Below are 56,967 nucleotides of genomic sequence, written 5' to 3' on the forward strand. Positions count from 1 at the left end.
GGGAGCAGTCTGGGTGGGGCGGTGGTGACGTTCAACGGGGTTGCGGCGACGGGGGTTTCGGTCAATGCGTCGGGTACGGCGCTGGTCGGCTTCACGCCGGCCGGGGTGCTCGGCAACGTTCCGGTCGTCGTCATCACCGCGGCCGGGAGCGCCACGGTCGCCGGTGGGTTCACCTACACGGCACCGCCACTGCCTGTGGTGACGTTGTTGTCGCCGTCGTCGGGCAGTGTTGTGGGTGGTACGGCGTTTGTGATCACGGGGAGCAGTCTGGGTGGGGCGGTGGTGACGTTCAACGGGGTTGCGGCGACGGGGGTTTCGGTCAATGCGTCGGGTACGGCGCTGGTCGGCTTCACCCCGGCCGGGGCGCTCGGCAACGTGCCCGTTGTCGTCACCACACCGGGCGGCAGCACGACCGTCGCCGGCGGATACACCTACGTGTGAGCGGTCCTCCTTGCACCGGTTCATCCGGAGCGAGGACGGCCCGGAGGCCACATCCGCCGTAATCCGTCGAGCGGTGCTGTGGCCCCCGCCGGTCCGCCCCGCCCTGTCGCCGGCTCATCAGGAGCCGGCGGCAGGGCGCTGCGAGCAATGCGCTGCGAAACGGGATGCCGCGAAACGGGATGCCGTGAACGGGACGCGTTATGGCGGCACTCCAGTCGGCGGGGACCGGCCGGACACCTGCTCGACGCTCTCGGCTGCGTCATCCGGGTGAAGAGGGAGATGCCGTCTCGCCTCGGATCGTATTTCCTGCGTAACTGGTGGACGAGGGGCAACGGACATTTCAGGGGTTTCGCCGACGCAGAGGGTGGGGGCGCAGACATGCCGATCAATCCGGACCAAGGGTCTACCGGTGGTGGGGCCACGGTGACCTTCACCGGCACCGGCCTTGCAGACGCCACCGTGGTGCACTTCGGGGGCAAGCCGGCCGCCATCACGGCCAATACACCCACATCCGTGTCGGTGGTCGCCCCCTCGGGGGTCGGAGTGGTCGACGCCACGGTGAGCACGCCAGGGGGCACCAGCAACCCGGAGCCGTTCTACTACCTCCCCCCGCCCGTCGTCATCGCCGTCGCGCCGTCGTCCGGGCCCGTCGCGGGCGGCGAGACGGTTACCGTCACCGGGCGCGGGCTCGCCACCGCCACATCGGTGGCGTTCGGTGCTACGGACGTGACGCCGACGGTGGTGTCCGACAGTGAACTGACCCTCGTGAGCCCGGCCCATGCGGCCGGGGCCGTGTCTTTGGTGGTCACGGCCCTGGGTGGTACGGCCACCGCCTCCGGAACCTTCGACTTCGTGGGCCCGCCGACCGCTACTGGCTTCAGCCCGCTGACGGGTCTCCCGGCGGGCGGCACACTGGTCGGCATCACGGGCACTCAGCTGTCGACGACCACCGGCGTGACCTTCGGCGGTGTCCCCGCCACGTTCGCCGTCCTGTCCGACACCAGGGTCGCAGCCATCGCTCCCGCCCACGCCTTGGGCGCCGTCACCATCGCGCTCACCACGACGGGCGGCTCCGCCACCGCGCCCGGGGTGTATCTCTATCTGATCGGTTGACGGATGGTGTGCACTCCATGCCTTGTGTGCCCACTGGAGGCTCACCGTTGGAGGGCTCTACCGCTTGAGGGCTCCACTGCTTGAGGGCTCCACTGCTTGGAATGGGCGCCGTGCTTCAACAGCCGTTCGCAGGGCGCGAGTTCGGGGCCTGAACGGCGAGACGGAAGGCCGGGGCACGGAGCGCGAGAGGGGCTGGCGGTCCGTGGCATCTCGCCGCGTCGGCCCCATTGGCGCACTCGGGCTGTCCCATTGGCGCAGTCGGTCCGCCTCACTGACCCACTCGGTGCGGACTCGGTGACCCACTCGGTCCGCCTCGCTGACCCACTCGGTCAGACTCGGTGACCCGCTCGGTGCGGACTCGGTGACCCACCTGACCCGATGGAGTGCCTCGGGACGCCTCGGCGTAACCGACCTTCGTGGAGATGCCCGATCTGTCGCTTCCCGTCATCGGCCCTGTGCGCATTGTGGTGTCGGTGCGGCGCCGGTCCGGGCCCTGGCCGCCACGTCTGGCGTCACGGCGCGGAACGTGTCCGACCGGTATCGACACAGGTCAGGGTCCTATTCGTGGCTCCTGGGAGGGGGCCGGGTCCTTCGTCGGGTGGCTCGCCGGCAGGTTCTGTGCAAGCGACCGGCCGACCTGTCACCTCGCCGCACGGGGCCGGCGCGGCCGTCATCGACGAGCGGATCCCGGATGCGTGCCCATTTGCCATCGGGGCGCATGTGTGCCCACACGCCTCAGGAGGGAATTTGTCCAGCTGAATTGGAACAATTCGACAACCCAGCGGGGGCAGCGGAACATGTGGTTGTGGGAGGTGCACAGATGATTGCGAACCTCGAACATCGGGGGCGCGGCCAGTCAGCCTACGTCGCACTGGACGTCCCCCTCCGCGATCAACAGCCATGAGCTCAGATGACCTGATCTTTTCCTGGCCACCCGCGAGCAGCCGGCCGACCGTGCACATCGCCCTTCTCGGCGGTTTCGACCTTGTCGTGAACGACGTCCCGGTAACGGTGCCCGTCGGCTCGAAGCGGCTGCTGGCGTTCGTTGCGCTCAACGGCCGTGCCGCTGCCCCTCGCTCCCTGGTTGCGGGGAGTCTTTGGCCCGAGGCATGCGAACAGAGCGCTTACGCGAATCTGCGGTCGGCGCTGTCACGCCTGCGCGGCATCGGTAGGAAGGCCCTGGACGTCTGCCCTACCGAGGTGCGCCTCGCGCGAAAGGTCACCGTTGACCTGCACCATGCCCGGTCGCTGGCCCAGCGCATACTCGACCCCGGTGTCCCGGCCGAGGACCTCAACATCAACGCGGCCACCGTCGACCAACTCACCGATGACCTGTTGCCCGGCTGGTACGACGAGTGGGCCCTGCGGGAGGCCGAGCAATGGCAGCAGCTTCGACTCCACGCCCTTGAGGCGCTGGCGGGAGCATTCATCGACACGAAGCAGTTCGCCGGGGCGGTGGCGGCGGCCCACGCGGCCGTACAGGCGAATCCACTGCGGGAGAGCAGCCAGGCTTCGCTGATCCGCGCCCACCTAGCGGAAGGTAACCCGTCCGAGGCGTTGGACGAATTCGAACGCTATACGCACCGTCTTCGCGACGAGCTCGGACTTCGTCCCACACCGCGGCTGTGCCACCTGGTGGACGGACTGCAGAGGCCGGGCTCCGGCTGGTGACGCCGTCTGGTGACTCTCCGTGGGTCGATGGGCATGCGGTGGCTCACGCCGTACCGGCCCATCGGCCCATCGGTCGATCGGCCCATCGGTCCACCGGCTCACCCGCCCATCCCGCCCGTCCCGTCCTGCCCATTCCGCCCGGCCGTACGTGCCCACGTGCCCTGGCTGCCTACAGGTGCGCCTGCCACTGACCCACGATCCGGCCGCAACTCCTGGTGCCGCAACTCCTGATCCCTCAGGGCGGACTGGTCGCAGGGCCTCCTCTGGGTTCCTTAGGGCCCAGAGGGGCGGGGCGCACTGAGGCCCGCCTTCTCAAGGTGCCGCCCTGCAAGGTGCCACTCGTTCCAGGTGCTGTGCCCGTCAAGGTGCCGCTCCTCCAGGTGCTGTGCCCGTTCAGGTGCCACCTGACTCAAGGTGCGGCCTGTCTTTGTGACGTGAAGCGGCTCCGTAGCCGGGTGCTGTGCTCCGGCAGCTCCGGCAGCTCCGGCAACTCCGGCAGCTCCGGAAGCTTCGGCGGCTCCGGCGCTTTCGTCGTGCGTGGTCGCCGCGCAGGGGACGGCCCCATCAACCATTCGGCTCAATAGAGTGTTTGTGCGGCAATGTGCGGATTTATTCTCATTCAGACGCGGTGATCCGATGAAAGATCGGGCGATCCGTCCATGAATCCGCCGAATATCCGGGACCTGCGATCGAGGGAGCATTGTGGAGCCACGCGAGACAGCCTCGGTCGAGACCGGTTCGGACGGCGCCGACGGAGGCCCTGCGCCCAGTGAGCCATCCGCCGCCCGCGCGCTGCCACCTGCGCCCAACGGGTCCTGGTCGCTGCTGTCGCGGATCGTGATCGCGGGAACCATCGCGGTGTTGGCGATCGGTGTCACGCTCCATCTGGTGCTGCTTTTCCTGTTCGTCGCCCCGTCGAACGCCCTCAGCAGGCAGTACGGCAGGCTGGTCAACGGCTACGTCTATCCGGAGTTCGACCAGAACTGGCAGCTTTTCGCCCCGAACCCGCTCCAGCAGAACATCGCCGTGAACGCGCGCGCCGAAGTCAAGTTCGCCGACGGCTCCCGGCGTACGACGAACTGGGTGGGCCTGACCGCCCAGGACCTCAAAGCGATCAGGGGCAATCCCGCACCCAGCCACGCGCACCAGAACATGCTTCGCCAGGCCTGGGACTTCTACAACAGGACGCACGATGTCAAGGGGCGGCCGGTCGGCCTGCGCGGCGAGCTCTCCGAGGCCTATGTGCGCCGGATCGCGGCACACCGGATCGGGCCTCGGGTCGACGGCGGCCAGGTGGTCAAGGTGCAGATCTACGCGTCGAACACCCCGATTATCCCGCCGAAGTGGAGTACTGAGCGCGTGAACACCCAGACGACCTACCAGGTGCTTCCGTGGTGGCCGGTCTCCCAGAAGGAGTTCCAGTGAGCGTCGAGAAGGACAGCGCCCGGGCGCCTTCCCCCTTCAAGGGCTTGGGCACAAAGCTCGATACCGCCATCGCCAGAGGTCTGAACAAGATCACGGGGATGGCGCTGGCGCCCTACCAGGCCGCGGTCGTCCGGATCGGCTTCGCGCTGACCTTCGGGCTCTACCTCCTCCGTGAGTGGCCGCACCGCCAGGAGCTGTACGGCACCACCAGCCCGTGGGGATTGGACCTGGCCCATCGCCTCGTCGCCTCGAACCACGCGTTCACGGTGCTGCTGTGGTCGAGCGACAGGCTGTGGTTCGAGCTGGTCTACCACGGGACCATCGTCGCGTGCCTGCTGTTGCTCGTCGGGTGGCACACCCGCACGACCTCGTTGCTGTTCATGATCGGGGTGTTGTCGCTCCTGAACCGCAACGTCCTGCTGGGCGACGGTGGCGACACCCTCATCCACCTGATCGCGAGTTATCTGGTGCTGACCCGCTGCGGGCAGGTGTGGTCGCTGGACGCGCGACGGCGGGCGCGCGCGGCGGCGTTGGGCGAGGACGACAGGAATCCGGTGGGCGTGGCCCTGTGGGTGCTCTGCGGCCTGGGCCTCGCCCTCGCGCAGATCACGGGATTCGCGCAGCTCCCGTGGGGGTGGATCTTGATCTTCTGGGGGCTCTGGATGATCCAGGCCCTGTGGTACTGGGCAGGGCGGAGCCGCTTCTCCGAGGTGCGAGGGGCGTTGGATGTCACCGCCAACCTCGTCCACAACTCGGCGATGCTGGTGATCGCCGCCCAGGTGTGTCTGCTCTACGCCACGGCCGGCTGGTACAAGATCCAGGGCCCGCGCTGGCAGGACGGAACCGCCCTGCACTATCCACTGCATCTGAACTACTTCAGCCCGTGGGCTCCGCTGTCCCAGGCGCTCGACAGCGGCTCCGTGATCGTCACGCTGATCACCTACGGCACCGTCGTCGCACAGGTCGCCTTCCCCTTCACCCTCCTCAACCGCCGGGTGAAGAACGTGATGCTCGCTGTCCTGATGACCGAACACGCGACGATCGCGGTGATCTGCGGCTTGCCGTTCTTCTCGCTGGCGATGGTCGTTGCTGACATGGTCTTCCTCCCGACCAACTTCCTGCGATGGATCGGGTCGAGGGTGGAGTCCACGCGCGACCGCATCACCCGCCCACTTCGCCGAGGCAAGGAACCACAGGCAACCGGAGTGAAGGCCCGCGTGTGACCAGGTGACCAACTGACGCGCTGTCCGAGGCTGTCCGAGGGCCCCTTCGCCTCCGCTGCGCCTCCGCCCACTGTGCAGGGCGGCCGGGCGGCCCTGGTCGCGCTTGCGCACCGACCGTTCCCGCCGGACGCGGCGAACGTCCCTCCGGCGGCGTACGGCCCGTGGTGGGGACGATCCGCCGGAGAGACCTTGGGGTTCACATCAACTGTCGACTGCGCACGCAGAGCAGGGAGATCGCATCCGCCCCTCGGCCGGAGCCGAGGGCTCTGCGCTGCGCATCGCTCACCTCAGCCGATGGTGGCGCCGGTGGTGGCGCCACTCGTACCGCTGTTGCCTCAGCGCTGTTGCCTCAGCCGATGGTGGCGCCGGTGCTGGTGGCGCCGGTGGTGCCGCCGACTGCGCCGCCGATGGTGGCGCCTGTGGTGGTGGCGCCGGTGGTGCCGCCGGCTCCGCCGCCGATGGTGGCGCCTGTGGTGGTGGCGCCGGTGGTGCCGCCGGCTCCGCCGCCGATGGTGGCGCCGGTCGTGGTGGCGCCGGTCGTGCCACCGGTACGTCCGCCGATGGTCGCGCCGGTCGTGGTGGCGCCGGTGGTGCCGCCGGCTCCGCCACCGATGGTGGCGCCTGTGGTGGTGGCGCCCGTGGTGCCGCCGGCTCCGCCGCCGATGGTCGCGCCGGTGGTGGTGGCCCCTGTGGTCCCGCCGGCTCCGCCGCCGATGGTCGCGCCGGTGGTGGTGGCGCCGGTGGTGCTGGTGGCACCGGTAGAGGTGGTGGTCGCGCCGGTGGTGGTGGCGCCGGTCGTGCTGGAGGCACCGGTTGTGGTGGTGGTCGCGCCTGTGGTGGTGGCGCCGGTTGTGCTGCCTCCGGTGCGTCCTCCGATGGTGGCTCCGGTGGTGGTGGCTCCGGTGGTTCCACCGCCGACGAACCTGCATCCCCTCGGGAACACGAAGAGCTTGCCGGTCTTCTTGTTGACCACCAGTCGGCACCTCACATCCGGTGCCGACTTCGATGTTGTTGCCTTCGAGGGCGTCGCTTCAGCGCCCACAGCGCTCATGGCGCCCATTGTTCCGGTGAGCGCCGCGGCCAGGAGCGAGGCGCCGATCACGTGCGGAAGCCGCTTCCGGATATTCGTCATGATGCTTCCCCTTGTCTTCAGGAACTGGGCATATCCGTTGCAGCGTGGAAGGCCGACCATGACCGTGGCGTGGAGCTGACGTGACTCCGGCGTGACGCCGCCAGGGCAGGGCGCGGGAATCCTGGCTTCCCGTGCAGCGGAACCGTCCCGGACGAGCTGAACCGTCCCGGACGAGCTGAACGGTCCGGAGCTCGGTTCTCCCCTCGGCCGTGGCCGGGGAGCGCCCGATGCCGTGGATGACCGCGGCCGCCGTGGCGCGGCATCCGCCCGCTGTGATGCAGCATCCAGCCGCTGTGGTAACGCGCCGTGTCGGCGGTGTCGCGGCGGGTTGACGACGTCCGGCCCGGCAGGAGCCTGCGTAGGGTCATGGCCATGACCAAAGCAAGGGGCCGGTGGTCCACGGTGGATCTGGACAGTGGCGTCGAGGACGCAACGCTCCTCATCCTGGAGTGGCTCGGCGAGCAGGGTGTAGGGGCTCTTATCAGGGTCGATGCGGAGCGTATGCGGGAGGGCCGGCCTGCGTGGACTTTCGCCGCCGGCGGTGGACCATTGCCTGGCGGGGGGATGCGGGCGGATGGGGCGTCGGTCGCAGAGTGCATGGGCAGAGCGCTGATCAGGCTGCGAGAGGCCGGGTTGGCCGTGCCGTTTTGACCGGATGCCCGGACTGACCTTCGAGCGATACGACTTCGTCCGCGCCCGGATCGTGCTCGATGTCGGGATGTCATTCCTGTGCATCGACCGCTATACGGTGAACCCTGCCACGGCGGCCGCCGTCGCCGTCGCCGGGTCCCAGCCCGGGTGCGGCACGGCCGCCAGGAGCGCCCGGGTGTACGGGGCCGCCGGCTCGGTGAGTACCTGCTCGGTGGGCCCCTGCTCCACGGTCCGGCCGCGCCGCATCACCAGCGTCTCGTCGGTGAGGTGCCGGACCACTGCCAGATCGTGGCTGACGAACACCAGCGCCACCCCCGTCTCCCGGCGGATCTCCGCCAGCAGTTGCAGGATCTGCGCCTGGATGGAGACGTCCAAAGCGGCCACGGCCTCGTCCAGGACGAGGACCTTGGGGTCGACGGCGAGCGCGCGGGCGATGGCGAGGCGCTGCCGCTGTCCGCCGGACAGTCCGTGCGGCCGGGCGCCGGCCTCCCGTGCCCCCAGCCCCACCAGGTCGAGCAGTTCCGTCGCCCGCTGGTCGGCGTGCCGCGGTGCCGCGCCGTGCAACCGCAGCGCGGTGTGCAGGCACCGGCGTGCGGTGAGCCGGGGATCGAGCGAGACATAGGGATCCTGGAAGACCATCTGGATGTCCCGGGCCCTGGCCAGCCGCGCTGCCCGGCCCCGTGGCGTACGGGGTGTGCGGGCGTGCCCGTCGACGGTCACGGTGCCGGTGTCGGGCCGCACCAGTCCGACGAGCATCCGGGCCACGGTCGTCTTGCCGGACCCGGACTCTCCCACGATCCCGGTCGAGCCGCCGCGCGACAGCGTGAAGGAGATCCCGTCCGCGGCCCGGTGCCGGCCACCGCCCGGCAGGGGGTAGGTCTTGGCAAGTCCCTCGGCCACCAGAACGGGCGCGCTGTGGTGCGCGGGCGGGTGCGCCGGGTCGTGGAGCGGGTGCGGGACGGTCATGGCTGCCTCTTCTCGTGCGAGGTCGGGGGCGGGGTCGGGGTCGAGGTCGGGGTCGGGGAGGCTGCCGGTGCCGGGGCGTCCGGCAGTTTGCGGCAGGATGCAGAGCCGCCGCCGGGGAGCGTGGCCGGGGCCGGAGTCCAGGCCGCGCAGTCGTCGTCGGCGTGTGCACAGCGCGCGTGGAAGGGGCAGCCGGGGAAGGTGTCGGCGAGGGACGGCGGGCGGCCCGGGATGGGGTGCAGCGTGCGCGGCGCCTCGGCCAGGTCGGGCGAACAGGCCAGCAGCCCGCGGGTATAGGGGTGCCGGGGCGTGCTGAACAGGGCGCCGGCCGGCTGTTCCTCGACGACCCGGCCCGCATACATGACGTACACCCGCTCGCAGTAGGCGGCGGCCAGCTGCAGGTCATGGGTGATGAAGAGCAGGCCCATGGCGTGCTCGTCGCGCAGCGTGCGCAGCAGGGCAAGGATCTCGGCCTGGGTGGTGACGTCCAGCGCGCTGGTGGCCTCGTCGGCGAGCAGCAGCCGGGGGGCGGCGGCGAGTGCGCCGGCGATGACGACGCGTTGCAGCATGCCGCCGGAGAGTTCGTGCGGGCGCTGCCGGATGCGGTGCTCCGGGTCGGACAGGCCCACGATGTCCAGGAGCTGGAGCGCGCGGGCGCGCAGGGCGGGGCGGTCGAGGCCGCTGCGGGCGAGCCGTTCGGTGAGGAAGTCGCCGATCCTGCGGACCGGGTTGAGAGCCGAGCGCGGGTCCTGGTGGACCATGGCGACGGAGCCGGAGCGGTGTGCGCGCAGTGCCGCCCCGCTCAGGGACAGCACATCGGTGCCGGACACCCGGACGGTGCCCTCGGTGCGGGCGTTCTGGGGCAGCAGTCGCAGTGCGGCCTTGGCGGTGGTGGACTTGCCCGATCCGGACTCGCCGACCAGGCCGACGATTTCGCCGGGGCCGACGTGCAGGGAGACCTCGGCGAGGACGGGGCGGGCGGTGCCGGGGAGCTGGAGGGTCAGCCGGTCGATGTCCAGCAGCGGAGCGGCGTCCGGCGGGGGAGCGGCCGGGGCGGGGGCAGGGTGCGTGGTCGGGTTCGGCATGGCGGCTATCCCTTGGCGGAGAGTCGGTCGGCGGCCCGGACACCGGCGACGTTGAAGGCCACCACGACGGCGGCCACGGCACAGCCCGGCACCATGGCCGGCAGCAGCGCCCCCTGGACGATCGCGGCCTGGCCCTCCTGCACCATCAGCCCCCAGTCGGAGCTGGGCGGCTGGGTTCCGAAGCCCAGGTAGCTGAGGGTGGCCAGGCTCATCAGGGCCTCGCCGAAGAGGACGACGAGGTAGCCGGCGAGTGACCGGCCGAGGTTGGGGACCAGATGGCGGGCGCAGAGCCGGGCGCCGCCCATGCCCTGAACGAGGTATGCATCGACATAGGGCTTGGCGCGTTCGGCGAGGGCGATGCTGCGGGTGTATTTGGCGATGGTGGGGGCGAAGGCCAGACCCAGGGCGATCACCGAGGTGGTGATGCCGGAGCCGAAGACCGCGATGATCAGCACCACGAACAGCAGGCCGGGGAAGGCGTACATGACGTCGGTGACCCGGCTGACCAGGGTGTCGACCCAGCCACCGTGCCAGGCGGCGACGGTGCCCAGGGTGACGCCGAGCACGGCGGCCAGCGCGAGCAGCAGCAGCGGCGCGATCAGGCTGGTCCGGGCCCCGTACAGGACCCGGCTGAGCAGGTCCTGGCCGGAGGCGTCGGTGCCCAGCAGGTGTGCCCGGCCGGTGCCTTCGAGCGACGACGACAGGTCGATGGCGTCCGGTGCGTACGGGGCGAGCAGCGGTGCGCAGAGCGCGGCGAGCACCACCAGTGCGAGGAAGCCGGCGGCCACTGCCGGGGCGAGGCGGCGCCTGGTACGCGGGCGAGGGTCGGCGGTCACCGTCGGGACGGGGCCCGCCGCCGTGTCGAGGGAGGTCATATGGCGCTCCTTGCGGCCTTGACCCGCGGGTCGAGCAGCGGGTGCACGAGGTCGACGAGGGTGGTGGCGAGGATGTAGCCGGTGACCATCAGCAGCAGGACGGCCTGGGCGACGGGGAAGTCATGGGTGTTGATGGCCCCGACGAGCAGTGAGCCGATGCCGCTGATGCCGAAGGCGGTCTCGATGACGACGGTGCCGGCCAGCATTCCGGCGGTGACCAGACCGCACATGGTGACGATCGGCCCGAGGGCGTTGCGCAGCACATGCCGCACCACGATCTCGCGTTCGGGGACGCCACCGGCACGGGCGACTTCCACATGGTCGGCGGCCGCGGCGTCCAGCATGGCCTGCCGGGTGACCCGGCTGATGATCGCCAGCGCGCCCAGGGCCATGGACAGGGCGGGCAGGGTGAGGTGGTGGACCGTCCCGGCGAAGCCCGTTCCGCCACCGGTCACCGGGAACCAGCCGAGCCGCACCCCGAAGACGGCGATCAGCGCGAGGGCGGCGACGAAGGAGGGGACGGAGCCGGCGAGGGTGGTGGCCCCGACGACGGCGGAGTCCACCCAGCCGCGGCGGACCGCCGCCAGCACCCCGGCGCCGACGCCCAGCACGACGAACAACACCGTTGCGTAGCCGACGAGTTCGAGGGTGGTGGGCAGCCGGGCAGCCAGCAGATCGGCCACCTGGTCTCCGTATCGGAAGGATCTCCCCAGGTCGGTGTGCACGCAGTCCCACAGCCACCGGCCGTACTGGACGACCAGCGGCTCGTCGAGGTGGTACTGGGCGCGGACGGTGGCGATTTTCTCGGGGGTGAGCTTGTCGCGGCCGCCGGCGAGGAAGACCGCCGGGTCGCCGGGGGCGGCGTAAACGGACGCGAAGATGACGAAGGAGGCGGCGAACAGCGTCGCGAGGAGGCCGGCGATGCGCCGCACGAGTCTGCGGACCACGGCGGTTCAGTCCTTTTCTCGGGGCTGGTGGGAGGGGGCGGCCCCGGGCGCGGTACCCAGTTCGGCGGCCCAGGGGTAATAGAGGTGGGCCTGTGAGGCGGGCGGCCCGGTCAGTTGGTCCTTGAGGACGAGGACGGAGGGCACCTGCGCCACGGGGATCCAGACCGCCGCGTCGGCGAACTCCTTCTGCACCCCTACGGCGAGCCGGGCACGCGCGCCGTCATCCAGGGTGCGCAGCGCCTGGTGCACCTTGCTGTCGTACGCAGGGTTCTTGAAGCCGACCCAGTTGTTGGGGCTGTCCGACAGGGCGTTGTCGTAGAAGCCCATCGGGTCGCTCTTGGAGATGTACCAGTCGCCGACCAGCACATCGATCTCCGAGCGGGCCTGTGGGGAGCTGTAGAACTCCTCGAACTGGGCGGTCGGCACGGTCTTGATCTGTCCGACGAGCCCGATGCGCTGCAGCGCGGCCCGCACCGCGTTGGCGATGACGGTGCGGCCCTGGCTCGCATCCGTGCCGATGACGATGGGTTCGGCGGGTGCCCCCGCGGCCTGCACCAGTCGCTTGGCCCGTGCGAGAGCGGCGGCGTCCGGCCGCGCGGGGGCGGCCGCGTTCAGCGTGCGCTGCGCCGCGGTGAATGCGGGTTTCGCATAGCCCCAGGCGCCGGAGCCGACGGGGGTGGCCCAGGGCTGGACGAGGCCGCCGTAGCCGGATGCGGCGATACCGGCGCGGTCCAGAGCAAGGGACAGTGCGCGGCGGATCGCGGGGTCCTTGAGGCCGCCGCGCTCGGTGGGGATGAGGGCGAGGGAGGCGGTGCTGGGGCCGTAGTGCTCGGTGAGCCCCTTGCGGCCGGCCAGGGCGGCGGCGGTGTTGGGGGATTCGGCGTAGCCGCCGTCGGCGGCGCCGGTGGTCAGGGCATTGACGAAGGCGCTGTCGGAGGCCCAGCGGAAGACGACCTGCCGGGTCAGCGGCTTGCTGCCCCAGTAGCCGTCGTAGCGGCGGATGGTGAGCGAGTCACCCGACTTCCAGCTCGTGAGCTCGTACGGGCCCGAGCAGGCGTCGCCGCGCCCCGGGGTACCGAATTCCGCTCCCGCCGCCTGCACCTGGCTGCGGTGGTACACCAGCCCCGCATCGCCCGCGAGCGCCTTGGTGAAGAGGGCGTCGGGCTGCTTGAAGGTCACCGTGATCTCGTGTGGGCCTGTCGTGGCCATCTTCTTGACGTTGGCGAACTCGTCGGCCTGCTCCATGTCCGGGTCGGCGTGGCGTTTCAGGCTCCACAGCACGTCGTCGGCGGTCATCTTCGCGCCGTCGTGGAAGGTGACGTCGTCGCGCAGGCTCAGCACCAGGGTGGTGGGGTCGGGGCGGGTGACCTTGCGGGCGAGGAAGGGGCGGACGGACATATCGGGTTGAAGCTGGTACAGCCGCTCGCAGACGTTGGTCAGGACGGCCCGGCCGGCGCTGGTGCCCTGGGTGTCCAGGTCGAGGGAGTCCGGTTCGTCCTCCAGCAGCCAGTTGACGGTGTCGAGCCGGCCGGCGGCCTTGGCGGTTGTGGGGGTGAGCCGGAGATCGGCGGCGTTCAGTGTCGTGCCGCCGCCGAGGGTGTTGGTGGCGCCACTGCATCCCGCCGCGCCCAGCGCGAGAGTGACGACGGCCGCGGCCAGCAGCGGAGCGGTCGGTCGGGAGCTGCGCTTCATCGGTGTGCCCCCGGTCCGTCGTAGAGGTTCCACGGCACCCGCTGGTACTCGTTCTCGCAGGGGGTGCCCGCAGTGGCGTGGTACTCGCCGCTGGTCAGATCCACGCACGAGGAGACCAGTGTCGTCCAGTGCCGGAGCGTGGGCTTCCGGGGATCGGGGTGGGTGCACAGCGACTCCGGGTGGCCGAGGTGGTCCGACATCGCCTGTTGGATGATCTTGCGTGATTCTTCGGGTCCGGTGGAGGCCCGCAGGGCCCGCAGTGCGGCCTCGGCGCGCGGGACCCTGATGAGGGAGTCGGACGACATCGGGCGGTATCCGGTGCTGAGCACGGCCGGGACGCCGGCCTGGTAGTGGTTGCCGTGCACCAGCAGCCCGTCGGTGGGATACATCCAGCCGTGTCCGGCCGGGGTGGTCTCCAGGTCGACGGCGAACCCCTCGCGGCAGGTGAGCAGCGCATTGCTGGCGATGTGCGCGCGGGTGCGGCACAGCACTTCGACGGCGTCGGTGATGCTGTCCTGGTCCAGGACACTGCGCCGTACGACGGTCTGCGGCAGTCCGATCGCATCGTCGAACCGCCCCCCGAGCCCGTTGGCGTTGAGTGCGATACCGGCCGAGCTGGCGCCCTGACGGCCGATCTGCCCGGCCTCGACCTGCATGATCAGGGTCGGTTTGGGCGGCTGGACGATCCGGATCAGTACGACGGTGTCGGCGACGCCGGCCCGCCAGTCCCAGTTCTGTCCGGCGTAGACATGGCCGTCGCCGCTGGCCTCCCCGTAGGCGGCGTACGAGGTGCAGCCCTCGGCAGGCTCCTCGCCGGGCACCTCGCCGGCCGTCGGCGCCGCGTCGCTGATCTCGGCGAAGGACTTGTCGTAGAGCACCTCGCCCCGGGCGTTGAGGGCGAGGATGTCGAGCAGGCCGACGCCCGCGCCGTCGGCGATCCCCTGCATCTCTTCGACCAGGTGGGGTGCGTAGTCGCGGACCGGTGCCAGCCAGCGGGCGGCACGGGCGGTGACCTGCTGCCAGGTCAGCCCGCTGGAGGCGCCGAAGGCGGCTTCGTAGTACGCGGTCGCGGCGTGGATGCGGTCGCGCACCGCCTCGCCGTATTGGCGGCCTCGCTCGGCCGGCGGGCCGGCGATCTCGATGACCGGAAGGGTGCGCTGTGCCATGTCTCTCCCTGCGCAGGACCCGCCGCCTCGACGCCGTTGTGCTGTAACGTCGATTTCAGCAAGTGGGTCTCTTGGAATGCGTTGTCCAGGAGAGTAATGCCGGTCTCATGAAAGTCAAGGGTTGTAATGGGGATTCCAGAAGGGTCCGCGGGTGAAGGCACCGGCATGACACGGCTGCGAGCCGCCGTCCGCGATGCCTGGGACGAGCTCTCCACCTCCGAGCGCGCGGTCGCCCAGCACCTCATCGGCGCCGAGCCCGAGCGGCTGCTCTTCGCCAGCGCCCAGGAGCTGGGGACCGCCAGCGGCACCAGCAATGCCACCGTCGTACGCGCCCTCCAGCGCATCGGCTACGCCGGCCTGCCCGCCCTCAAACGCGACCTGACCACCGACTTCACCACCGCCGTCGCCCCCGAGGTCCGTCTTCGGCAGCGCATCGCCCATGTCGGCAAGGACCTGACGGGCATCTGGGACGACGTCTTCGACGAGGCCGCGGACCGCATCGGACACGCCCGGCGGCTGACCGGCGCCGCGTCCTTCCAGCGCGCGGTGGCCACACTTGCCCAGGCCGGCGAGGTGTTCTGCTACGGCGTCGCAGCCTCCGAACTCGCCGCCCGGCACCTCGCCCTGATGCTCGCCAGGACCGGCCGCCGGGCCCGTTTCCTGGGCGCGACCGGATTCGCATTCGCCGATGCGCTGCTGCCACTGGGGCGTGGCGACGCGGTGGTGGTCTTCCAGCCGGCGCGCCCGCTGACGGAGTTCACCGTCCTGGTGGAGCGGGCCCGCGCGGTCGGCGCCAAGGTCGTCTTCGTCACCGACGAACTCGGCGACACGTTCGAGGGCCGCGTCGAGGCCGTGCTGACCGCGCCGCACACCCCCACCGGCATCACCGCCGAGTCACTGACCGGCCTGGTCATCGCCGACGCCCTGCTGCTCGCCCTGACCACGCTGGACGAGACCCGCGCGGTGGAGACCTCCCACCAACTGACCGCGCTGCGCGAGCAGTTGCTGCCACCCGCGGTGAGGGCCCGTGCCCGGAAGGACACTCCCTAGCCGTCCCCAGCCGTCCCCGCTCGTTGCCGGCCGCGCTCTCCGCCCTCCCGCGCCCCCATCGTGCTCTTACCTCTCCCGCCCCCACCGCCGCGACCGGGGGCGGTGTGGCCCATGGCCCCGCCGCCCCCCCCAGGCCGTGAAGGGGGCGCCGCTGCCGGATCCCGCGTCAGCTCTCCCGAGCGGATGTGGTGCGGAGAAAGCGCCCAAGGATCTCGTTGAAGGTATCCGGTCGTTCCATGTTGGGGTAGTGAGCGGTGCCTTCGACGGCCGTCGCACGGCCGTTGGCGACGCTGCGTACGAGACGTTCGGCCATGCCGATGTGGTCGTCCGAGTCGATGCTGCCGTTGACGGCCAGCACCGGGACGGTGATCTTCGCCGCCCGCTCCCAGGTGTCGGTCACGGGCACCAAGTGCACGGGTTCGGTGCCGGTGTGCTTGGCGACGGTCCGCCGGGTCATCACCCGCACTCTGCGCACCACCTCCTGGTCCACATCGTCGAGCGTGCGGTGCGGTCCCGCCGCGCCCCGGGTGAAGGCCTCGACCCAGGCCTCGGCGTTCCCTGCGGCCAGCGCACGGGCCTGCTCGGCCAGGATCTCGTGGACCCAGGGGTCCTGGAATGCGGGTTCGCTGGTGCCGACCCCGCTGACGACCAACGCACTTACCAGATCGGGGTGTTCGAGCGCGGTGTCGACGGCGATGCCTCCGCCCATCGACAGCCCGACGAGGACCGCGGGGCCGACATCGAGGTGACGCAGCAGGGCTGCGAGGTCATCGGCCTGACGAAATGGTTTGCTCGCGTTGGAGGATCCGCCGTGCCCGCGGGCGTCCGGTGCGATCACCCGGTAGTCCGGCGCCAAGACCGGTATCTGGTCGTCCCACATGCCGTGGTCCAGGAAGCCGCCGTGCAGGAGCACCAGTGGACGGCCCGCGCCCACGTCGCGGTAGGCGAGGCGGCCGTCCTCGGTGTCGAAGGAGTACACGTCAGAAGCATCAGTCATGACAACCAAGGTGCCATCTTCTTTTCGGTATTGGCAACCAAGGTGTCATGCTGGTGGGGTGACTGATGCGGATACTGATGCTGATACGCCCCTCGCACCCGACGACCTGGCCCGCCGGCTCACGGAAGTGTTCGCCCTGGTCGGCCCGCTGTACCGACGTGTGCAACGCAAGGTGGAACAAGCCGCGCCCATCGAGGGACTCTCCGTCGGCGTGCGCGCCGTCTTGGACCTGCTCCGCGAACACGGGCCCATGACCGTCCCGCAGATGGGGCGCGCGCAGGCGCTGAGCCGGCAATTCGTGCAGCGCATGGTCAACGACGCCGCAACCCGAGGGCTGGTCGACATCACGCCCAATCCTGCGCACCAGCGGTCCTCGCTGATCCGGCTGACCGACGACGGCAGGGCGGCCATCAGCGCGGTGACCACCCGTGAGCGGGTCCTGCTGCGCCAGGTCGGCGGTGACCTGACCGACGCCGACCTGACCGCATGCGTGCATGTGCTCACACAGATGCTCGAACGCTTCGAGAGTGTGGACGTGAACTGACTGCCGTGGTGCTCGCGTGGTGCTCCGGTGGTGATCGGAGCCGGCGGAACCGCCGAACACCGTCGCAGGGAATCCCGAAGGGCCCTCGTGGTAACCGATCTCGCCCGGTGCGCCTACGCTTGCGCGGAGCGCGAGGGGCGCCCCCCATGCGTCGCCTGACAAGATCTGCTGAGCCGCTACACGTATCATGATCACCGAATCGAGGGTCTGGCGCGATTCGCAGTCCTTCGCCGACACTGACACCTGGTACGCCACCGCACCGGACGGGTCCCACCGCATCATCTCCACGGCTACGTCGTCGGAGTTGAGCCTCGCCGAGAGCGGGGGAGAGGCATCGGCCCGACGTAAGCAAGGGCAGGCCTGCACCGCACCACATCCAGAAGTTCGCCGGCGCCGGCCTGACCGTGCCGCCCTGCACAGCCCGACCGCCGCTTGCGGCCGTAGAAAACCAAGGAACCTCATGCCCCCCGCAACACCGCAGCCGCACCACAAGCTCGCCGGCCCTCTTCCCCGTCCTGCGAAGCCCGACTACCGCAATGTCTTCATCGAGCCGGTCTACGGGAACAGCTTCCTCGAAGACGACCTGGAGGACGATCTCGACGTTCCCGCCACTTCGCGCGCCGAGCGCTGACGGCGAAAGGCCGGTATGCGGCGTCCATGCGGCGTCCATGCGGCGTCCATGACGGCCCATGACGGCCCATGACGGCCCATGGCGGCCCATGACGGTGATCATGGCCGTATACGCCGATGATCCTGCCGGGTCGGTGGGTGGGAGCCCTCTCTCTGCTGGCCGGTTGCCGGGGTGGGCCGAGTGGGGGCCGCCGGAAGGGGGGCCCGCGCTGTTGTGTCCGGGAGCGGCCTTACACGGGCCGGCCGATCGGCCTGACGATCACCGTGTTGATGTCGACACCGCTCGGCCGACCAATGGCCCGGACGATCGTCTTGCCCCATTGCTCCGCCGACAGCAGGTCGCGGTCGGGCAGCCCGCCGGGGGCACCGTCGAAGAAGTTCGGCTTCGTCGCGCCCGGCGAGACGAGGGTGACGCCGATGCCGTCAGCAGTCACCATCCTCCTGGTGTTCTCCGCGATTCCGCTGACGGCCCAGTTCGTTGCGCCGTAGATGTTGCCTGGCGTGTAGACGTGACCGGCCACGCTGCCGACGAGCACGATCCGGCCCTTGCCTCGCCGGGTTCCGTGGCGAAGCGGCGGAGCCGGTCCTCGCTCCGACCGGTGATCGTCAAGGAATGTGTCGTGAAGTCAACTCGGAGAGTGCAGCACTTGAAGTGCGCGTCAGGTCAATCGACTTGAGAGGTCGCACGGACAGTCAACCCGCCTGACGACGCGGCTGCCAAGGGAAGTTGAGCACAATTGCCGGCGGACTGGGACCGACGATTTTCCGCGTCCTGCGAAGCCCGACTACCGCAATGTCTTCATCGAACCGGTCCACGGGAGCGGCCTTCCCCGAATGTGAAGGGGGAGCGGCCTGCAGGTTCGCCGTTCAGTGTGGTCGCGTGGGGTGCGGCAGTGGGGGCAGGGAGGGCTCTTGCAACCAGGCGTCGAAGAGATCGCCGAGGGGTGCGGCTGTGTACTGCTGGGCGTGTGCGGTGAAGTCGGCAGTGCTCACTGCACCGTGGCGCTGCTTGGTGGCCCAGTCCTTGAGCATGCGGAAGAATGCGTCCTCGCCGAGGGCGCAGCGCAGCGCATGGACCGCCAGCCCCCCTCGCTCGTACAAACGGTCGTCGAACATGCGGTCCTTGCCGGGGTCTGCCAGTCGAAGGTCTTGTGGCAGGCCGGACAGCAGGGCGTGCGCGATCGCGGCGTGGGCGGCCGCCGTGAGGCCGCCTCCATGCTCCGACCACATCCACTCCGCGTACTTGGCGAAGCCTTCGTTGAGCCAGATGTGCTGCCAGTCCTCGACCGACACGCTGTTGCCGAACCACTGGTGGGCGAGTTCATGCGCGATCAGACGTTCCGAAGTGCGGGCGCCGTCAAGGTGGTTGGCGCCGAAGGTGGCCATGCCCTGTGCCTCCACCGGGACGTCCAGTACCTCGTCGGCGATCACGACCGTGTACTCCCCGAAGGGATACGGCCCGAACGCCTCCTGGAAGAAGTGCATCATCCGGGGCTGCCGGGCGAAGTCCACGGTGAAGTCGGGCAGCAGCCGTGCGGGCAGGTAGGCGGTCTGCGGCACCGGTGTCTGCAGTCCGGCCGCCGGGGCCGGGCCGGTGAGGGGTTCGGTGGTGTACGTGCCGAGGGAGACGGCCATCAGGTAGGTGGAGGTGGGGGCCGGCTGCTCGTATACCCATGTGGTGCTGCTCGACCGGGTGGTGCGGCTGAGCAGCCGGCCGCCGGCGACCGCGGTGTAGGGGGACGGTGCGGTGATCGACACCCGGTATGACGCCTTGTCGGCCGGCCGGTCGTTGCAGGGGTACCAGGACGGCGCACCGACCGGCTGGCTGGCCACCAGCGCACCGTCGGTCAGCTCTTCCCAGCCCAGGCCGCCCCACGGGCTGCGCACCGGCTCGGGATTGCCGGTGTAGCGCACCTCGACGGTGAAGGCGGTGCCCGGGGCGAGCGCATGCGCCGGGCGGATGCGCAGCTTGCCCGCCCGGTGGGTGTAGCGCGCGGTGCGGCTGTCCACCCGTACCCGCTGGATCCTGAATGCGGCCAGGTCGAGTGCGATCTCGGCCAGTGGCGCGGGGCCTGCCAGCACGCTGAGCCGGGCCGAACCGCTGAGCCGGTTGGACACGGGCCGGTAGTCCAGGTCGAGCGCGTAGTGGCGGACGTGGTAGCGCGCGTCCCCGTGATCGGGGAAGTACGGGTCCATACCGGCATCCGGGACCGTCTTGGGGTTCAACGGCTGCACTCTCCCCTGGCATCGGTGGGCTGACGGGGCGTCGTTGCGCTGTTGCCTCATTTTCCCGGGCGCCAGGACTCGATCGGGTTGCCCAGCCACCGGGTGTCGGCGGGGACGGCTTCCGCGCCCATCGCCAACGACGCCGGCCCGAGAGTGCTGCGCGCCCCGAGGGTGCTGCCGGGCAACACGATGCCGCCGGGGCCGAGTGTGGCGCCCTCGCGGAGCGTCACGGTGTTCATCCGGATGATGCGGTCGTGAAAGAGGTGGGTCTGCAGCACACATCCCCGGTTGACGCTCACCCCGTGCTCCAGCGTGACCAGATCGGCTTCCGGCAGCCAGTAACTTTCGCACCACACACCCCGGCCGATCGTGGCTCCCAGACCGCGCAGCCAGAGGTTCATCAGCGGCGTGCCCGGTACCGCCCTGATCAGCCATGGCACGGCCAGTACTTCGACAAAGGTGTCGGCGAGTTCCGTACGCCACACGAAGCCGCTCCACAGAGGGTGTTCCGCCGGGCGGAGCCGGCCCACCAACAGCCACTTGGCAGCGATGGACACCCCACAGGCGACGGTCCCCGCTGCCAGCAGCACCAGACCGGAGAGCAGTGCCGCCACCACCGGCGAGCCGTATTCGGCCAACTGGGCCAGCGCGGCCAGGACCAGCAGGCCAAGGGCGGCGGAGACCAGCACCGGCAGCAGTCGGAACCCTTCGACCAGTCCTCGGGCCCAGAGCAGCCGGAGCGGTGGATCGTAGGTCAGGCGAGGGTCCGCGGTGCCGGCCGAACGCGGCAGGCGCATGGGCGGCATACCGAGGTACGAGCTGCCCTTCTTCGCCTTCTTCGGCGTGGCCGACAGCACGCCCACCAGCCCCCGGTCCGGGACGGCGCGTCCGGGCGCCGTCATGGCGGAGTTGCCGAGGAAGGCGCGCTCGCCGACCTCGGCCTCCCCGATCCGCAGCCACCCGCCCCCCAGCTCGTACGGGGCGACCAGGGTGTCATCGGCCAAGAAGGCGCCGTCGCGCACCGTGGTGAGACTGGGCAGCGCCAGCACCGTGGAGACCTCGGCCCGGCTGCCGACCTTCATGCCCAGTGCACGCAGCCAGACGGGGGTGATCAGGCCGGCGTAGAGCGGAAAGAGCGTCTCACGCGCCAGATCCATGAGCTGGCTGACGGTCCAGGCCTGCCAGCCGATCCGGCCGTGCAGCGGATGCCAGCCGGGGCGCAGGCCGCGGCTCAGCAACCGGACGGCGGCGATCAGCAGGGCGGAGTACGCCAGCCCGAAGGCCAGGGTGGCGGGCACGAGTGCGATGAGTGCCCCGCGTACCGCGTCGCCGAGACCCTCCCCGGTGCGGACGAAACAGCCTGCCACCGCCAGCGCCGGAATCCCCGCCACCAGGTGCAGCAGTCCGAGCGCCGGGCCGCTCACTCCGTAGAGCGCTGCCCACGGGGCGGGGCGCGGGGCGCGGTTTCCGGGCCACCGCCGTTCGGCCTTGCCCAGCTTGACGGCGGGCGCACCGCCCCAGCTCTGGCCGGTCGGTACCCGGGCGGTGACGCCGGAACCAGGTGCGACCTGGGCCCGCTTACCCACCCGTGCGCCGGGGAAGAGGATGCTGCGGACACCGACCACCGCGCCGGAGCCGACCTTCACCGGACCGACCTCCAGCCGGTCCCCGTCCAGCCAGTAACCGGACAGGTCCACCTCCGCCTCGACGGCACACCCACGGCCCAGCTTGAGCATCCCGGTGACCGGCGGCAGCGAGTGCAGATCGACATCCGGCCCGATACGTGCGCCCAGCGCACGGCCGTAACGGACCAGCCACGCCCCCGACAGGTGGACGGCTCCGCTCAGCTCCGCGAGCCGCTCGGCGGTCCACAGCCGCAGATGCACCCTTCCGCCACGGGGATAGCTGCCCGGCTGAAGCCCCCGCAGCAGCAGCCGGGCGCCACCGGCAGCAATCGCCAGCCTGCCCGGCGGGCTGTAGAGCAGCAGGCCACCGGCTGCCACCCACCACCAAGGGGCCGTCGGCGCCCACGGATAGCTGCCGCACCACGCCAGTACGTTGCCCAGGGCCAGCAGCCCGAGGGTCCAGCGCAGCCCGACCAAGGTGAAGAGCGGCAGTGCCAGGAGCAGTTGCACGATGCCGGCCCGGGCCGGTACGGGCGTCACCCGGCGCGTTTCGCGCTCCTCCCGCGCGCAATGGTCCAGCAGCCGGGCCAACTTGCGGAGCGTGGGCTGCTGGTAGACATCACGTACGGCCGTGGCCGGGTAGCGCTCGCGGAGCAGAGAGGTGAGTTGGGCGGCGGCGAGACTGCCGCCGCCGATGGCGAAGAAGTCGTCCCGGGGGTCGGTGACCGGCACACCGAGGATCTCCCGCCACTGCTCGGCCAGCCACGCCTCGGTGCCGCGGAGATGCCCGGCCGGACCCGGGGCGGCGGAACCAGGACCGGCCGTGGCCGGCAACGGCCAGGGCAGCGCGGCCCGGTCCACCTTGCCGGAGGTGAGGGTGGGCAAGAACTCGACGGGGGCGAGCAGCGGCACCAGGGCGGCGGGCAGCTGGGCGCGCAGCCGCTCGACGGCCTTCGTCCGGTCCCAGCCGTCCTGGGCCACCACATAGCCGACCAGCAGCGGGTTGCCGCCCCTGGCGGACCGGACGGCGGCCGCGGCACCGATGACTTCGGGCAGCGCCTTCAGGGCCGCATCCACCTCACCGAGCTCGATTCGCCGGCCACCGAGCTTGACCTGTTCGTCGTCCCGTCCCAGGAAGACCAGTCCGGCGGGCTCGGCCCGTACGAGGTCACCGGTGCGGTAGGCCCGGTGCCAGCCGAGCGACTCCAGCGGGCCGTATTTCTCGGCGTCCTTGTCACGGTCCAGGTAACGCGCCAGTCCGGCCCCGCCGATGACCAGTTCGCCGCTGCCGCCCATGGCGACCGGTTCACCGGCCCGGTCCACCACGGCCAGTTCCCAGCCGTCCAACGGCAGGCCGATCCTGACCGGTCCTTCGCCGGTCAGCAGCGAGGCACAGGCAACCACGGTCGCCTCGGTCGGACCGTAGGTGTTCCACACCTCCCGCCCCTCGGTGACCAGCCGCTCCACCAACTCGGGCGGACACGGCTCGCCACCGAAGACCAGCAGCCGCACCTCGTTCAGTGCCTCGGCCGGCCACAGCGCGGCGAGGGTGGGCACGGTGGACACGACCGTGATGTCCTGTTCGGCGAGCCAGGGGCCGAGACCGGCTCCATCACGCACCTGGGAACGCGTCACGGGGATCAGACAGGCGCCGTGCCGCCAGGCGAGCCACATCTCCTCGCACGAGGCGTCGAAGGCAACCGAGAGCCCTGCCATTACCCGGTCGCCCGGGCCGATCGGCTCCTTCTGGAGGAAGAGCGCCGTTTCGGCGTCGACGAAGGCCGCCGCACTGCGGTGGGTGACCGCGACGCCCTTGGGCCTCCCGGTGGAACCGGAGGTGAAGATGATCCAGGCATCGTCCTCAAGGCTCGGGCGGTGCCGGCGACCGGCGGGTGCACGGTCACCCGTCACGGTGAGGCTGTGTCCGGCCTCCAGGACCGCGCACACGTCCGCGTCAGCGAAGACCATCTCCGCTCGGGCGTCCGGATCGTCGGCATCCACCGGTACATAGGCCGCACCTGAGGCGAGCACAGCCAGAATGCAGAGGTAGAGGTCATTGGTGCCGGAGGGCACCCGTATGCCGACGCGGTCGCCCACGCCGATCCCTGCCGATGACAGCCGGTGCCGCAGCGCGTCGACCTCATCGGCGAGCTCCCGGTAACTCAGCGAGATCCGCCCGTCGTCCAGGGCCGCCTCATGCGGGTGGATCAAGACGGTGGCATCCAGAATGTCCACGAGCGTGCGCGCCGCGGGGGCCGTACGTCCGCCGAACACGGCGGGCGGGCCGACGGCACTCTCGCCGAGGAGGCCCTGCCCCCTCACCATGCGCCCCGACACCAGCTCCACCATGCGTTCCTCGTCCCTTGTGCCCCCCTTCCACCGCCCGGGCGGGACCGGTGACCGCGTGGCGTGCACCTGGCGCCCCGCGCCTCCGCCCCGCCGACGAGCGCGGTCCACGCCTCTTGCCTGCAGGGGCCCACTCACCCGTCCATGCGAATATCCGGCATGCCGCGGTAGTCAGCGAGAGTTACGGGCAAAAGGGTGTTTCCGCGCTGGTGACCGCCGTTTTCCTCCTCTCGGCGCACCGAAGGCCGGTCACCCGTTCGGACGCCCGCGTGGTGCGCCGCGTCCGGCGTCCGGCCCACGCTGCTCTCACCACCGACGGAAGGAGTGGTACCGGTGACGCCGTTGGCCGATGACTGGCTGGCTCCGTGGGTGGCGAAGGCCCACTCGGCGCTCGAAGGGGCATCGCTGGCCGGGTTTCTCGCAGACCTTGCCACCGCCGCTCCTGCACTGGGACGCGCCACGGCGCACATCATCAGCCTCCCCGTGCATCCCGCCGCGCTCGCCCTGCGCACGTCTCCCGAAGCGCTCACCACGGCTTTGGCCCAACTCAGTGCGGCCGGTCTGCTCACGTGTACCTACGACGGCGATGCCGACTCCGACGCCGCGCACGCCACCATCACCCTGCTGCCGGGCAGCACCTCCCAGTGACCAGGCGGCAACGGTGAACGGGAACGGGGACAGGAACGGGAACCGGGAACGAGAACGGGGAACGGCAACGGGGAACGGGAACGGGAATCGGGGGCAGGAACGGGAAGGGGATTTCGTGCACTCACCCATGACGCCCCGAGTGCCCGGCGGGCGCGGCCGCGGCCTCGCGGGAATTTTCCGATGATCGGCAGACGCGCCTTCGGAAAGGTCCTCGGTACGGGAGCCGCCATGGCGTCAGCGGCCGGTCTTTCCTCGGCATGTTCGAAGGCCGTGCCCCACGGCCACGATCAGATTCCGCCGACCATGGGCCGGGCAAGGGAAGCGCCGGGGAAGGAACCGTCTTTCGGCTCATTGAAGCAGGTCAGGGCCGGCGTCCTGAATGTTGGATACGCGGAAGCAGGCCCGGCCCATGGCCCTGCGGTCATCCTGCTGCACGGCTGGCCCTACGACATTCACAGCTACGTTGCCGTCGCGCCCCTGCTGGCGGCAAAGGGCTACCGCGTCATCGTCCCGTATCTGCGGGGCCATGGCACGACGCGCTTTCTTTCGAGCAAGACGTTCCGGAACCCACAGCAGTCGGTCTTTGCTCTCGACATCATCGCTTTGATGGACGCCTTGCGGATCGACAAGGCGATCCTCGCAGGCTACGACTGGGGATCGCGGACGGCGGACATCATCGCGGCACTCTGGCCGGAGCGGGTCAAGGGCTTGGTCTCCGTGACCGGCTATCTGATCACCAACCGTGCAGCCAACAAGGAGCCGTTGCCACCGAAGGCCGAGTGGGCGTGGTGGTACCAGTTCTACTTCGCCACGGAAAGAGGCCGGCTTGGCCTTGAGCGGAACCGGCATGATATGGCCAAGCTGATCTGGAAGTTCAACTCACCGACCTGGAATTTTGATGCTGCCACGTTCGATCGCACCGCGGCCGCATTCAGCAATCCCGATTACGTCAGCATCGTGATCGGCAATTATCGCTGGCGGCTGAGCCTGGCCGAGGGCGACCCCCGGTACGACGGCCTCGAAAGGCGGCTGGCCCAAGGCCCGGTCATCACCGTGCCCACGATCACCCTTGACGGCGAGGCCGATCCCTTCACACCTGCGGGCGGCGGTTCGTCCTATCGCGACAAGTTCACCGGTCGATATGCGCACCGCACGCTGAAGGGCATCGGCCACAATCTGCCCCAGGAGGCCCCCGAAGCCTTCGCGCAGGCCGTCGTGGACGTCGACCATTTCCGCGCACGCGAGCGACAGCCTGCTGCCAAATAGGCGGAAGGCCCCGCCAAGTAAGCCCCCTGCCAAGTAGGCGGCCTGCCAAGTAGCCGGGAGCACAGGGCGCGCGGGCCGGTGGCCCGGTCCGGGGCCCGGGTCACACGGCTGTGCGGCCGCCGTCGACGGGCAGCACCACGCCGTGCACAAAACTCGCGGTGTCGCCGGCCAGGTACGCGATCGCCTCGGCGATCTCCCTCGGGGTAGCCGGCCGTCCGGCGGGCGCCTGGGATGCGAGGGTGTCGAGGCCCCCTCCCATGCCTGCCGTCCCTTCGGTCCGTGTCGGTCCGGGCTGCACGGCGTTGACCCGGACCCCGCGCGGGCCGTATTCGGCAGCCCAGGACTTGGTCAGCAGGTTCACGGCCGCCTTGCTCGAGCCGTACAGCGCCACTCCCGCGATGCCGAGCGCGGCCACCATGCTGCTGACGTTGACGATCGCCCCGCTGCCCCGCTCGGCCATCGCCGGTGCGAGTTCCGCCACCAGGTAGAAGGGAGCCTTCACGTTCAGCGCGTAGACGGCGTCGACCTCGCTCTCCGGTGTCTGCTCGGTGGGGCCGAAGGGATAGATGCCCGCACTGTTGACCAGAATGTCCACCCGGCCACCGCCCAGTTCCACGGCTTTTCGGGCCAGCTCCCGGACCGAGGGGGCGTCCAGCAGGTCGGCGGTCACGAAGTCCGCGGTGCCGCCGCGTTGCCGGATGGCCCCGACGACGCTCTCACCGCGTCCTCGGTCCCGGCCCGCCACCAGTACGTGCGCACCGCGCTCGGCGAGCGTTTCCGCAGTGGCCGCTCCGATGCCGCTGGTCGCTCCGGTCACCAGCGCGACTTTCCCTGTCATCGACACGGTGGTCACTGCTGCACCCTTCCGTTCTCGATGCCTCAAGCCGAGCTTGGTCACCGCTTGGACCGTGGTGACGGAACGTCCGTCATCCCCACATCAGCACCGACCCCTTGAGGCCGCAACTGCTCAACTGCTCCGGTGCGGTCGTCGCGGTCGTCGCGGTCTTCGCGGTCAGTATCCGGAACGCCGGCGGAGGGCACGGGGTACGGCCTCGGGCCCGGTGGGCTCGCATGGTGAGGTGTCGCGTCGCGTAGGTAGTCGCGTATGCAGCGGCGGCGCCTCTCATGGTCGCCAGGGGCCTGTCGGCTCCAGCTTCCGCCGGCGGTGAACAGCGGCCCGACCGGGCTCGACGATCACTACATTCCCTTCTCATGACGACAGTTACCACGCGCACGGTCGAGTACCCGGCCGACGGCCTCACGATGATCGGGCACCTCGCGCTCCCGGCCGGTGTCGACCGCCGGCCCGCGGTGCTGCTCGGACCAGAGGGCACGGGGCTCAGCGACGTCGAGCGCCGTCGGGCCGATGCTCTCGCCGAGCTGGGATATGTAGCGCTGGCCTTCGACCTTCATGGCGGGCGCTATCTGGGTGACCCCGAGGAGATGCTGGCCCGTTGCATGCCACTGCTCGCCGACCCCGACCGGATGCGGGGCATCGGCCATGCGGCGCTCGACGTGTTGCGCGCCGAGCCCCGGACCGACCCCGACCGGATCGCCGCCGTCGGCTACGGCACCGGGGGTGCCATCGGTCTGGAGCTCGGGCGCGACGGCGTCAACCTGCGCGCGATCGCGACGGTCAACGCACTGACCACGGGCCGACCGGACGAGGCGGCGCGCATTCGCTGCCCGGTATGGGCCGGGGTCGGGTCGGAAGACCCGATCATGCCGCCCGCGCAACGAAACGCGTTTACCGCTGAGATGCAGGCCGCGGGCGTCGACTGGCGCCTCGCGGTCTACGGCGGAGCCTTGCACGCCTTCCACCACCCATCGGTCGACCACACCGTGCGTCCCGGCGTCGGCTACCACCCACGGCACGCACAGCGAGCCTGGCGCGACGTCGTCGAGCTGCTCGCCGAGTGCGTGCCCGTAACGGAGTGATCTGGCCGGCAACCGCGCATTGCCCGGCCGACTAGAGGTCGAGGACGACTTCGGTGGCCGGTGTGCTGCAGCAGACGAGGAGAGTGCCGGCCTCGGGGAGTTCGAGGGGTTGGGTGGTGTACGTGATGTCGCCTGCCACGAGGTGGGTGATGCAGGTGTGGCAGACGCCGGTGCGACAGGACCAGCGGGTGGGGATGTCGCAGGCTTCGGCGAGATCGAGGAGTGACGCGTGAGCGGGCGACCATGGGGTGGTGATGCCGCTGCGGGCGAAGGTGATCAGGGGGCCGGAGCCCGGTGGGCCGGGTGGTTGGTGCGGCCGGACCGCAGCCGTGCGCGCGACGCCGGGGTTGATGGCGGGGAGGGCGCTGAACTGTTCCTTGTGGATCCGCTCGGGGCGCAGGCCGTGATCGCGCAGGTAACCGCCGAGGTCGTCCATGAAGGCCGGCGGTCCGCAGAGGTAGGCGTCGGCATCGGTGGGAATCCCCATGGTCGCGAGTGACGGGGCGGTCGGACGTCCCGAGTTGATGTGGGGCTCGTCGGGAGGTGGGGCGGCTTCGGCGGTGTAGTAGATGTGCTCGTGGGCGTGGGGGAGTTGCGCCAGGAGCGCGTGGGCCTCGTCCGCGAAAACGTGGTGGGCGCGGTCGTGGGCGGTGTGGACCCACCAGACGGGGCGGGGGTCTCGTGCGACGGCGAGTCGGTGGAGCATGGCGAGCACGGGAGTGGCACCGATCCCCGCGGAGAGGAGGACGACCGGGCAGGTGCCTTCTTCGAGCACGAACGTTCCCCGGGGGCTTGCGATGTCCACGAGATCCCCGGGGCGGAGCGTGCCGTGGAGGTAGCTGCTGACCTGCCCGTGGGGCTCGTGCTTGACGCTGATGCGGTAGGTGCCGGCGGTGGGCGCGGCGGACAGGGAGTAGCTGCGCACTGCGGGGGCGGCCTCGCCGACGGCGAGGCGGAGGGAGAGGTACTGGCCGGGGCGGGCCTCGGGGAGGGGCGTGTGGTCGGTGCTGTCGAGGTAGAACGACGAGACGGCGGGTGTCTCGGGGACGATGCGGGCGACGCGCATGGTCTTGAAACCCGGCCATCCCGGCTCTTGTCCGGGCTGCTGGGTGCGGACGAGTCCGCCCGGCCGTCCCGGTTCCTGTGCGGGCTGCTGCGCGGCGGCGAGTTCCCGGAAGGACTGCTGCCATCCGGGACTGAGGGCGGGGATGTTCAGTGCTTTGCGCAGTTGCGCGGGGTCGCGGTCGGGGAGGTAGAGCAACGCGTCGGTCTCGGCGACGCTGAGTTCTTCGGGACCCTTGCGGACCAGGGTGATCTCGTCGCCGGCCTGGACCCGCCCCTCGGTGAGGACACGCAGGTAGAAGCCGGGGCGGTGGTGGGCGACCAGCAGGGAGGCCATGGCGGGTTCACCCAGGCGCATGCCGACGCGGTAACAGGTGACGCGCGGCTGGGTGACCTCCAATGCGGCCTCGCCGATGCGGTACCGGTCGCCGATGCATACTTCGTTGTCGGGCAGGCCATCGACGGTGAAGTTCTCGCCGAAGATCCCGAAGGTCAGGTCATCGCGACCGAGTTGCTCTTGCCAGTACTGGTAGGACTGCAGCTGGTAGACGAGGACGGCACGGATTTCGCCACCGTGTCCGGCCAGGTCTCCTTGACCGTCTCCGTCGATGTTCAGCCGCCGCACCATCCGGGGGCCGTGCACGGGAGACTTCCAGGCTCCGGTGTGGACGGTCCGTCCCTGCCAGGAGACGTCCTCGGGCATTCCTACGTTGACGGACAGCAGCGTCGCCATTGCGGACCCTCCTGCGGGGTGGCCGGCCGGGGCAGCCCCATGGCGCTTTGGTCTGTGCTCTGTGCTCTGTGGTCTGTGCGCTCGGGCCGATGCTCATTCTTGTGCACATGCCGCTGTGATTCCGTCAGCGCGAATCGTTTGGATCGTTTGGAGTACTCGCTGGGATTCCTCGAACGAAGGGACCGGCACGGAAGGCCATGCCCTTTCGCTTTCCCTGGTCGGAAACGGCAGGGGGTGTGGACCGGCCAGTTCGTCGTCGCCCGGGAGACCGACCGCTCTGACTGTCCGCCCCGGTGCACAAGGCGATCCCCACGCCTCCGCCTCCCGGCCACTGTGCACCTGTGCCTTCTGGCCGGCCCGGCCGTCCGCTGAAGAAACGTCGCTCGGCGGCGTGCTCGGCAGCGTCCGGGGCTGCGCTGGCCGGCGACCGTTCACGGGCGGAGGCTTGAGGCAGGGTGCCGTCCGGTCGTCCCGCGTCCCGGGCGCACCCACATCTCCGACCGCACCGCACCGCATCCCTTCCCTTTCACCTGCCTAACTGGCAAAAGAGTCTTGACAGGTTAGATAGAAGGTGCGTGACTGGATGTGCAACTACTGAAACTCGATAGAGGGGTTAGGGATATGTTCTCCGCAGTTCACCACCGCACCGCCACCGTCAACGGTCTCGACGTCTTCTACCGGGAGGCCGGCGACCCGAAGGCGCCCGCCGTGGTTCTCCTCCACGGCTTTCCGACCAGCTCGCACATGTTCCGCCACCTGATCCCGGCGCTCGCCGACCGCTACCGCGTCATCGCCCCCGACCACATCGGGTTCGGCCAGTCCGCGATGCCGGCCCTGCCGGACTTCCCGTACACCTTCGAGGCCCTCACCGACGTCACCTCCGGACTGCTCCAGCACCTGGGCGTCGACCGGTTCGCCATGTACGTACAGGACTACGGCGCTCCCATCGGCTGGCGGCTCGCCCTTCAAGCCCCCGACCGCGTCACCGCGATCATCACCCAGAACGGCAACGCCTACGAAGAAGGGTTCGTCAAGCCCTTCTGGGATGGCGTCTTCGGCTATGCACAGGCGCCCGGACCGGACACCGAAGCCGCCATGCGAGGTGCCCTGACCCCCGAGATCACTCGCTGGCAGTACGTGAACGGAGTGGCTGACCCGAGCCTGGTCAGCCCCGACAATTGGGTCCACGACCAGGCGCTGCTGGACCGCCCCGGCAACGATGAGATCCAGCTCAAGCTCTTCCGTGACTACCCGACGAATGTGGACCTCTATCCGCGGGTCCACCAGTACTTCCGTGACTCGCAGGTCCCGCTGCTGGCGGTCTGGGGCGCGAACGACGAGATCTTCGGCCCCGACGGCGCCAAGGCGTTCACCCGGGACCTGCCCCACGCCGAGATCCACCTGCTCGACTCGGGGCACTTCGCCCTGGAGAGCCACCTCGGGACCATCACCGAGCACATTCTCGGCTTCCTGGCGCGCGTCCTCGCCTGATGCTCGGGGGGCCGGGCCGGGCCGGGCCGGGTCGGTCGCGGCGGCCGCAATACGGGCGGGAGTCCGCGACGCGACGGGGGCGGAGGGCGTCGCTCTCCGTGTGTGTCGCTCTCCGTGCACCAGGTCGCGTCGGCTCGGCGAGCACGGCATGCCGCGGGTGCGGTGGGAATTAGGTTAGGCTTACCTAAGTAATCAGCCTTGCTTCTCTAGCCGCGCCTGGAGCACCCGGATGCGTCCTTTCCACACCCGTGCCGCCTCACCGACTGCCGCAGAGCGCGTCCGGTCGATTCTGGCCTCCGCCCATTCGATGACCGTGGTGAGCGACGGGAAGCTCACCGAAGTGCGTCGCCTCGACGGAACCGGGGCCATGGGCCACGTTCACCTGCACCCACCGTTCGAGGACGGCGACGCGCAGACGGCGACGCGCGTCCCGGTGAAGTTGGAGCTCACCGACATCGCCCCCACACCCGTACGGGACCGTGTACGCGCCCGTGTCACGGTGACCGGGCTGCTGGCAGCCCCGTACAGCACGGCGGCCACGAAGAGCACCTGTATGGAGTTCGGTCAGGCGGTCCTCGAAGACGCCCGGGAACGCACCTACATCACCCTCCACGCCCTGGAGGCAACAGACCTCGATCCGATCGCGACGAGCGAGGCGGGCATGCTGACCCACCTCCTCGACGGCCACGCGGAACTCGTTCCCCTACTGCTGCGTCTCGTCCGCCCGCGTCCGGGCAGTGGCATGCTGCGCGCCCTGCCGGTGGCGATGGACCGCTACGGCGTGACCCTGCGCCTCGAATACCCGCACACCCACCACGACGTCCGGCTGCCGTTCAAGACGCGGGTGACCCACATCGACCAGGTCGGCCCGCAGATCCACGCCCTCCTGGCCACGGCGCGCCGTTTCTCCCACCCCAGTCACCTGTTGACCTGATCCGCCGGGCAGCGCCAGGGCGTGCGGAGCACCGATCACACCCCGGTGCCGGAGATGATGCCGGACGAGTTCACCCACGGCCTCGTGGCGTCGGGCAGCGTACGGCTTCCGGTGACGGTGCACGTCTACAAGGCGATCACGTGGCCTCTCAGCGGCACCGAACTGCACCCCTGCACGCGTTTTGTGTCGCCATGCCCCACGCCGTAGTCGATCCAGTCGTAGCGGTCCTGCGACGCGCGACGCATCGGCTCGTGGTACGTCACCGCCAGATGCGCGTAGGGAGTGTTTCTCCCGGCTGCGGTGGTGCCGACATAGACGTTCTGCAGCGTTCTGCCGTCCGCCACGAAGAGCGCATGCGCGAGCAGGTGCCCGTCCAACTGCGCGGTGAAGAGCAGCAAGTCCATACCGAACGTGCTGATCAGGCTCCGCAGCCTGCGTCGTTCGGCGGCTACGTCGACGGGTTGGCCGTACCAGCGCAGCAGTGCGCATCTGGCTTCGATGGTCTCGTCGAACAAGGTGTGCGGATCGCCCGTGCCCACCACGCACCCCAACTCGTCGAGTCGCAACAACTGACGCCGTATTTCGATGCGGCGCCGCTTGGACCGGCTTTTGTCGAATCCGGTTGCGTCGCTCCAGGTCACAGGCATCATCGAGCGGGTGGTGAGGTCGAAGCTCTCACCACCGAGGGCGGCGACGGCGGGTTCCACGACCGCCGACGCCGCAGGGGTCGTGTAGAGGACGGACACCGTTGCCAGTCCCGTCCGGGCTGCCCATGCGCAGACCTCGGCCAGACATTTCTTGATGGTCTCGGGGTGATCCGCGGCATGACCCACGGGATCCCCCAGATAGCCCGGCGCGACCAGCAGGAGCCCGGGGAGCATCTCCCGCGGGGAGTCTCCGAGTTGTGGCACGATCCGGCGGCCGGAGGCGTGTACCTCGGAGAACACCGGGTCCTTCCTGCGAAGGATCATCCACGGGTTGTACGCCTCGTAGGCGTCGCTGTCCGAGACGATGGCGCCGGTGAAACCGATGTCGCCGTCCGGGCCCTCGTGCAGCACCCGCACCGGCTCACCGGGCAAGCGACTGAGCATGGTGCCCAGCCAGCGGCTCCCCTGGACGGCGGGGGCCGGGTTCAGCCGGTCCCAGCGGCTCGCGTCGAAGGGCCCTGATATCGCGGACACAACCGTCCTGTGCATGATCGCCCTGTTCTCCTGTCATATGGCGCCGGAGCCGTGGTCGTGACGGACGCGGTTTCTAGTGGCGGCCGAGGGCGTCCTTGTCGCTGTCCGCGTTGGCTGGGTCCGTGTCGTTGTCCGGGGCGGAGGGATGCGCGTCCGTGTCGCTGTCCGAGTCGGTGGGATGCGTGTCCGCGTTGCTGTCGGAGCCGGTTGCGTCCGCGTTGCCGTCAGGGCCGGTTGGGTCGGTGTCGCCGTCCGAGTCGGTGGGAGCCGCGCCCGGCTCGGCCCGTGCGCTGCCGAGCTGCCGTACGCCGGACGAGAGCAGGGCCGACAGGCTCACGCACGCCGCCGCAAGGCCCGCGGCGATCGCCGCGCCCCGGGCGTCGAGGGCGGCCACCAGCGGACCCATGAGCAGTGCGCCCAGTGGCATCAGACCGTTGAACCCGAGGAACGCCAGGCTGCCCACGCGGCTGAGCAGGGACCCCGGCACCCGCTCCTGGAGCAGGCTGGGGAAGAGCGAGTTGAAGAAGTGGAGCCCGATTCCGTAGGTGAAGGCCATGGCGAGGGCGCCGATGCCGCCACCGACCACTCCGGTGGCGGCGAGGGAGCACGCCATGAGAGCCAGCATCGAGAAGAGGGCCGGTCCCATCCTGCGCACCGTCAGTTTGACGAGGACGGCAGCTCCCACCAGGGCCCCGACGCCCTGCAGCGCGTAGAAGGTGCCCAGGGAGCGGGCGCCCCCGGTTCCCTCGGGGGCCATGATCAGCGGTACCGAGACATCGAGTACTCCCGCGTACACGGCGTTGGTGCAGGCGCCGACCGCCAGGGAGATCAGCAGCCATCGCACGCCCGCCACATACCGTCCGGCCTGGGCGACGTCCGCGCCGATCTGCCGGAAGCGGGCAGTGCCGCCGGCCGCGGGCTCCTCGGCCGGCTCCTCGTGGGCCCCCGCTCGGTCCTTCGGGCCTTCGTCCGCGGTCCGGGCGGTCCGGGCGGTCCGGGCGGTCCGGACGAGGAGCAGGAGCACCGCCGAAGCCATGAAGGTGACCGAGTCGAAGGCGAACGTGGCGGGGGCGCCGGCCAGACTCACCATGAAGCCGCCGATGAGCGGGCCGCCGATCAGTCCGATCTGCTGACCCACCGACAGCGCCGAGTTGGCGGCGACCAGCTTCTCCTTGGGGGTGATCTCCTGCATGTAGGCGAAGGACACCGGCTGGAAGAAGCCGTCCGCGACACCGATCAGTACGGCGAGGCCTACGAGCAGCACGATGCTGCTGGTCGAGAAGGTGGCCGCGGCGATGAGGGCGAGGACGGCGAAGCGGGCGAGGTCCGCCCAGACCATCACCGCGCGGCGGGAGCCCGTCCGGTCTCCCAGGGCGCCGCCCACCAGGTAGAACACCAGCGAAGGGACGAGGAGTACGGCCGTCGCCGTGGCCAGTGTGGCGGCCGAGCCGCTGACACTGATGATGTGGGTCGCGAAGGCGGTACGAAAGGCGTAGTCGCCGATCAGGGACAGCGTGCGGGCCGCCCAGTAGCACCCGAAATCCCGCTCTCCCACTATGCCCAGCCGTTTGATGACGCTGCCGTACATCGGACTCCCGTCGCTGTTCGCTGTGTTGTGGCGTTCCACCGTCGCGTGGTTCTACTTGTGGAGGGAGGAGGGCCGGGCCAGGCCTCCGGTCAGGGCTGCCGCCGCCTTGCGTGCGGGATCCCGGTCGCACGGGTTCAGGGGGAGGACGAACCCCTTCACCTCGTCCAGCCGGCAGCCGCGTTCGATCTTGGCGCCCTCCGTCCCGTAGCTGTAGGAGAGTTCCCGGCACCCGGACACATAGGCGTCCTCGACCGGTGTGTAGTAACAGACCTCGAAGTAGGTGTCCTTGGACCGGTCGTCGGTGTAGTCGGTACCGGTCGTCCAGGCGTGCCGGACGGCCCCCGCGTCCAGGAAGAGGCAGAACCCGATGATCCGGTCGTCGGCCACCGCCGCCACGAGGTGCACGCGGTCGCCGAAATTCTCCCGGAAGGAGGTGAGCTGGGCGCGTTCCCCGGCCTCGTCCGGGCGGCGGCCGTACTTCGCACGGTGCTGCATGCGCAGGTCGACGAGCCTGTCGACGGTCGCGTCGTCCGCTGCGGAGAGCCTGAGCCGCTGGATCGTCACACCACGCTCGCTCAGCCGTCGCCGGATCCGGACCATGCCCTTGCGTGCGTCCCGGCTCAGCGAGGCCCGGTAGTCGGCGAATGCCGTCCCGGGCGGGGACAGGTTGGACCGCAGGGCGAGGGGGAATTCGATGAAGTGCGCCCTGCGCAGCGCCTCGGCGAGTGCGTGTTCCTCGGGTTGTACGTACAGGAACGCGACCGTGCGCAACGCGTCGTGCCGAGCCTGGTCGAGGATGTCCGCGACGGCGTCGTCCAGGGCCCGGGCACGGTGGCGTCCGGGGCCGACCGGAAAGCATTCGAGCCCGGGGTAGGTGAGGACGAGGGAGGGGAACCACCCCTCACGGGGCGGGCCCTCGGCCCGGGCCGCGGACTGCGCCGTTTCGGCATCCGGGGTCAGGGACCGCAGGCTGCAGGGCTCGAAGAGCAGTTCCCAGGGGTTCTTGCTCTCGGAGACCCGGCTGTCCGCGATGACGGTGCCGAAGAATCCGGTGCCCTCCGGTGTTCCCGGCCGGTGGATGAAGCGGCGGTGCTCCCCGTCGATGCGCCCGGCCATGGCCGTCAGCCAGGGCTCGGAGGCGAACAGCGGCGGATCGATGTCCAACTGGCCCCACGGGGTGGGGTTCGGTCCCGGGCCGGTCGCAGCAGCGCTCATCAAAAGCCGCGCCCCGTCCACGACCAGGTGGGGACGAACGGATCGAGCATGCCGGTCACCCGGGAGGGACAGCGGGGGTCGGCGAAGGAGCGGAAGAGCTCCTGTGCCAGGTCGAGGATGAACTCCCGTGCCTCGTCGAGCGGGAGACGGTCGCTGAACAGCAGCCGCTCGGCGTGCGCGAAGACGAGGGGCACGTCCGGCAGGGCGGAGATCCGTGCGGCCCGGGACACGAGGTGTTTGCCGTCGTGGGTGACGGGGCCGAAGGCGTTGACGGCGGACACGAGCAGCGATTCGGCCGCGCCCCTGCACATCAGCTCACGGGTGGGGCCGGTGAGCACGGTGGTGTCCTCCAGCAGGCTGAGCGTGCCCACGAAGGCGAGTGCGGTGGCGGCGGACCGCACCGTGTCGAGATCGAGGCCGGCGCGGAGCCTGCTCAGCTCGTCGGCCCCGGCCAGGGCGATGCCGCCGTGCACCCGCTGGACCAGCCGCAGTTCCAGGCCCTGGAGGTTCGGCAGGTCCACGCCGCCGGTCTCCGCGGCGGCCGCCAGCACCTGGGCGATGTCGTGCAGGCGCTCCTGGGACACGTACTCGATGTTGACGGGAAGATCTCCGACCTGTCCGTCGAAGCTGTCACCGAAGATCGAGGGGTGGTTGGTGGTTCCGGGCCGGCGGCGCCGGCGCCGGCGCTTGGTGAGGACGAGCAGATCGAGGTCGGAGGTGGGGTTCGCTTCCCCGGACGCGTAGGAGCCGACGAGCAGGACGGGTTCGTCCTCGTCGGCCTCCACCAGCGCCGCTATCGGGGGCAGTTCGATCCTCCGGTCGTGCAGTTGGGCACGTACCGGAGAGGGAAGCCGGTCCAGCAGGGCGACATTCACGAAGCGATGTTCCTTCCACACGTCGTTCGCATGCGGTGACCCGGACGCGTCACGTGTCGGGGGCGCGGGGGTTCAGGCGTCACGGGAGGCGAGGGCGTGCCGCAGTCGCTCCAGACCGGACCGCAGCTGTTCGGAGGGCAGCGCGAAGGACAGCCGAAGGTGTCCCGGCGCACCGAAGGCCGACCCGTCCACGACGGCGACCCCGTGTCGCTCCTTGAGCCAGGAGACGGCGGAGCAGCGAGCCGCTTCCGGGGCGTCGGCGAGCCAGGTACGAATGTCCGGGAACAGGAAGATGCCGCCCTCCGGACGCGGGCACGACAGGCCCTCGATGCCGTCGAGTGCCTTCATCGCCGTGTCCAGCTGGGCGGTGAGCTCGGCACCGATCCGTAGCCTTGCCGCCTCGCCCGCTCCCTCGCCTCCACCGAGAAGGGCACGTGCGATGTCCTGTGCGGGGCCGCTGGTGTGGCCGATGAAGTGGGAGGCGATGGCCGTGGCGCGCGCGGCCGTCGCGGGGGGAGCGATCGCCCAGCCCAGACGCAGTCCGGCCAGCGCATGGCTCTTGGACAACCCGTCGATGATCACGCAGTGTTCGGGAAGTGCGGGGAAGAGGTCGCGGACCGAGGGCGCCGGCCGGTCGCCGAGGGCCACACCTCGGTAGACCTCGTCGCAGAGTACGGTCAGCCCGTGCCGGCCGGCCCACTCGACCAGCCGGCGCAGCGAGTCGGCCGGGACCACGGCGCCGTCCGGATTGCGCGGCGAGTTGACGATCACTGCGCCGGTGGCCGGAGTGCGCCGGGCCTCCCACGCGTCCAGGTCGAGGAGTCCGTCGCCCACCCGCCCCGGCACGGGCACCGGAACGCCTCCCACCAGTTCGATGAGCTGCGGATAACTGGCCCAGTACGGAGTGGCGAAGAGGACTTCCCGGCGCTCGCCGAGTACGGCCCGCAGCACGGCCACGATGGCCTGTCGGGCGCCCGGCGTCACCAGGACCTGCCCGGCGTCCACGGCGGCGGCGCCGGGTGCCGTCGAGTACGCGGCGATCAGCGAGCGCAGATCCCGGTCGCCGGCCGGGGGCCGGTAGTGCTGGTCGGCGCGCCGGGCAGCCGTGGTGTCGGTGCCGGGGTGCAGCGGGATGCGCACATCACCGGTGGACAGGACGATGACGTCCGCGTCGTGTGCGTGCGCTGCCGTCGGGGACGCGGTGGTCATCCGGCAGCCCCTTGGGGGAGGACGCGCCCTGGTTGGTCTTCCGTCCGTCCGTCGAGCGCTGCCCGCACCAGCTCGGCCACTCGACGGCGGCTGCTGGCCTCGGCTTCCTCGGACAGGAAGGCCCGGTGGCTGGTGACCACCACTCGCGGGTGCCGGAGCACCGGCTGCCACCTGGGGTCCTGGTGCGGGTTCTCCGGCGAGAACACGTCGAGGCCGGCCCCCGCGATCCACTCCTGTTCCAGCGCCGTGCCCAGCGCCTCCGGATCGACGAGCTTGCCGCGGGCCGCGTTGACCAGGTAGGCGCCGGGCTTCATGGCGCGCAGCGCGGTGCTGTCGATCAGCCCCTCGGTCTTGGGGTTCAGCGGGCAGTGCAGGGTGACCAGGTCCGACTCGGCGAGGAGATCCTCCAGCGTGTCGACGGCCTGTGCGCCGTAGCCCTCGGCGAGATCCCGGCCGAGGTACGGGTCGTACACCTTCACCGCGCCGTAGAAGCCGCCCAGCCTGCGGGCGACGGCCCGGCCGATCCGGCCGAAGCCGACGATGCCGAGGGTGCGGCGGTTCGTGCGGTGCGGAGCACCCCCGGCGTAGATGTCGAAGGTGCCGCCGACGAGGGTCTGGTGCTGTGGAATCAGCTGCCGTTCCAGGGCGAGCGCCAACGCGGAGGTGTGGGCGGCGACCTCGTCCACGCAGTAGTCGGGGATGTGGTAGGCGGGGATGCCCCGGGCGGCCAGGAGCTCGGCATGGAGATTGTCGGTGCCGACGCCCTGCCGCACCACCACGCGCAGCCGCTCACCGGCGGCGTCGAGCAGCTCCTCGGTGACCTGGGTGCGGTAGACCACCAGAACCTCGCACCCGGCAGCCCGCTCCAGCATCCCCGGCCCGGTCACTTGGTAGCTGCCGTCCTCGAACGGGCCGAAGCGCAGTTCCACCTCCGGCCCCAGGATGTCCCGCTCCACGGTGGCGCGATCCGGGCTCCAGGTGCCCTTCTCGACGAGCCACGCCGGGTCGGTGTACAGCACGCGCGGGTTGGCCATGAATGGTCCGCCTTTCCTGGTTCGTGCTCAGTGCAGTAGCCGCAGTACGTCGGCTTCGGTCAGTACGCAAGGGTTGTTGGCCGCCCGGCCGGAGGTCAGGGCCGCCGTCATGGGGGCGAGCCACTGGTCCGCGGGCAGCAGGAGTTCGCTGATCCCGGTCGGCTGGCCGGCCAGCGCCAGCAGTTGTCCGGTCAACTGCCGGACGCTGCGCCCGGCAGTGCTCTGTGCGCGGTTCTCGACGACGGTCACCGCGCCGCGTACGGCCGCGGCGCCCTGCGGATGCCGGCAGTCCGGCTCGGTCACCGTGGCGTGGCGCTTGATCAGCCAGGGCAGATGCAGGGCCACGGCCGTGCCGTGGGCCAGACCGAGCCGCATCGTCAGGTCGTACGACAGGGCATGTGCCGCGGTGGTGCGGGTGATGTCGATCGCGGTGCCGGCCAGCGAGGCGCCGTGGGCCATGTCGGTGCGCACCCGTGGATCGGTGAAGGAACCGGTGTCCGCCGCGCGGGCCAGCGCCGGCAGCAGCCTGTCCAGGGCGTCCAGGGCCAGCGCCCGGGAGGCCGTCGTCGCCGAGACCGACCAGTACGACTCGATGCTCTGACTCAGCGCGTCCAGACCGGTCGCGACACAGTCCCGCAGGGGCAGCGACGCGGTCAGGTTCTGGTCGACGATGACCAGGTCGGCCCTGGCCCCCGCCACGTCGAGAGAGTATTTGCGCCCTTCGGCGTAGACGGTGGCGAAGCGTGTCATCTCGCTTCCGGAGCCCGCGGTGGTGGGCATCAGCACCAGCGCGCACCGGCGGTCCTCGGTGATGGCGTCGGGGTGCCGCAGGCACTCTTCGGGGCTTTCCCGCTGCGCGGCCAGCACGGCGATCGCCTTGGCCACGTCGAGGCTGCTGCCGCCGCCGATGCCGAGGACCGCCTGGGGTCTGAAGCGCCGGAAGGCGGCGATGCCGGCCCGGATCTGCTCGATGTCCGGGTTGGGGCGCACGCCGTCGAAGTGCTCCACGGTGTGCCGGGCCGGCAGGGCCGCGACGAACGCGTGGGCGCCCGACCGTTGATAGGAGGTCCGGCCGTGCACCACCAGGATGCGTTCCGCACCGAGCGCGGACAGGGCCTCGCCCAGACGTGCCGCGGCACCGCGGCCCAGGTGGGCGGCCGGGTGGCCCGGCAGGCGCTCCAGGCCGGCCCAGATGCCGGTGACCGTCGCCACGGGTGTGCTCGTCATGGTGTCGGCCCCGCTTCCGCCACCGGACCTGCCCGGAACCCGCCCGCGAACCGTGCGGCGAGGTCCGCGACGGACAGACTGCTCGACGCACGCTCCCCGGGCGAGCCGCCCACCCTGCCGTTCACGGCCAGCAGGCCGGGGCCTTGGGCATCGAGCAGCGTGCGCAGGGCCGGCCGCAACTCGGCCACGGAACCCACTCGGCGCACCTCCCGGTATCCGCAGCCCCGGGCGACGGCCGCGAAGTCGGTGGTCGCGGAGGTCGTCGGCTGACCGCCGGTGGAGTCGTACGCCCGGTTGTCGAAGACGACATGGACCAGGTTCCGCGGTGCGCAGGCGCCGACCGTGGCCAGGGTGCCCATGTGCATCAGCAGAGAGCCGTCGCCGTCCAAGGCCACGAAGCGCTCTTCGGGCCGGGCCAGTGCGGCGCCCAGGGCGAGGCCCGCGAGGTGCCCCATCGAGCCCTGCATGTAGAAGTTGCCGGGCCGGTCCTGGCGGTTGTACAGAGTGCGCGAGAGGAACCCGGTGGTGGACAGGATCCGTTCGTCGCGCACCTCGGCGAGGACCGCGTCCACCACGTCGTCGCGGTCGGGGAGGGAGACCTCTGCTGCGGTGATCTCGGCCGGCGCCGGCGCCTCGTCGCGGATGGCTCCTTTGGCGACCAGGACGAAGGCGGGCCGCCCGGTGTCCAGGACGGGCAGGGCCTCCTTGAGCACCGCCTCGACGGGCGGACCGCCGTCGGTGAGCCACCAGTACGGCACCTCCAGCGACTCCAGCCACTGGGGCACGACCCGGCCCATCCAGTGATGCTGGGGTTCGCCCGCATCCGCCGCCGGCCAGCCGCGCATGCTGACGAAGACCAGCAGCGGGATGCGGTACGGGAGGACCAGGGAGGTCAGGGGGTTGACCAAGTTCCCGAACCCGGAGTTCTGCGCGAGGACCGCGGCCGGCTCGCCGGTCAGCCGTGCACCGGCGGCGATGGCCAGCGCACTGCCCTCGTTGACCGCCGGTACGTAGCGGATCGACGGGTGCCCTCCGAGCAGCCGGATCGGCCCCGCGAAGTACGAGCACGGCACGCCGGACACCAGGCCGACCCCGGCGCCTTCCAACGCCTCCAGGAACGTGGGGGAGTCGGTCATGGCGTGGTGCGGAAGCTCGACGGCATGCCCTGGAGCGCGAAGACCTCGGCCATCGGTGCGATCCGCTCCTCGATCGCCGCGGCGCCGGTGGCGGAGCCGAGATCGTGCAACACCTCCTGTACGCCCTTCACCGCGGCGCGCAGGCCCTGGTTCGCGTAGATCACCAGCCGGAACCCCGCCCCGTACAACTCGCTCTCGGTGACCGTGTGGTACGTGGTGGGGACCGCGACCAGCGGCACCTCGGAATGCCACCGGCCGGCGAACTCCAGTACCTCCTCGGGGCGGCGGCTCTTGCTGTGCACGAGAACGGCGTCCGCACCGGCGGCGACATAGGCGTGGGCACGCTCCAGCGCCTCCGACACCTCCAGGCCGGCGATCAGCGCCTCCGTCCGGGCGATGAGCAGGGTGTCGGGATCGGTCCGCACCTCGGCCGCGTTCTTGATCTTCAGGGCGAAGTCCTCGGTGGGCAGCAGGTCCTGCGCCGCGTCGGCAAAGCTGTTGATCTTGGGAAACAGCTTGTCCTCGATGCACAGCGCGGCGATGCCGGCCCGCTCGTACCGCTGCATGGCGTAGGCCGCGTTCATCGGCCCGCCGAAGCCGGTGTCGCAGTCCGCGATGATGGGGATGTCGGTGACTGCGTCCATGGCGATCGCGGCGTCCAGGTACTGCGTCATCGTCACCAGGCTGGCGTCCGGCAGACCGTGGCTCGCCGAGATCTCGAAGCTGGAGGCCCACACGGCCTCGAAGCCGGCGCGCTGCACCAGCTTGGCGGTCAGACCGTCGTGTGCGCCCACCGCACGGACCACGGACGGTCCGTTCAGTTGCGCCCGCAGTCGGGCGGCCTTGGACCCGGGGGCCCGGGGCGGCTGAGATTCCGGCACGGTGTTCAGTTCCCTTCCTTGCTGTACCACAGGCGGTCTTCGGCTATGTAGCGGTCGATGCCGCCCTGGGCCATGGACCCCAGGGCGTGGCGCACTTCGGGGGTGACGGCTCCGGCGATCCTGAGCAGCAGGAGGCGCGGCAGGGCGTCTCCGGTGGCGGAGAAGGTGACCGGAACCAGCGGTTCGATGTACGCGGAGTCGCCCGGTTCGAGCACGTCCGTGCGGCGTTGGCCGTCGTGCTCCCAGGCGACCTCCACCGGGGCGTCCCCCAGTACGTAGAGGTACTGGTGCTGATGCGTGACCAGGCGGGCGTCGTCCGAGGCCGTCGTGGCACGGACGTCGACCTGGAGGGCGGTGGTGTGCGGGTGCAAGGGGTCCCCGGCCAACTGCGTGAACCGGTAGGCGGGATCGTCCTTGCCGGGGTAGTCCCAACTGCGTGCGTCGCGGCCGTGCTGGATGGACACGCCGTGGTGGGAGGTGCTGCGCGGAGCCAGGAGGTCGCGTACGGACACGCCCAATGCTTCGGCGAGCAGGGCGAGTTCGGTCTCGGTGGCCGTGGCGCCCGGGCTGCACAGCTCCGTGAGGCGATCGGCGGCGAGTCCGGTACGGTCGGCGATCTCGGCCGGGGTGACACACCGCGCCGCCATGAAGGACCGGATCAGACCGGGCAGCGACGAGGGGGATCCCGCTACGGGGAGCGCGAGGTCGTGGGCCGGCCGGCGGCCCAGTACCGCCAGTTCGCGCTGGGCGTCGCCGACCAGGCCGCCGCCGTAGGTCAGCGCGAGGATGTAGGCGGGCTCGGAGTCAGTGCGGGCCGTGAAGGAGTGCGGGGCGAAGGGGAGACCCCAGACCGAGTCACCGGTCTCCATGGGGACGCAGTACGACGTGTCTCCCCAGCGGTAGTAATAGTTCACGGGGCCGACGAAGTAGGTGAACTGGTAGAGCAGATGACCGCGGTTCCACTGAACCCGCGGATTGTCCGCGGAGTTGTCCTCGACCACCCGCAGCATCCGGATCCACTCGGGCCGGTAGGAGGCGATCCTGGACATGGCGGTGTCGCGGTACTCGTAATATCCCTCGCCGCCCCGGGCCAGGACGCGCGAGCCGGCCAGCGACTCCGCGGCCCGCAGCACCGACAGTCCGGCCGGGCAGTCGTCGTGGACGGGCAGCAGGTCGCGTTCGTTGAGCGGCCAGACCTCGGCCGCCCGGCGCAGCAGTGCCCAGTCGACCGGCCGCTTCCCGGAGGTGTGGTCCGCGAAGGTGCCCGGTTCCAGACCGAGGTCCCGTTCGGCGTTCTCGTCGTCCCGCTTCAGGTCGTTGGCGGCTGACCGCAGCAGTGCGGCGGCCCTGCGGCCGAATCCCTCTGCCGCTGTGGCTGACATGCGTGATTCCCCATTCCAAGACGTCGGTGGCTGCTTCAGCGGCGCTGAACCGCGCGGGCCAGCGGGTATGACTGCAGGCCGTAGCGCGTCTTGAACTCGTCGTTGCGCCGGCCGCACTCCAGGACGGGGCGGCCGGAGGCGAACCCCGCCTTGAGCTCGGCGTCGAACAGCGCATACTGCGGGCTCCAGTTGAGCTCCGCCGGGTACCGGCACCCACCGGCCCAGGCATGCATCCGGGTGTCGTCGTAGAGGCAGACGGAGACGGCCAGCAAGGTGCCGTCCAGCTCGATCCGCAGGAGCCGGCAGCTCTCGCCCAGGCTCTCGATCAGCGCGCCCAGGCGGTCCGGCGGGTAGTACCCGGGGGCGTGCTTGTCGGCCGTACTCAGGCACAGGCCCAGTACCTCGTCGTCGAGCGCCTCCCGCCCGGTGCGCAGGGTGATCCTGGCGCCGGCACGCTCGGCCCGGCGCGCGTATTGCCGCAACGACCTGCGGGAGGCGCGCCCGATGCCGGCCAGATGCTCGTCCAGGGTTGCCGGTCCGTCCGCGAGGGGCAGCCGGTAGCGGGGGACGGTCTCCTCGACCTCGACCCCGATGGCCTTGAGCTGCTGGGCCAGTGGCTCCCGGGCAGCGATGTTCACCAGCCCCCACAACTGTGCGCGGTGGTCGCGGGCCAGGTCGCCCAGGGCCGTCCAGAACTGTTCGACCAGCCAGGCGCTGAGCGGTCCCCGGCACAGCAGACGGGTGTCGTAGCAGTGCCAGACGTTGCCGACCAGTGCGTCGAGGACGGTGTCGGCGCCGGGACCCGTGGCGAACGGGTCACGCGTCCGCTGGAGGAAGACCGGCAGGGCGGCCACCAACTCGCCGCCGTCGCCGTGGGCCAGCAGATAGTAGGCCGTGGACGGGTAGGTCAGGGGCGAGGACTCGACGCTGCGCAGGAAGTCGTAGCCGTGGAACACGGGGGCGTCGCAGGCGTCCACCAGCTCGGTCCAGGCACTTCGGCCGACCGACGCGATGGAGTCCGTGACGGTGATGCGGATATCGGTGTCCGTGGAGGTCACGGCGTCACCTGCCGGCTCGCGCGCAGTGGCGGGAAGTGCAGCGAGGACTCCAGGACCACGCGCTCCCAGTCGTCGAGTACGACACCCGTCGTCCGCAGTGCCTTGTCGGCGACCGACATCCGCATCGCGTCGGCCGCATCCGGCTCGAAGTCGCAGCGCAGTAAGGCGAGAAGGGCGTCGGGAGCATGCCCCGTCAGGAGCGAGGCGAGGTCGCTTCCGGCTCCGACGCGGCCCAGCCCGGACCGCTCGGGAAAGCGGGCCCGGACGTCCTGCTGGACGGCGCCGGGCAGGTACTCCCAGAGCGAGGCGACCACTCTGGTGCGTAACGAGGCCAGTACCTGGTCGAAGTCCCGCCGTTCCGGGGCGTGCGGGGTGGTGATCTCGCAGAGGTAGTCGATCGCGGCGGCCGCGGCCTCGGGGTCGGCGGCCGCGTCGGCCGCCGTCAGCCCGAAGACGGCGGCTTCACGTTCGGACTCCACCGGACCGTCGGAGCTGTGCATCAGGCCGACGATGCTGTTGACGGCGCCGAAGTCCCGTCTCAGGGTGCCCGGTTCGGCACGTTCGGGATGCTGGTAGCCCTTGCGGCGCGCGAGCGCCTCATGGGCGTTGTCCGCGTTCCCTTCGTACCGGCAGATCAGGGCCATGGCGGGGCCGAGTGCGAGGACGGCGTCGACCAGGCGATACCGCCAGGTCTGCCACTGCCCGGCGATGAGATCCGCGTACAGATCGTCGATCAGTTCGGGGTCGGCGTGCAGCGGCCGCGCCGCGACCGGGGGAAAGCCCTCCTTGCGGAGCCGGGCGACCATCTCGCCGTGCACTCCGCGGTAGAGCGCATCGGAGCTGAAGAGGACGAAGACATGACGGGACCAGAAGTCTGGAGCGGACATGGAGCAGTCACCTTTCGACCGGTCGGATCGGCGGAGCACTCGTCGGCCCGGTGCGGAGCCGTGGTGCCACGCGTCAGGGTGGGGCAGGCCGTACGGGCGCCGAGGTCAGTTGACGAAGGGGCACTTCTCGGGAGTTCCCACCGACTGGTCGTCGGGCAGCGCGTACTGCCGCCACTTATGGGCGGAGGAGAACATGGGGTCGCCGAGATACGGATGCGGCGCGAGGGCGTCGTACCGCTCCAGGTCTTTTCTGATGCGTCGCTTCGCGGCCTGGCCCGCCACGGTGGAGCCGCCCAGGCCCTCGAAGACCCTGCGGGTCTGGAGGACGATCGTCAGACACGGTCCGAGGTCGCGGCTTCGGCGGTCGCGGTAGCCGGGGCTGGTCATAAAGGTGAACCAGGGGGAGCCGGCGAAACACCACTGCCATGCCGGATCACCGGTATCGGTGGGATAGCCGGGAGGCCAGGGCGATGTGTCGATGGCGCTCAGGTCCCTGAGGAGGTCCCAGAAGGCGGTTTGGTGATCGGCAAGCCGGGCCTCCGGATCGGGCGGCCCCACAAAGACGATCAATGACTGCCGCTTCGGCCCCGTCCGGGCGCGTTCCCGGAACTCCTTCAGGGCGTCCGCCAGCGCCGGCACCCCGTGCTCCGCCGGGAAACGCGGGTCGACGACGGTGAACCAGTTGTGGCCGCGCTGCTGCCCCTGCGTGCCGAAATAGCAGGGATAACTGTGTGCTGTGTCGAGCAGTTTTCCTGTAAAGGCCTCGTATACGTCCGGAGCCCAGTCCGGAAACCGTCTTGGAGTCCTCTCTAAGGACTGCCCTCCGGAGTTCCATAGGCGACCCATGGAATCACCTTCCCCCTTCTCCGCTATCACTCGCCGGTGCGGCCGACTTCCGTTCCACCGCCGTGGGCGACGCGATATCGAAACTGTCTATTCAGCAGAGATTCACTCATTTAACAGTGTGAACAAGTGATCGTCAAGCATAGTTGATCTTGGCTTGAATTGTGACTGGAAATAATCTCTGCGCTGTTCACGGGCGTGAGAGTGGATGTGGAATGACTTACTTCGGTCGAGTTTCAACGAAACGGGCGAATGGTGCGACCTGTCAGGAACCGGCTTACATTCGCCGCCTTTCGAAAATTCACTGGACATTAGTTGAAGCATCTGTCTATGGTCGGTATCCGAGTTTGATCTCGTATCTCCGCCTGCTGCACAAAGACTGATCAAGCCGGCAGCGGCATTCCTGAAGCACCCGAGAACAATTCGCATAGTGTGGGTGGACACGCCTGTGGGGCGCACCGGGGGTTGCGAACGTAATGGGTTATGAAAAACGTAGGTCGACTGTCCTTTTGCTCGACCGGATCGGGTATTCCTTTTACCGGGGTGAGGGTGGGAGGAGTTTCCTGTCGCCCGACCGGTACGGGGTGCGGCTCGTCACTTCGCTGGCCAAGGTGACCGAGGCGGTCGGCGACGAGCTGGAGTCGGTCCTTGCCGTGGACGCGTACGACGTGGCGGCGCTCAAGGACGCGGTGCGATACCAGGCGGGGTTCAAGGGGCGGAAGGCGGATCGCCTGGTGGCCGTGACCGAACGCTTTCTGCTGCCGGCGGCGGAGCTGCGCGAGGAGCTCGCGATCCCCGGCCAGACGGTGGCCCAGGCGCTGCACTTCCGGGACAAGGTCCTCATGAAGGAGCATCTACGGCGGCACGGCGTCCTGGTCCCCGAGTTCGCCGCGTTCAGCGAACCAGCCGCCCTCGACCTGCTGGCCAGAGCAACCGCCGTAGTCGCAAAACCGCGGCTGGGCAGTGGATCACGGGACATCTTCGTGCTGCGCGACCCGGCCGAGGTGCATGCTTTCACCGTTCAACAGGAGGAGCGGCTGCACGAGTTCGAGGTGGAGGAATTCATCGACGGACAACTCTTCCACGTGGACAGCGTGGTCCAGGACTCCGAGGTCGTCGCGGCCGTCGCCGGCCGCTACATCGACGAGACCACGTCCTACACCGAACTGCGTCCGTGTCGCGATGTGGCCGTCGCACCGGGCCCGCGACTCGACGCGCTGCTGGAGTTCAATCAGCGCGTCCTGACCGCCCACCCGGGCTTCACCGGGGTGACACACCACGAGATGTTCGTACGGGGCGACGACATCGTCTTCTGCGAGATCGCGGCCCGGGCAGGCGGTGGCGGCGTCATCGCCGGATTCCTCTCCCGGACCGGGGTCAATCTGGACGAGGCCGTGATCCAGGCGCAGGTCGAGGGCACCGTTCCCGCATCACCGGCTCCTGCCGCCCATCTGACCGGCTTCACGGTCATCTACGCGGGCGCCGGCGTGCTGGAGCAGCCCTTGACGCCGCCGGACGAACCGTGGGTGTTGGAGCGCCAGATCCTGGCCGCACCCGGGGACACCCTGTCCGAACCCGAGAACTGCAACGACGCCGTGGCCATCATCTCCGTGCGCGGGGACACCGAGGACGAGGTGGTCCAGCGGCTGAACCAGGTGAGGGACCACATGGCACCCGTGGTGTCGCGCGGCCTTTGACCACCGTCCGGTCGCACGGCGGCCGGATCAGCACAGTCGAAACGAAGGGTGGCACAGCATGTCTTCGTCCAGGACGGCCGCACCGGAGCCGACCGAATGGACCCGCGGTCCGGTGGCGGACCTCTTCTCCTCCTATGTCGCCACCGCGGCGCTGTCCGCGGCCCAACAGCTCGGCATTCTGGATCAGTTGGCCGAGCACGGGGAGGCGCCGTTCGGGAACGGCGGTGACGAACGGCTCGACGACGGAGTCATACGCAGCATCCATCGCACACTGCACTGGGCGAATGTCGTCGAGGTCAAGAACGATGAACTGGTCATACCGGGCGCGCTGTTCGACGCAGCGTACGCCGCCCGCGGCTACGTCTACTGGCTGGTGAAAGGCTGCGGCGAACTGTTCAGCACCGCGCCCGATGTCACCTGGACCAAGCGCAGGACCGGCACCTTCTACCACCGCGATATGCGTGCCGTGGCCCTCGGGTCCCGGCTGATCGGTGAGGAAGAGGTCGAGCCCCTCTTCGACCGGGTGCTGGCCGACCCGCCCGTCGAGAAGGTCGCCGACCTCGGTTGCGGCTCCGGACAGCGGCTGATCCGCATCCTCGGCAACCACCCGGGTGCGCGCGGGGTGGGCGTCGACATCTCCCACGCCTCCGTGCAACTGGCCACCGAGTCCGTCGACGAGGCGGGCCTCACCGACCGGATCACCGTGCTCCAGGGCGACGTCCTCGCCCTCGAACCCCGCCCGGAGTTCGCCGATGTCGACACGGTCACCTGCGTCTTCATGGGCCACGACTTCTGGCCCCACGACAGCTGCGTGCGCACTCTGCGCCGCTTGCGCACCGCGTTCCCCGCGGCCAAGCGCCTGTTCATCTGCGATGTCGTACGGACGACCGAACTGCCCGGGCCGGACACCACGATCTTCACCCTCGGATTCGAGGCGATCCACGCCCTGATGGGCGACTACCTGCCGACATACGATCAGTGGCACAAGGCGTTCGAGGAGAGCGGCTGGGAGTGCCGCTCGGTGCAGCCGAGCACCACACCCCCCAACGGATATCTCTTCGAGCTCACCCCCCGTGCGGGGGAGTGAGGCAGCATGCCGTGCAGAAGGCCGGCAAAGGTGAGGTGGCAGCCGTGCACCACCCCTTGCCAAGTCGCCGGCGGCGTACGGGTCTCCCGGCCGACGGCTGGGAGACCCGCCCCCAGGCGGCCGGCACCGAGCCGACGAGGCCGCCGTCGACGACCGGATCCTGGCCGGTGAGGTACGCGGCGTCAGCGGAAGCGAGGAAAGCCACGGCCGCGGCGACCTCGTCCTGGTGACCGAGAGATCCCAGCGCCACCGCGGCGGAGCCGGCCGCGAGGGGCATCCCACGCCGCTGGGACAGGCGTTCGCCGAGTACGGGCGCATCGCCAAGGCCCTGCACCTGCTCGCCGTCGTCGACCCGGTCGACGACACCTACCGCCGCCGGATGGACAAGCAGCTCACCGTCCAGGAGTCCCGCCACAAGCTCGCCTTCACCGCCTCCCGGCCGGTGAAGGGGCTGCGGCCCCTGCGCGCCCCGGACGCCGTCGACTTCGACGATGACGACGACGGCCAGGAGGAGTGAGCGCCGCATCCGCCGTCCGGGGCGGGTCGTTGCACTCCGGGAAGCCCGCCGCCGACCGGCGGGGACGGGACACAGAGGTTGCGGCAGCTCCGGCAGCGGGTATCGGATGAGGCCCGGTCGCTCCGTGCCTACATCAAACCGCCGCTCAGAACACGATCGAGTGCTGCCCGGCCTGCGGGTCCCCATGTCGGCTTGCCGCCAGGAAGGCCCCGGTCGCCGTTCTGGCCCATGAGCATGAGGAACAGGCTCTTCAGGGCGGCCAGCCCGCGGGCGCGCCGGATCGTCCCCTCGTCTGCCTGCGCGTATGCGTCGAAGAAGGGTGAGGCGGCGTCGGCGGGAAGGACGACCCATGCGGCCGCGAGGTCCCACGCCGGATCGCCGGCGAACATGGCATCGAAGTCGATCACGCCCGAGAGCGTCCCGCCCGAGACGACGACGTTCGCGGGATGAAGGTCGCCGTGCACCCAGAGCGGCGGGCCCTCCCACTCGGGCGCCGCGACGGCGTCGTCCCAGACGGCCCGGACATCGTCGGCGAGGTCGTCGGGGACGACGGCGTGGAAGAGGTGGTCGAAGCCGTCCGTGCACTTCTTGGGGTGGTCGCCGCGGTCCTCACTGATCGGCGCGTCTTCGGGCGCCTCCACGTGGAGTGCCTTGAGGAAGCCCGCCAGAGTGTCGGCCGCGTGGTCGCCGCGGCTGATGGAGGTGTAGTCCAGTGGCTCGCCGGGGACCCACGTCATGATGGCCCAGGGCTTCGGGAAGCGCGCAGAAGGTTCACCGATCCGTACGGGGTTGGGGACCGGGAGCGGCAGGCGCGGGGCCAGGACGGGCAGCCACCGGCACTCCTTGCGCAGGAGGTCCGGGGCACCTTCTGTACGCGGCATGCGCACGGCCAGGTCGTCCCCAAGGCGCCACATTTGGTTGCCCCACCCACCCGCTACTTCGCGGATGGCCAGTCCTGCGAGGTCCGGATGCTGCTCCTGCAGCAGGTCATGGACCAGGTCTGCGGTGATCTCGATCTCGGAGTCGGTCATGCGGAGCCACCCTACTGGGGCAGGATTCTGGCTTCGCCCGTGATCCGCGACTGGCTAGCTGCCTGAGCCGGTGGCCGACGGCGGTACCTCGACGACGAAGAACAGGAAGTTGGGGTTGGTCGAAAGGTCCTGGAAGCCGGCCGGGAACAGTTCGCGGGCGGCCGGATCGGGCTGCGGCTCGCTGATGACGCAAAGACGGAAGCCGGCGGCGGCGAAGGCATCGGTCATCGCCTGCAACGGCCTGCGCCACAACTCCATCGGGACGGAATGCCCGTTGAGAGTCCAGTTGAAGGTATAGCTGGTGGTGGCGTGGTAGTCGGGTCGGGGATCCCGGTGCGCGTAGGCCGTGAAGGGGTGGCTCACCGACGCGATCAGCCGGCCGCCGGGCCGGAGTACCCGCCGCAACTCGGCCAGCGTCGGCCCCCAGTCTTCCAGGTAGTGCAGCACCAGCGATGCGGCCACGTCGTCGAACGTCCCGTCGTCGAACGGCATAGGGTCGCGTAGGTCGACCACGTGGAGGGCTACATCGTCGCCGAGCCGCCGCCTCGCCAGCGCCAGCATCCCGGCGCTGGCGTCGATGCCGGTGACGACGGCACCGCGGTCGCGTAGCGCAGAGGACAGGGGGCCTGAGCCGCAGCCGGCGTCGAGGATCCGACGGCCAGTCACGTCTCCGGCCAGGGCCAACATTGCGGGCCGCTCGTAATACGCGTTTACCAGGCTGTTCTCGGTCTCCGCCGAGAACATTTCAGCGAAGCTGTCGTAGCCGTTCGCCTGGTCCCGATCTGCAGACTGCATCGTCGCAGCCTAGTAGTCGCATGATCCGCCGGACAGGCCCGCGCGTCCAACAGCTACTCAGCCTTTCTTGGTCCCCAAGGCCGGTGTCCCTGTGCTCACACCTTGCGCCACCACCTGTGCTCACGTGACATCGCAGAGCAGGTCCGTGTTTGTGCCGGTTCGGCGGCAGGCTCCATTGCCGGGCGCGGCGCGCAGCGTCACTGCTGCGGTGAACGGGGGCCGGCGTGCTCTGCTCAGTGGCCGTCGTGCCGCGTGCGCCAGCGGCCGGGGGACAGCCCGGCCTGACGCTGGAAGAACGTGGTGAAGTTCGCGGCGTCCTGGAAGCCGAGGTGCTCTGCGCAGCGCGCGGCGGGTAGGTCGGTGTGTGCGAGCAGTCGTTTGGCCTCCAGCAGAATCCGTTGGTCGAGGAACTGTTTGGCGCCCAGGCCCGTTGCGGTGAGGGTGCGCGGTTCATAGCCGAGGGTGGAGGCATAGTCACGTACGCGGTGGTGCCGTGTGAACCGTTGCTCCACCGCGGCCCGGTAGCGGTGGAAGACGGTGTGTTCGTGGGGGTTGCCTGTCGGTGGCTCGGCCGGCTCGACGGGCAGCACCCGCAGCACCAGGGCCGACAGAAGGTGGGCGAGCAGCGGCGCCGAGGCCAGTCGCGGATTCGACACCGCTGCCGCATGCTCGTGCCTCAGATGGTCCGCGGCCCAGATGGACAGGTCCCAGGCGTCCTTGTCCAGTTGCCAGCAGGCCGGGCCGAAGATGTCTCCCGCCGCTTGCGCCACGGGGCCGGGAGCAGGCGGCAAGCCCTGCGTGAACAGCAGCAGGGGGCCTTCCAGATCGTCGACATCGGTCCAGCGGTGCACCACGCCCGGACGTATCCACACGACGGTTCGCTCCCGCAGGGGGTGATCGACGAAATCGGCGGTGTGTCGTCCTACGCCCGACTGCACCAAGGCCATGACATGGAAGTCCGGGCGTTGGGGGCGGGTTCGTTGGCGGCTGCGATCCATGAGCCGCAGTTGCGCGAAGCTGAGCATTTCCACATCGAACGGTGCCCGGGGAGCCGGCGAGTAGCGCAGCTGTTTGACTCCGGGAAGCTGACCGCTTTTCACAAGAAGCTTGCACCTTTCGACCGGGCTTGCGCTGCGGCGCGTCTGTAGCGTTTGGAGCATATCCACTGCTCAGCGGCGTGAACTCAAGCTGGAGCAGTTCTTCGTACCCTTCCGCGATACAGCTCAGAGGTCTCCATGACGACAGTATCCACAACGCACCACGTACCTGTGGCAGACGGCTCGATCGAGGTCCGCCGACGGGAGCGGGGCGGGCCCACGCTGGTGTTCGTGCACTACTGGGGTGGGTCCGCCGGTACGTGGGACGCCGTCGTGGAGCGGCTCCCGGCTGATCGGGACACGGTCCGTTTCGACCAGCGCGGCTGGGGCCTGTCGCGGGCGCTGCCCGGCCCGTACCGACTGGACCGGCTCACCGACGATCTCATCGACATCGTCAAGGGCCTGGGCCTGGGCACGTTCGTCCTCGTCGGGCACTCGATGGGCGGCAAAGTGAGTCTGCTCGCCGCCGCCCGCCGTCCCCCGGGCCTGGCAGGGGTGGCACTGCTGGCCCCCGCACCGCCGGAGCCGCCCGCGAGCGTGACTGCCGAGTACCGGCAGTCCCTCTCACACGCCTACGATTCGGCGCAGTCCGTCGGTCAGGCGCTCGACCACGCCCTCACCGCCACGCCGCTAACGGGGGCCGTCCGGAGCGCCGTCGTGCGGGACAGTCTGAACAGCGACGAAGCCGCGCGTCTGGAGTGGCCCATGCGGGGTATTGCCGCGGACGTCACGGACGCCGCCAGGACGATCGATGTCCCCGTCCTCGTCCTGGCCGGCGAGCGCGACCAGGTCGAACCGCCGCACGTGCTGCGCCGCTGCCTCCTGCCCAGCGTCCCCCAGGCCCGGTTCGAGATCGTCCCGGCCAGCGGGCACCTGCTGCCCCTGGAGGCTCCCGTCGAAGTCGCCGCGGCGTTGGAGAGCTTCACTACCGGTCTCGGCTGCTGATCCGCCACCGCCCCGGCCCGCCCCGCCCCGCTGCCCAGTGCCCGCCACCCGCGACCTGCCGCCCGCTGCCCGCCGCCTGGCGAACTCAGCCGTTCCGGCTTCGGGTCGCCTGTTCGGTGCCGACGACCAGCCGGTTCTTCGCGATGACGGTGGGGCGATCGGTGTCGCCGGCCCGGAAGCGCACCCTCGCATCGGCCATGCCTGCTTACAGAGGAGGCCCGTCGCCGACTTCCTCTTGGTAGGAGTGACGCCGGCCTCGCCATGCCTCGCCGATGTTGTGGTAGCCGCGCTCTTCCCAGAAGCCGCGGCGGTCGGCCGTCATGTACTCGATGCCGCGCAGCCACTTGGGGCCTTTGTAGCCGTAGAGGTGGGGGACGACGAGGCGCAGGGGGAAGCCGTGCTCGGCGGTGAGCGATTCTCCGTTGTGGTGTGTGGCCAGGAGCGTCCGGGCGGAGGCGAAGTCGCCGAGCCGCATGTTCGCGCTGTAGCCGTATTCCGCCCAGGCCATGACGTGCGTGACCCGGGGCGAGGGAGGTGCCAGCGCCAGCAGTGTGGTGGCAGCGACGCCGAACCACTCGTGGCCGGTCGACGTGGGTCCTGTCGCGCAGTGCAGATCGGCGACGACCTCGACGGTCGGCAGCGCTGCGAATTCGTCGAGGGTCCAGGTGTGGTTGTCGCCTGTGCCGGTGGCGCCGAAGACCTTCAGGTCCCAGCGGTCGGGCCGGAACCTGGGGACGGGGCCGTAGTGCGAGACGGGCCAGCCCCGGGCGAGCCGCTGCCCAGGGGGAAGGAGCCCATCGGCGGTGTACGGGCCACAGCCCGTGCCGGGCTCGTCACGTCCCATCGGATCGGTCCTCCCTGCTCATCGACGACGCGGTATCGCACACATTCTCCTCTACGGAACTCCGGCGGACTCGGTCAGCATCCGCAACCGGGCGTGCCGGCCGACTGGCGCCGCGACCGCGACCGCGACCGCGGCCACGGCCCCGGCCACGACCACGGTCGGGGAGTCTGGTTCGCCGTCCTCGATGCCGGAGCCTTAGGTTTTGTCGTATGGCGAATGAATCCGTACGCGCCGAGCGGCTGCTGGAGGCCCAGGCCAAGGCCGAGGCGCTGTTCCACGAGATCGCGGCCCGTGGCCTGGTGGCCCCCGGTGAGAGTGAGCGTGCGGTCAGCGACCGCGTCCGGGACCTGGCCAACGAGATGTTCGGCACCACCCGCCACTGGCACAAACGGATCGTCCGCTCCGGACCGCACACCCTCCGGCCGTACCGGGACAACCCACCGGACCGCACCATCGGCACCGACGACATCGCCTTCGCCGACTTCGGCCCGATCTTCGAGGCGTACGAAGCCGACTTCGGCCGCACCTACGTCCTGGGCGACGACCCCGCCAAACACCGCCTGCGGGACGCCCTTCCCAAGATCTTCGCGGCCGGTCGCCAGGCCTTCGAGTCCTGCCCGGACATCACCGGCAAGCAGCTGTACGCCCGGGTCGAGCACCTTGCCGTCGAGGCCGGCTGGGCCCTGGGAGGTTGGCATGCGGGCCACCTGGTCGGAGAGTTCCCGCACGAGAAGATCGACGGTGCCGACACCGAGTCCTACCTCACCCCGGCCAATGACACCCCGCTGCGGCGCACCGACAAGGCGGGCCGGCGCTGCCACTGGATCCTGGAGATCCACCTCATCGACACGGAACGGGAAATCGGCGGCTTCTACGAGCAGCTGCTGGACCTCGGCTGACACGCCGTCTGCTGGGTCGAGCATCGGCGCCGCAGCGGTGCAGGCCGCCCCCAGAGCCCCTTGCGCCCCCCAGACGGCTCGCGAGTTTCGGCCCACGCGCGGTACACATCGGCTGAGCTCCTCGGCTGAGCTCCTCGGCTCAGCGCAGCAGCGCCGCGACGAACGCTTCCTCGTGGCGTGCGATGTATGCCCGGTCCGCCCGGTAGAGCGCGTCGTGGCCGTCGGCAATATGCCGGGCGAAGGCGGAGACACCGGCTGCGGCCCGCTCGTGCATGTGTCCCACGAGGTGTTCCAGCCGCTCGGCCGCGGTGTGGGGCAGGGCTTTACGGGTGGCGTGATCAAGCGCGTACGCGTCGGCGAACAGCCGCAGCCGACGCGCCTGCTGGGCCACCGGCAGGGGGAAGTCCCGGTTGTCCGGCCCGGTCAATGGCACGAACCGGTATGCGGCATAGGCGAGGTCCCAGACCCGCGGGCCGGGGTGAGCGGTGTCGAAGCCGATGAGCGCCACTGGGACCCCGTCCCGGTAGACCGTGTTGTACGGGGCGAGGTCACCGTGGCAGACCACCTCGGCGGGCTCGCGCGGCGGCTGGTACCACTGGGCATCCAAAGGCGGGAGGAAGCCGGCGGTCGCGTCGTGGTAGGCACGCAAAAGCCGGGCGACCGCTTCGAGGGAGGCGTCCGTCCGTACGTACTCGGGCAGGGGGTAGTGCGCCACCTCGCCCGACAGATGGTCCAGGATCTCCCGTCCCCGTCCCCGTCCCCGTCCCCGTCGTCGTCGAAACCGTGGGCGAGCGGGGCACCGGTGAACCCCGCCTCCCGCAGGTGGCCGAGGAGAGCGTGGACGGTGGGACTCCATGGTCCCCCGGGGCGCCGGACCGTCCGTCCGCTGCGGACGACGTGGTTGACGCCGCCACCGGCCAGTGGTTCTTTGTCGTGGCGGGATGGGGATGAGGCCATCATGTTCTCCCGTATGCCCCGTATGCCCCTGTAGGCAGGCGAGTTGAGAGGAAGATCGTATGTCGAAGGTGAGGGGAGACACGGATTACGGGCTGGTGGGCGAGGGCTACAGCCGCGTTCGCCGGACCGATCCCCGGATCGCCTTCCTGGTGCACGCTGCACTCGGCACAGACGGTCGTGAACGTCGGTGCGGGCGCGGGCTCGTACGAACCGGCGGGCCGGCACGTGCTCCCCGGCGATGCGGGCGCAGCGTCCGGCCCACCTCGCGCCCGCGATTCACGGAGTCGCGGAGGCACTGCCGTTCGACGACGATTCGGTGGATTCCGCCATGGCCATGGTCACGCTCCACCAATGGCCGGACCTGGCCGCCGGACTGCGCGAGATGCGCCGGGTCGCCCGTGGCCCGGTCGTCGTCCTGGCCTTCGACGGCGACGAACTGGGGAGGCTGTGGCTGATGGACTACGTCCCCGAACTGCAACGTGCGGAGGCAGCCCGCCACCCGGCCATCGGGACGATCACCGATGCCCTCGGCCCCGGCACCGCGGTCCACCCGGTGCCCGTCCCGATCGACTGCGTGGACGGGTTCACCGAGGCGTTCTACGCCCGCCCCGAGTCCTTCCTCGACCCGGCCGTACGGCGCGCCCAATCCGCCTGGACGTTCCTCGAACCCGGCGTGGAGGAACGCGCGATGGCCAAGCTCGATGCCGA

General features: G+C 70.1%; 49 protein-coding genes and 2 pseudogenes (1 of these 51 running past the window's edge). 19 read left to right on the top strand and 32 right to left on the bottom strand.

The features are described from left to right. From ACF088_RS05650 to ACF088_RS05670, 5 genes are all read left to right on the top strand, one after another. Positions 1-441, top strand: a 441-nt coding sequence (locus ACF088_RS05650; RefSeq protein ID WP_392374123.1) for an IPT/TIG domain-containing protein, incomplete at its 5' end; no start/stop codon positions are given. Between the two features lie 378 nt (positions 442-819). Then, on the top strand, positions 820-1,554 hold the full coding sequence (locus ACF088_RS05655; RefSeq protein WP_392374124.1) for an IPT/TIG domain-containing protein: 735 nt from the start codon (positions 820-822) through the stop codon (positions 1,552-1,554). 900 nt (positions 1,555-2,454) lie between these two features. Next, complete coding sequence (locus tag ACF088_RS05660) at positions 2,455-3,225, top strand: BTAD domain-containing putative transcriptional regulator (protein ID WP_392374125.1); 771 nt, start codon at positions 2,455-2,457, stop codon at positions 3,223-3,225. A gap of 702 nt (positions 3,226-3,927) precedes the next feature. Beyond that, on the top strand, positions 3,928-4,650 hold the full coding sequence (locus ACF088_RS05665) for a DUF5819 family protein (RefSeq protein ID WP_392374126.1): 723 nt from the start codon (positions 3,928-3,930) through the stop codon (positions 4,648-4,650). After that, on the top strand, positions 4,647-5,873 hold the full coding sequence (locus ACF088_RS05670) for an HTTM domain-containing protein (RefSeq protein ID WP_392374127.1): 1,227 nt from the start codon (positions 4,647-4,649) through the stop codon (positions 5,871-5,873). The genes ACF088_RS05665 and ACF088_RS05670 overlap by 4 nt, the downstream gene beginning before the upstream one ends. 349 nt (positions 5,874-6,222) lie before the next feature. On the opposite strand, the gene ACF088_RS05675 is transcribed toward ACF088_RS05670, so the two are convergent. The 7 genes from ACF088_RS05675 to ACF088_RS05705 all read right to left on the bottom strand — a co-directional run bounded on the left by ACF088_RS05675 (position 6,223) and on the right by ACF088_RS05705 (position 14,384). Next, positions 6,223-7,005: a hypothetical protein gene (locus ACF088_RS05675; RefSeq protein ID WP_392374128.1), complete on the bottom strand. Its 783-nt coding sequence runs from the start codon at positions 7,003-7,005 to the stop codon at positions 6,223-6,225. A 741-nt stretch (positions 7,006-7,746) separates the two neighbouring features. After that, positions 7,747-8,622, bottom strand: a complete 876-nt coding sequence (locus tag ACF088_RS05680) for an ABC transporter ATP-binding protein (RefSeq protein WP_392374129.1) — start codon at positions 8,620-8,622, stop codon at positions 7,747-7,749. Continuing rightward, positions 8,619-9,704, bottom strand: a complete 1,086-nt coding sequence (locus ACF088_RS05685; RefSeq protein WP_392374130.1) for an ABC transporter ATP-binding protein — start codon at positions 9,702-9,704, stop codon at positions 8,619-8,621. The genes ACF088_RS05680 and ACF088_RS05685 overlap by 4 nt, the downstream gene beginning before the upstream one ends. Before the next feature lie 5 nt (positions 9,705-9,709). Beyond that, complete coding sequence (locus tag ACF088_RS05690; protein WP_392374131.1) at positions 9,710-10,579, bottom strand: ABC transporter permease; 870 nt, start codon at positions 10,577-10,579, stop codon at positions 9,710-9,712. Continuing rightward, positions 10,576-11,526, bottom strand: a complete 951-nt coding sequence (locus tag ACF088_RS05695; RefSeq protein WP_392374132.1) for an ABC transporter permease — start codon at positions 11,524-11,526, stop codon at positions 10,576-10,578. Before ACF088_RS05695 ends, ACF088_RS05690 begins: the two co-directional genes overlap by 4 nt. Positions 11,527-11,532: 6 nt before the next feature. After that, entirely contained in the window at positions 11,533-13,218 is a 1,686-nt protein-coding gene (locus ACF088_RS05700) for an ABC transporter substrate-binding protein (RefSeq protein ID WP_392374133.1), read from the bottom strand. Then, positions 13,215-14,384 carry a C45 family autoproteolytic acyltransferase/hydolase gene (locus ACF088_RS05705; protein ID WP_392374134.1) on the bottom strand — a complete coding sequence of 390 codons (1,170 nt, stop codon included), beginning with the start codon at positions 14,382-14,384 and terminating at the stop codon, positions 13,215-13,217. Before ACF088_RS05705 ends, ACF088_RS05700 begins: the two co-directional genes overlap by 4 nt. Positions 14,385-14,549: 165 nt before the next feature. On the opposite strand from ACF088_RS05705, the gene ACF088_RS05710 reads away from it, so the two are divergent. Beyond that, positions 14,550-15,434 carry a MurR/RpiR family transcriptional regulator gene (locus ACF088_RS05710; protein ID WP_392374135.1) on the top strand — a complete coding sequence of 295 codons (885 nt, stop codon included), beginning with the start codon at positions 14,550-14,552 and terminating at the stop codon, positions 15,432-15,434. A 166-nt stretch (positions 15,435-15,600) separates the two neighbouring features. Here ACF088_RS05710 and ACF088_RS05715 read toward each other — a convergent pair whose 3' ends face one another. Beyond that, complete coding sequence (locus tag ACF088_RS05715; protein WP_392374136.1) at positions 15,601-16,431, bottom strand: alpha/beta fold hydrolase; 831 nt, start codon at positions 16,429-16,431, stop codon at positions 15,601-15,603. Here ACF088_RS05715 and ACF088_RS05720 point away from each other — a divergent pair. Then, positions 16,430-16,975: a MarR family winged helix-turn-helix transcriptional regulator gene (locus ACF088_RS05720; protein ID WP_392374137.1), complete on the top strand. Its 546-nt coding sequence runs from the start codon at positions 16,430-16,432 to the stop codon at positions 16,973-16,975. The genes ACF088_RS05715 and ACF088_RS05720 overlap by 2 nt on opposite strands. Positions 16,976-17,435: 460 nt before the next feature. Continuing rightward, positions 17,436-17,606 (top strand): hypothetical protein, encoded by a 171-nt coding sequence (locus ACF088_RS05725; protein ID WP_392374138.1) that lies wholly within the window; start codon positions 17,436-17,438, stop codon positions 17,604-17,606. Between the two features lie 229 nt (positions 17,607-17,835). Here ACF088_RS05725 and ACF088_RS05730 read toward each other — a convergent pair. From ACF088_RS05730 to ACF088_RS05740, 3 genes and pseudogenes are all read right to left on the bottom strand, one after another. Further along, positions 17,836-18,150: pseudogene (locus tag ACF088_RS05730) on the bottom strand (SDR family oxidoreductase); the annotation flags it as partial. Between the two features lie 322 nt (positions 18,151-18,472). Continuing rightward, on the bottom strand, positions 18,473-19,801 hold the full coding sequence (locus ACF088_RS05735) for a M1 family metallopeptidase (RefSeq protein ID WP_392374961.1): 1,329 nt from the start codon (positions 19,799-19,801) through the stop codon (positions 18,473-18,475). 86 nt (positions 19,802-19,887) lie between these two features. Further along, complete coding sequence (locus ACF088_RS05740; protein WP_392374139.1) at positions 19,888-23,805, bottom strand: Pls/PosA family non-ribosomal peptide synthetase; 3,918 nt, start codon at positions 23,803-23,805, stop codon at positions 19,888-19,890. Positions 23,806-24,135: 330 nt separating this feature from the next. On the opposite strand from ACF088_RS05740, the gene ACF088_RS05745 reads away from it, so the two are divergent. Together ACF088_RS05745 and ACF088_RS05750 are read left to right on the top strand one after the other, a co-directional pair. Then, the gene (locus tag ACF088_RS05745) at positions 24,136-24,450 is read left to right on the top strand and encodes a hypothetical protein (protein WP_392374140.1); all 315 of its coding nucleotides are present in this window, start codon (positions 24,136-24,138) and stop codon (positions 24,448-24,450) included. 180 nt (positions 24,451-24,630) lie between these two features. Beyond that, positions 24,631-25,716 carry an alpha/beta fold hydrolase gene (locus ACF088_RS05750; RefSeq protein WP_392374141.1) on the top strand — a complete coding sequence of 362 codons (1,086 nt, stop codon included), beginning with the start codon at positions 24,631-24,633 and terminating at the stop codon, positions 25,714-25,716. Positions 25,717-25,816: 100 nt separating this feature from the next. Here ACF088_RS05750 and ACF088_RS05755 read toward each other — a convergent pair whose 3' ends face one another. Then, complete coding sequence (locus ACF088_RS05755; protein WP_392374142.1) at positions 25,817-26,554, bottom strand: SDR family NAD(P)-dependent oxidoreductase; 738 nt, start codon at positions 26,552-26,554, stop codon at positions 25,817-25,819. A 374-nt stretch (positions 26,555-26,928) separates the two neighbouring features. On the opposite strand from ACF088_RS05755, the gene ACF088_RS05760 reads away from it, so the two are divergent. Further along, positions 26,929-27,654, top strand: coding sequence for a dienelactone hydrolase family protein (locus tag ACF088_RS05760; RefSeq protein WP_392374143.1), 726 nt, complete (start codon positions 26,929-26,931; stop codon positions 27,652-27,654). Between the two features lie 31 nt (positions 27,655-27,685). On the opposite strand, the gene ACF088_RS05765 is transcribed toward ACF088_RS05760, so the two are convergent. Continuing rightward, a complete protein-coding gene (locus ACF088_RS05765) occupies positions 27,686-29,449 on the bottom strand; it encodes an MOSC domain-containing protein (RefSeq protein ID WP_392374144.1) in 1,764 nt (587 codons plus the stop codon). A 621-nt stretch (positions 29,450-30,070) separates the two neighbouring features. Here ACF088_RS05765 and ACF088_RS05770 point away from each other — a divergent pair. Both ACF088_RS05770 and ACF088_RS05775 read left to right on the top strand, forming a co-directional pair. After that, the gene (locus tag ACF088_RS05770) at positions 30,071-30,940 is read left to right on the top strand and encodes an alpha/beta fold hydrolase (RefSeq protein WP_392374145.1); all 870 of its coding nucleotides are present in this window, start codon (positions 30,071-30,073) and stop codon (positions 30,938-30,940) included. Between the two features lie 229 nt (positions 30,941-31,169). After that, positions 31,170-31,874, top strand: coding sequence for a DUF2470 domain-containing protein (locus tag ACF088_RS05775; RefSeq protein WP_392374146.1), 705 nt, complete (start codon positions 31,170-31,172; stop codon positions 31,872-31,874). 125 nt (positions 31,875-31,999) lie between these two features. On the opposite strand, the gene ACF088_RS05780 is transcribed toward ACF088_RS05775, so the two are convergent. From ACF088_RS05780 to ACF088_RS05840, 13 genes are all read right to left on the bottom strand, one after another. Next, entirely contained in the window at positions 32,000-33,070 is a 1,071-nt protein-coding gene (locus ACF088_RS05780; protein WP_392374147.1) for a GNAT family N-acetyltransferase, read from the bottom strand. 58 nt (positions 33,071-33,128) lie between these two features. After that, positions 33,129-34,682, bottom strand: a complete 1,554-nt coding sequence (locus tag ACF088_RS05785) for an MFS transporter (protein WP_392374148.1) — start codon at positions 34,680-34,682, stop codon at positions 33,129-33,131. A 12-nt stretch (positions 34,683-34,694) separates the two neighbouring features. Continuing rightward, complete coding sequence (locus ACF088_RS05790; protein ID WP_392374149.1) at positions 34,695-35,858, bottom strand: GNAT family N-acetyltransferase; 1,164 nt, start codon at positions 35,856-35,858, stop codon at positions 34,695-34,697. Next, entirely contained in the window at positions 35,858-36,733 is an 876-nt protein-coding gene (locus ACF088_RS05795; protein WP_392374150.1) for a nucleotidyltransferase domain-containing protein, read from the bottom strand. The genes ACF088_RS05790 and ACF088_RS05795 overlap by 1 nt, the downstream gene beginning before the upstream one ends. 72 nt (positions 36,734-36,805) lie before the next feature. Then, positions 36,806-37,942, bottom strand: coding sequence for a pyridoxal phosphate-dependent aminotransferase (locus ACF088_RS05800; RefSeq protein WP_392374151.1), 1,137 nt, complete (start codon positions 37,940-37,942; stop codon positions 36,806-36,808). Then, positions 37,939-38,976: a C-terminal binding protein gene (locus tag ACF088_RS05805; RefSeq protein WP_392374152.1), complete on the bottom strand. Its 1,038-nt coding sequence runs from the start codon at positions 38,974-38,976 to the stop codon at positions 37,939-37,941. Before ACF088_RS05805 ends, ACF088_RS05800 begins: the two co-directional genes overlap by 4 nt. 27 nt (positions 38,977-39,003) lie before the next feature. After that, positions 39,004-40,203 (bottom strand): phosphonoacetaldehyde reductase, encoded by a 1,200-nt coding sequence (locus ACF088_RS05810; protein WP_392374153.1) that lies wholly within the window; start codon positions 40,201-40,203, stop codon positions 39,004-39,006. Next, positions 40,200-41,339 (bottom strand): phosphonopyruvate decarboxylase, encoded by a 1,140-nt coding sequence (aepY, locus tag ACF088_RS05815; RefSeq protein WP_392374154.1) that lies wholly within the window; start codon positions 41,337-41,339, stop codon positions 40,200-40,202. Before aepY ends, ACF088_RS05810 begins: the two co-directional genes overlap by 4 nt. Beyond that, positions 41,336-42,220, bottom strand: coding sequence for an isocitrate lyase/phosphoenolpyruvate mutase family protein (locus ACF088_RS05820; protein ID WP_392374155.1), 885 nt, complete (start codon positions 42,218-42,220; stop codon positions 41,336-41,338). Before ACF088_RS05820 ends, aepY begins: the two co-directional genes overlap by 4 nt. A 5-nt stretch (positions 42,221-42,225) precedes the next feature. Beyond that, entirely contained in the window at positions 42,226-43,602 is a 1,377-nt protein-coding gene (locus ACF088_RS05825; protein WP_392374156.1) for a hypothetical protein, read from the bottom strand. 35 nt (positions 43,603-43,637) lie between these two features. Then, positions 43,638-44,660: a GNAT family N-acetyltransferase gene (locus ACF088_RS05830; protein ID WP_392374157.1), complete on the bottom strand. Its 1,023-nt coding sequence runs from the start codon at positions 44,658-44,660 to the stop codon at positions 43,638-43,640. Then, positions 44,657-45,547: a nucleoside-diphosphate kinase gene (locus ACF088_RS05835; protein WP_392374158.1), complete on the bottom strand. Its 891-nt coding sequence runs from the start codon at positions 45,545-45,547 to the stop codon at positions 44,657-44,659. Before ACF088_RS05835 ends, ACF088_RS05830 begins: the two co-directional genes overlap by 4 nt. 105 nt (positions 45,548-45,652) lie before the next feature. Next, a complete protein-coding gene (locus ACF088_RS05840) occupies positions 45,653-46,393 on the bottom strand; it encodes a YqcI/YcgG family protein (protein ID WP_392374159.1) in 741 nt (246 codons plus the stop codon). Between the two features lie 581 nt (positions 46,394-46,974). On the opposite strand from ACF088_RS05840, the gene ACF088_RS05845 reads away from it, so the two are divergent. Both ACF088_RS05845 and ACF088_RS05850 read left to right on the top strand, forming a co-directional pair. Further along, on the top strand, positions 46,975-48,087 hold the full coding sequence (locus tag ACF088_RS05845) for an ATP-grasp domain-containing protein (protein WP_392374160.1): 1,113 nt from the start codon (positions 46,975-46,977) through the stop codon (positions 48,085-48,087). 58 nt (positions 48,088-48,145) lie between these two features. After that, positions 48,146-49,174 carry an SAM-dependent methyltransferase gene (locus tag ACF088_RS05850; protein ID WP_392374161.1) on the top strand — a complete coding sequence of 343 codons (1,029 nt, stop codon included), beginning with the start codon at positions 48,146-48,148 and terminating at the stop codon, positions 49,172-49,174. Here ACF088_RS05850 and ACF088_RS05855 read toward each other — a convergent pair. Next, positions 49,152-49,451 carry an SDR family oxidoreductase gene (locus ACF088_RS05855; protein WP_392374162.1) on the bottom strand — a complete coding sequence of 100 codons (300 nt, stop codon included), beginning with the start codon at positions 49,449-49,451 and terminating at the stop codon, positions 49,152-49,154. The two genes, ACF088_RS05850 and ACF088_RS05855, sit on opposite strands and share 23 nt — an antisense overlap. Here ACF088_RS05855 and ACF088_RS05860 point away from each other — a divergent pair. After that, a pseudogene (locus ACF088_RS05860) lies at positions 49,446-49,598 on the top strand (Tn3 family transposase); the annotation flags it as partial. The gene ACF088_RS05855 and the pseudogene ACF088_RS05860 sit on opposite strands and share 6 nt — an antisense overlap. Before the next feature lie 221 nt (positions 49,599-49,819). Here ACF088_RS05860 and ACF088_RS05865 read toward each other — a convergent pair. From ACF088_RS05865 to ACF088_RS05875, 3 genes are all read right to left on the bottom strand, one after another. Further along, on the bottom strand, positions 49,820-50,722 hold the full coding sequence (locus ACF088_RS05865) for an aminoglycoside phosphotransferase family protein (protein ID WP_392374163.1): 903 nt from the start codon (positions 50,720-50,722) through the stop codon (positions 49,820-49,822). Between the two features lie 54 nt (positions 50,723-50,776). Beyond that, positions 50,777-51,517 carry a class I SAM-dependent methyltransferase gene (locus ACF088_RS05870; protein WP_392374164.1) on the bottom strand — a complete coding sequence of 247 codons (741 nt, stop codon included), beginning with the start codon at positions 51,515-51,517 and terminating at the stop codon, positions 50,777-50,779. Positions 51,518-51,750: 233 nt separating this feature from the next. Next, positions 51,751-52,617 (bottom strand): helix-turn-helix domain-containing protein, encoded by an 867-nt coding sequence (locus tag ACF088_RS05875; RefSeq protein WP_392374165.1) that lies wholly within the window; start codon positions 52,615-52,617, stop codon positions 51,751-51,753. Positions 52,618-52,752: 135 nt separating this feature from the next. Here ACF088_RS05875 and ACF088_RS05880 point away from each other — a divergent pair, with 135 nt between their 5' ends. Next, positions 52,753-53,559 carry an alpha/beta fold hydrolase gene (locus ACF088_RS05880; protein ID WP_392374166.1) on the top strand — a complete coding sequence of 269 codons (807 nt, stop codon included), beginning with the start codon at positions 52,753-52,755 and terminating at the stop codon, positions 53,557-53,559. A gap of 205 nt (positions 53,560-53,764) precedes the next feature. Here ACF088_RS05880 and ACF088_RS05885 read toward each other — a convergent pair whose 3' ends face one another. Continuing rightward, positions 53,765-54,403 (bottom strand): molybdopterin-dependent oxidoreductase, encoded by a 639-nt coding sequence (locus tag ACF088_RS05885; RefSeq protein WP_392374167.1) that lies wholly within the window; start codon positions 54,401-54,403, stop codon positions 53,765-53,767. Between the two features lie 209 nt (positions 54,404-54,612). Between ACF088_RS05885 and ACF088_RS05890 the strand changes: the two genes are divergently transcribed. Beyond that, positions 54,613-55,302, top strand: a complete 690-nt coding sequence (locus ACF088_RS05890; protein ID WP_392374168.1) for a M24 family metallopeptidase — start codon at positions 54,613-54,615, stop codon at positions 55,300-55,302. Positions 55,303-55,441: 139 nt separating this feature from the next. Here the strand turns inward: ACF088_RS05890 and ACF088_RS05895 are convergent, their stop codons facing one another. Next, positions 55,442-56,017 (bottom strand): phosphotransferase, encoded by a 576-nt coding sequence (locus ACF088_RS05895; protein WP_392374169.1) that lies wholly within the window; start codon positions 56,015-56,017, stop codon positions 55,442-55,444. A 480-nt stretch (positions 56,018-56,497) separates the two neighbouring features. On the opposite strand from ACF088_RS05895, the gene ACF088_RS05900 reads away from it, so the two are divergent. Next, on the top strand, positions 56,498-56,967 hold the 5' portion of the coding sequence (locus tag ACF088_RS05900; RefSeq protein WP_392374170.1) for a class I SAM-dependent methyltransferase. Its footprint extends 91 nt past the window's final position; the window shows 470 of its 561 coding nt (coding positions 1-470); its start codon is at positions 56,498-56,500; its stop codon lies beyond the right edge, outside the window.

This window comes from Streptomyces sp. NPDC015125 (genome assembly GCF_043080045.1).
GTDB lineage: Bacteria > Actinomycetota > Actinomycetes > Streptomycetales > Streptomycetaceae > Streptomyces.

Coding starts and splice junctions, on each gene's coding strand:
- ACF088_RS05685 (WP_392374130.1), bottom strand. CDS start 9,704: ATGCCGAACCCGACCACGCACCCTGCCCCCGCCCCGGCCGCTCCCCCG.
- ACF088_RS05835 (WP_392374158.1), bottom strand. CDS start 45,547: ATGTCCGCTCCAGACTTCTGGTCCCGTCATGTCTTCGTCCTCTTCAGC.
- ACF088_RS05705 (WP_392374134.1), bottom strand. CDS start 14,384: ATGGCACAGCGCACCCTTCCGGTCATCGAGATCGCCGGCCCGCCGGCC.
- ACF088_RS05865 (WP_392374163.1), bottom strand. CDS start 50,722: ATGACCGACTCCGAGATCGAGATCACCGCAGACCTGGTCCATGACCTG.
- ACF088_RS05885 (WP_392374167.1), bottom strand. CDS start 54,403: ATGGGACGTGACGAGCCCGGCACGGGCTGTGGCCCGTACACCGCCGAT.
- ACF088_RS05855 (WP_392374162.1), bottom strand. CDS start 49,451: ATGCCCCTCGCGGCCGGCTCCGCCGCGGTGGCGCTGGGATCTCTCGGT.
- ACF088_RS05655 (WP_392374124.1), top strand. CDS start 820: ATGCCGATCAATCCGGACCAAGGGTCTACCGGTGGTGGGGCCACGGTG.
- ACF088_RS05870 (WP_392374164.1), bottom strand. CDS start 51,517: ATGCAGTCTGCAGATCGGGACCAGGCGAACGGCTACGACAGCTTCGCT.
- ACF088_RS05690 (WP_392374131.1), bottom strand. CDS start 10,579: ATGACCTCCCTCGACACGGCGGCGGGCCCCGTCCCGACGGTGACCGCC.
- ACF088_RS05840 (WP_392374159.1), bottom strand. CDS start 46,393: ATGGGTCGCCTATGGAACTCCGGAGGGCAGTCCTTAGAGAGGACTCCA.
- ACF088_RS05880 (WP_392374166.1), top strand. CDS start 52,753: ATGACGACAGTATCCACAACGCACCACGTACCTGTGGCAGACGGCTCG.
- ACF088_RS05800 (WP_392374151.1), bottom strand. CDS start 37,942: ATGACCACCGCGTCCCCGACGGCAGCGCACGCACACGACGCGGACGTC.
- ACF088_RS05740 (WP_392374139.1), bottom strand. CDS start 23,805: ATGGTGGAGCTGGTGTCGGGGCGCATGGTGAGGGGGCAGGGCCTCCTC.
- aepY (WP_392374154.1), bottom strand. CDS start 41,339: ATGACCGACTCCCCCACGTTCCTGGAGGCGTTGGAAGGCGCCGGGGTC.
- ACF088_RS05780 (WP_392374147.1), bottom strand. CDS start 33,070: ATGCACAGGACGGTTGTGTCCGCGATATCAGGGCCCTTCGACGCGAGC.
- ACF088_RS05720 (WP_392374137.1), top strand. CDS start 16,430: ATGACAACCAAGGTGCCATCTTCTTTTCGGTATTGGCAACCAAGGTGT.
- ACF088_RS05725 (WP_392374138.1), top strand. CDS start 17,436: ATGCCCCCCGCAACACCGCAGCCGCACCACAAGCTCGCCGGCCCTCTT.
- ACF088_RS05675 (WP_392374128.1), bottom strand. CDS start 7,005: ATGACGAATATCCGGAAGCGGCTTCCGCACGTGATCGGCGCCTCGCTC.
- ACF088_RS05850 (WP_392374161.1), top strand. CDS start 48,146: ATGTCTTCGTCCAGGACGGCCGCACCGGAGCCGACCGAATGGACCCGC.
- ACF088_RS05810 (WP_392374153.1), bottom strand. CDS start 40,203: ATGACGAGCACACCCGTGGCGACGGTCACCGGCATCTGGGCCGGCCTG.
- ACF088_RS05715 (WP_392374136.1), bottom strand. CDS start 16,431: ATGACTGATGCTTCTGACGTGTACTCCTTCGACACCGAGGACGGCCGC.
- ACF088_RS05775 (WP_392374146.1), top strand. CDS start 31,170: ATGCGTCCTTTCCACACCCGTGCCGCCTCACCGACTGCCGCAGAGCGC.
- ACF088_RS05770 (WP_392374145.1), top strand. CDS start 30,071: ATGTTCTCCGCAGTTCACCACCGCACCGCCACCGTCAACGGTCTCGAC.
- ACF088_RS05760 (WP_392374143.1), top strand. CDS start 26,929: ATGACGACAGTTACCACGCGCACGGTCGAGTACCCGGCCGACGGCCTC.
- ACF088_RS05700 (WP_392374133.1), bottom strand. CDS start 13,218: ATGAAGCGCAGCTCCCGACCGACCGCTCCGCTGCTGGCCGCGGCCGTC.
- ACF088_RS05710 (WP_392374135.1), top strand. CDS start 14,550: ATGACACGGCTGCGAGCCGCCGTCCGCGATGCCTGGGACGAGCTCTCC.
- ACF088_RS05755 (WP_392374142.1), bottom strand. CDS start 26,554: ATGACAGGGAAAGTCGCGCTGGTGACCGGAGCGACCAGCGGCATCGGA.
- ACF088_RS05890 (WP_392374168.1), top strand. CDS start 54,613: ATGGCGAATGAATCCGTACGCGCCGAGCGGCTGCTGGAGGCCCAGGCC.
- ACF088_RS05790 (WP_392374149.1), bottom strand. CDS start 35,858: ATGAGCGCTGCTGCGACCGGCCCGGGACCGAACCCCACCCCGTGGGGC.
- ACF088_RS05805 (WP_392374152.1), bottom strand. CDS start 38,976: ATGGCCAACCCGCGCGTGCTGTACACCGACCCGGCGTGGCTCGTCGAG.
- ACF088_RS05660 (WP_392374125.1), top strand. CDS start 2,455: ATGAGCTCAGATGACCTGATCTTTTCCTGGCCACCCGCGAGCAGCCGG.
- ACF088_RS05680 (WP_392374129.1), bottom strand. CDS start 8,622: ATGACCGTCCCGCACCCGCTCCACGACCCGGCGCACCCGCCCGCGCAC.
- ACF088_RS05735 (WP_392374961.1), bottom strand. CDS start 19,801: ATGGACCCGTACTTCCCCGATCACGGGGACGCGCGCTACCACGTCCGC.
- ACF088_RS05825 (WP_392374156.1), bottom strand. CDS start 43,602: ATGTCAGCCACAGCGGCAGAGGGATTCGGCCGCAGGGCCGCCGCACTG.
- ACF088_RS05765 (WP_392374144.1), bottom strand. CDS start 29,449: ATGGCGACGCTGCTGTCCGTCAACGTAGGAATGCCCGAGGACGTCTCC.
- ACF088_RS05750 (WP_392374141.1), top strand. CDS start 24,631: ATGATCGGCAGACGCGCCTTCGGAAAGGTCCTCGGTACGGGAGCCGCC.